The following is a 42,275-nucleotide window of genomic DNA, read 5'->3' as shown; positions in this document are numbered from 1 at the left end:
GCGGCTCGCGCTGGCACGACGTATCGTCGCCAGCGCGTCGGCTGTTTCGCTGGATCGTGGCCCGTCAGCACTCCTGACGACAATCGCTGACTAACAGATACAACCGCAGCGATAGGATGCACCCGTGACCACAACCCTTGAGCAGAAAGTCTTTCTCGCTCTGTTGCTGACCGTGAGCATTGCGTTCGGCTGGATACTTTTTCCCTTCTACGGGGCCGTGTTCTGGGCCGTCATTCTCGCCATCATCTTTTCGCCGCTGCAGCGTCGCCTGCAGCGGCGTCTTGGCAACAGGCCAAACGTGACGGCGCTTATCACACTGACGGTGTGCCTGATCGTGGCGGTACTTCCGGTGATCCTGATCACCGGTCTGCTGGTCCAGGAAGGCTCGTCGCTCTATAAGCAGATAGAAAGTGGAGAGCTCGACGTCGGCCAGTTCGTCGTTGGCGCGAGGGAAATGCTGCCTGACTCGCTGCAACAGCAGCTGCAGCGCTTCGGTCTTGGCGATCTCGAGCAGATGCGCGAGCGACTCGCGAGCGGCGCTTTGCAAGGCAGCCAGTTTCTCGCCACCAAAGCGTTCAGTTTCGGCCAGGGCACCTTTCAGTTTCTGGTCAGCTTTTTCGTGATGATCTACCTGCTGTTCTTTCTTATTCGGGACGGACGCGAGCTGGTTGCGAAAATCCGCCGCGCGTTGCCGCTGACCGATAACCAGAAACGCAGGCTGTTCAGCAAGTTCACCCGCGTGGTGAGGGCTACGGTCAAAGGCAACATTGTGGTGGCGATTACCCAGGGATTTCTCGGTGGAGTGATCTTTGCAATCCTGGGGATTCCCGGCTCGCTGCTCTGGGGCGTGCTGATGGCGTTTCTGTCCTTGCTGCCAGCGATTGGTGCCGGGCTGATCTGGACACCGGTCGCCATCTACTTTCTGCTCCAGGGCATGATTGTCCAGGGCGTGATCCTGACGCTCTACGGCATTCTGGTGATTGGCCTGGTAGACAATCTCCTGCGCCCGATTCTGGTAGGTAAGGACACCAAGATGCCTGACTATCTGGTGCTGATTTCGACGCTGGGTGGGCTCGCGCTGTTTGGCTTGAACGGCTTCGTAATAGGGCCGCTGATTGCTGCCTTGTTCATGTCGTCTTGGGCCTTGTTCATTTCCCCCGACGCCAAACCTTCATCCCAGTAGGCGTCCGGGCGAGCCGGACGCCGTTTGCGCTAGAGAATACGCTTGCCGTCATCACGCGTGATGATCACCGTCGCCGAGCGCGGCCTGCGACCCGGGCCGTCGGGCCAGGTGCTGGTGTACTCGGTCGGCGTGGACCCTTCCCCTGGGTGCTGAATATTCACGAACAGCGTGCGGAAGTCCGGGGTTGCGGTAATACCGGTCACCTCGGCGCCCAGGGGGCCGACCAGGAAGCGCTTGGTTTCGCCGCTCTTCGGGTCCGACACCAGCATCTGATTGTTGCCGAACGGCCCGCTGCGCAGTTGGCTCCCGCTCATGTCGGTCTGGATCCAGAGCCGACCCTCGTCGTCGAACCAGAGTCCGTCCGGGCTCGCCATGATGTTTTCGTCGGTCAATGGCCGACCGCGTGGGTCACGGCTATCGCTCTGCGGTCCGGCAAGCAGATACAGGTCCCACTGAAATCGAGTGCCCACCTGATTCTTGCCTTCCTCACGCCAACGGATGATGTGTCCGGTGGGGTTTGGTGCGCGAGGGTTGGCTGCGTCGGCTTCTTGCCGCGAGCTGTTGTTGGTGAGCGTGAAATACACCTCGCCGGTGTCGGGATGGACGGCGCCCCATTCCGGGCGATCCATTTTGGTCGCGCCGACGATGTCCGCTGCCAGACGGGTATTGATCAACACCTCGCCCTGATCGGCAAAGCTGATGTTTGCTGCAGCACAGGCCTGCTGGAAGGCTGCGTCCTCGATATCCAGCGCCAGCCAGTCGCCGCTGCCGTCCGGGTTGAAGCGCGCAACATACAGGGTGCCATCGTCGAGCAGCCGGCCATCGCTGCGCTGCGGGCGGTACTTGTCGCGGCTGATGTATTTGTAGATGTACTCGTTCTGCGAATCGTCACCGGAGTAGCAGACAAGCGGCCAGCCCGGTTTGGTCGGTGCAAATACCAGGCCTTCGTGGCCAAAGCGGCCCAGGGCGGTGTGCTTGACCGGCGTCGAGTCGGGGTCGAACGGATCGATTTCGACAATCCAGCCAAAGGTGTTGGGCTCGTTACGATAGTCGGCGCGGGGGTCTGCGGCCGTCGTAGTCGCATCGAAACGCTCGAATTCGTCGCCGCGAACGGTCTCCCACCCGTAACGACCGCTCGAGCGAAGGCCATAGCGCTCCAGATGGCGTGGCAACTCTGCGTCGCGTGTGGCGAAATAGCCCGCCCAGTTTTCCTCACAGGTCAGATACGTGCCCCAAGGCGTATAGCCACTCGAGCAATTGTTCAACGTGCCGCGGGTGGACGTGCCGCTCGGGCTGTAGCGCGTCTTCATCAGGTCATGGCCACGAGCCGGCCCTTCGATGCGCATCGGCGTAGCGCCTGTGATGCGGCGGTTGCGTGCCGACGGCAATACCGACCAGTCTCTCTGCGGGCCCCGGCGTACCTCGACAACGGAAACGCCGTGCGCGTTGATTTCCTTGCGTACTTCATCGGCATCCACGCGTTTGCCTTCAACGACTGTCGGGCCGTTGGGATGCAGCAGCGGCGCATCGATGTATTCGTGGTTCAGCACAAGCAGGCCGTGGTCGCTTTTGCGGCCCTTGAATCGGGCGTCCATCGGGAAAAAGTGCATGCCATCGTGGTGCATGCCGGTTTGCTGGGCCTGGTCTTCCGCGCTGTTGCTGGCGTCTTCGAGAAACGCGGGATAGCGACCGCAGATTGGCGTACCCCACGGAATGAATGTTTTCGCGGAATAGCCAGCGGGTACGGTAATGGTGTCGGCTCGAGTGACTGCCACCGTACCGAAGGAGAGGCGGCTACGCCGTGGGAAGGGTGAGCCGTCGCCAATCTTCGCCGGCTCGGCGGCTTCGACGATCGAAGGCAGCCCGCCGAGAAAGGCAAGTGCGCCGAACGCCGCGCCGCCAGCTAGTACCTTGCGGCGCCCCGCATCGATGACGTTCTGGATGTGAGGGTTGGCTGAGCGGTTACTCGGCAGTTCATCACCATTGCCGAACAGTATGTTTTGGTTATCGTCAGTCACGACGCAGCTCCATAAGGTAATCGACGGGACTGTGACGTTATGTTTGGCGTGCGACAGCTTAATGACACCGCTTCGGCGGTCGACGAGCGGCTCGCTCGTTCTACTCATCGGGCCTGTCTGCGCTACCATCGCCGCCCTCGCTCAGATCGGCCGACCCCAATGGAACTCAACACTCCGCTTGCCCTGTATCAGCAAGCTATCGCTCGTGAGGGTTACGTCAGTGACGCAGCCCAGCTGCGCGCGGTCGAGCGACTGCAACGCTGCCATGAGGCGTTGCATGGTGATGCGACCAGCGAATCGCCAAGCGGCGTTTACTTATGGGGCCCGGTCGGGCGCGGCAAGACCTGGTTAATGGATATGTTCCATCGCAGCCTCCAAGTGCCGGCAAGGCGTCAGCATTTCCACCACTTCATTCGCTGGGTACACATTCGTCTGTTCCAGCTCAACGGCACGCCAGATCCGCTACAGGCGCTGGCGAAGGAGTTGAGCGAAGAGGTGCGGGTGCTGTGCTTTGACGAGCTGTTCGTCGCCGATATAGGCGATGCGATCATCCTAGGGCGCTTGTTTCAGGTCATGTTCGAACAGGGCGTGGTGATCGTTGCAACATCCAACCAGTCGCCTGGCCAGCTCTACACGGACGGCTTCAACCGCGAGCGCTTCCTGCTAGCCATTGATGCAATCGAGTGCCACATGCAGGTCGTCAATGTGGATGGCGGTGCTGATCATCGCCTGCGCCCAGGCGTGGCTGAACAACGCTATTGGGTCAGTGAGCCGCACGAAGACGGGGCGCTGCGCTCGGTATTCGACAGCCTAAGCAGGGGCGAGGCGACTGATAGCAAGGCGGTTCTCGTCGGACGCCGATCGTTACAAGTCGTGTGCAGCAGTGATTCAGTGCTCTGGTGCCGCTTTGCCGCGCTGTGCGAGCAGCCGTTCTCCGCGCTGGACTTCATCGAGCTATGCGATCGCTATTCGACGATCCTGATCAGCGCAGTGCCGCAGCTGGGCGGCGAACAGCGGGAAGGGCGCATCGCCAGGGGGACGGAGGATGGTGCGACGCGAGTAGACGCGGGTGATCGCGAGCTGCCGAAGCTTGCAGCGCACGACGACAGCGTCAGGCGCTTCATTGCGCTGGTCGATGAATGCTATGACCGGGGCGTGCCGCTGTATCTGGAGGCCCGGGTAGCCATGGATGAGCTCTATACCCAAGGTTATCTGTCCTTCGCGTTTCGCCGGACACTCAGTCGGTTGCACGAGATGCAGCTACAGCGTTTCGGTAAGGACGACTGAGATGTCTCAGTCGCGATAGAACACCTGCACCAAGTGATAGCCGAACTGGCTTTTGACGGGACCGTGCACTTCGCGTAGCGGTTTCTTGAAGATCACCTGGTCGATGCTGCGCACCATCTGCCCCGGACGTACCTCTCCCAGATCGCCACCTTTCTTGCCCGACGGGCAGGTCGAGTATTTTTTTGCCAACACGTCGAAGGCTTCGCCGTTGGCAATGCGCTTTTTCAGTTGTACGGCTTCGGCTTCGGTCTTCACCAGGATGTGACGGGCCATGGCTTTTGGCATTACGGATCTCCTCGGATGCGGCGGCGATTGTAGTGGGACAACCCAGCAAACCGAAGCGGGAATGCAGTGAATGCGACCGTTCAGAGACAAGAAAACCCGACGAACGGTAGTTATGGTTTGTTGTATGTTAGCGCTACCATCCGGTCCACAAACATAATGTGGCACAACGATGCCGCCGGAGACCGACAGTGGATTACCACACCCACAGCGAATTCCGCCCTAACCGCCGCGCACTGGTGGTGATGGGCGTGAGTGGTTCGGGCAAGACCGAAACCAGCCATGCCGTAGCCGATGCGCTGGGCTATCGACACATCGAAGCCGATCATTTCCATCCTGAAGAAAATGTTGCGCGCATGCGTGCCGGCACGCCGTTATCGGATGCCGATCGCGTCGAGTGGCTGCAGAAACTCGTCGTTGAAATGCAACGCGCTATCGATGAAGACGTCAGCTTCGTTCTCGCCTGTTCTGCCCTGAAGCGCCGTTACCGCGAGCTGCTACGCGACGCCGTGCCTGGTTTGTGCTTTGCGCATCTTTCCATTGATTACGACACGGCGGTCCAGCGCGTTGGCGGGCGGGCCGGTCATTTCATGCCGATTTCGCTGGTGGATAGCCAGTTCGCAACGCTCGAATCGCCGGCAGGTGAGCCCCATGTACTCGTGGTTGATGCCAGTCAGCCGCGCGAGCAAGTGCTGGATGAGATCGTCACTTGGATGAATCAGGATGGTGGTCTGGCGATCAACGCCAAGGAGGACCTTTCTGCGGCCCCGCTTGATAGCGCTAACAAGCGCGGCGGCAAGGGCGGCGGTCAGCGCGCAACCCAGGCCGACACTGCGGCAGGTGTCGAGCACGTCGAGCTGAAGGGCGCCGAGCTGACCACCCAGCCGATCTATGGCGGCAAGCTCGCGCAGGGCTTCGACCGGATTACCGATTGGCTGATGGCGGCTCTGCTGGCCTTCATGGTCATCGTGGTGTTCAGCAGCGTGGTCTTGCGCTATGCGTTCGGCACGGGTTGGACCGGCGCAGAAGAGCTTTCGAGGTTGGCCTTCGTCTGGCTGGTGTTCGTCGGTGTGGCTTCGAGCATGCGCCGAGGCGAGCTGATGGCCTTCAGCATGATTCGCGACCGGTTTCCGCATCTGTTTCGCCGAGTGGTGGATTCGGTCAGCTGGATCATGGTCGCGGTGGCCAGTGTATTGGCCGCAATGGGCGGATGGAATCAGATGCAATTCGGCTGGACCATCAACAGCCCGGTGGTGGGTTATCCGCTGGCCGTGGCGATGGTTCCGGTCGCCGCCAGCATGGTCGCGCTTGCGGTCCTGGCGCTGATCCAGCTGGTCAATGTCTGGCGTCGACAGCCGCCGTTACCCATCGCCGAAGCCAACGTAACGGCCGATTGATTCCTGATAACAACAAGGGCATACGCCCACCCGAGGTCCGTGCATGACTGTCGTTGTCTTCTTATCGTCATTGTTTGGCTTCATGGCCTTCGGCATGCCGATCGCCTTCGCGCTGATTCTTACCGGCGCGGTGCTGATGTGGTATCTGGATTTCTGGGATGTGCAACTGCTGGCCCAGAACCTTCAGGCCGGTGCCGACAGCTTTCCGTTGTTGGCGGTGCCGTTCTTCATCCTCGCCGGCGAATTGATGAATGCGGGCGGCATCTCGCGCCGGATCATCAACATGGCGCAGGCTTATTTCGGCCATAAGCGCGGTGGCCTCGGCTACGTGGCGATTGCAGCGTCGGTCCTGCTGGCCAGCATGTCCGGTTCGGCGTTGGCCGATACCGCCGCGCTGGCGACGCTGCTGCTGCCGATGATGCGCGAGCGCGGCTACCCGTTGAGTTCGTCATCGGGCCTGGTGGCGGCGGGCGGGATCATCGCGCCGATCATTCCGCCGTCGATGCCGTTCGTGATCTACGGCGTTGTCACCAATACCTCGATCAGTCAGCTGTTTCTCGCCGGTATGGTTCCGGGGTTGATCATGGGCGCCGGGCTTGTCGTGGCGTGGACGCTGATCGCCCGCAAGATCGAAGAACCCCCTCAGGCGAAGGCCAGCGGCGCCGAACGCCGCAAGGCACTGGTCGATGGCGCGGCTGCGTTGATGCTGCCGGTCATCATCGTGGGTGGTTTGCGTTTCGGCCTGTTCACGCCGACCGAGGCGGCAGTGGTGGCTGCAGTCTATGCGTTGCTGGTGTCGACGCTGTTGTATCGCGAACTGAGTTGGGGCGGTGTCGTCGAGGTGCTGACACGCGCCAGCCGCACCACGGCATCGGTCATGTTTCTTTGCGCTGCAGCAATCGTCTCCGCCTACATGATCACCCTGGCTCAGCTGCCGGATGAAATCGCCTCGATGCTCGGCCCGCTGGCTGAAGATCCCAAGCTGCTGATGGTCGCCATCATGGTGCTGATGGTCGCGATCGGTATGGTGCTCGACCTGACCCCGACCATTCTGATTCTCGGCCCGGTGCTGGCGCCGATTGCAGTGAAGGCCGGCATCGATCCTGTGTACTTCGGCGTGATGTTCGTGTTGATCGGCTCGATCGGTCTGATCACGCCGCCCGTTGGAACGGTGCTCAACGTTGTCGGCGGAATAGGGCGGCTGCGCATGGAAACACTGGTGCGCGGTGTCGTCCCGTTCTTCGCCATCTATCTGGCCATCGTCATTCTGCTGATTGCAGTGCCGTCAATCATCACCGTGCCACTGGCGTGGCTGCGATGACCGACGCGAGGCTTGAGCTTCACCCCTTCATCCACAACAACAAAAGGTAAGAGAGCATGAAAAGATTTCTCATCGCGGCGCTGGCCGCCACCACCCTTGGCAGCGCTATCACGGCAGTCACCGCTCAGGCAGCTGACGACATTCGGCCGCGGATGATTCGCTTCGGCTACGGGCTCAACGAGGACAGCAACCAGGGGCGCGCCGCGAAGTTACTGGCCGAGGAAATAAAAAAGGCGTCTGACGGCAAGCTCAAGGTTCGCACCTTTGGTTCTGCCAGCCTGGGGTCTGACGATCAGATGCAGAACGCACTGATGGGCGGCGCTCAGGAAATGATGGTCGGCTCGACCGCAACTCTGGTCGGCGTGGCTGAAGAGATGGCGGTCTGGGACACGCCGTTCCTGTTTGAAAGCGAAAAACAGGCGGACTACGTGCTGGATGGTCCGGTGGGCCAGAAAGTCATGGACGCGCTTGAGGAAAAGGGTCTTGTTGGCCTGGCCTACTGGGAGAACGGCTTCCGCAACCTGACCAACAACGTGCGCCCGGTCGAGAAGATGGAAGACTTCGACGGCATCAAACTGCGGGTCATGCCGAACCCAGTGTTCATTGATACCTTCAAACTGATGGGCGCCAATGCTGTCCCGCTGCCGTTCTCCGAGCTGTTTACTGCACTGGAAACCAAGGCAGTCGACGGTCAGGAAAACCCCTATAACACCATCCTCTCGTCCAAGTTCTACGAGGTGCAGAAGTACCTGAGCGTGACCAACCACGTGTACAGCCCATGGATCGTCACGGCCTCCAAGCGCTGGTGGGATGGCCTGTCGAAAACCGAGCAGGACATTATCAGGACGGCGGCCGAGACAGCGCGTGATGCCGAACGCGAGGACACCCGCGCCGAAGCGCGCGAAGCCCTGGCCAAGATCAAGGAGCACGGCATGGAAGTGAACAAGGTCAGCGCGGAGGAAATCCAGCGCATGCGTGAGCAGGCCAAGCCTGCCATCCAGACCGTGATCGATACGGTTGGCGAGCCGCTGTTCAACGAAGTACAGGCAGCGATCGAAAAAGCGCCGAAGTAAGCGGTTGCACCCCATTCAGGCCGGGTGAACGCTGGCGTCTGTCAGTGCTCACCTGGCCTGCTTCGGGGCGCCTTCCCGTATAGAATCTCCGCCCTTTCGCCGCTGGATCCCACCATGAGCTCTCGTCGTCGCCGTTCGCTTGAGCGGGCCACGTTGTCCGATGTGGCTCGCAGTGCCGGTTGTTCACTGATGTCCGCCTCACGTGCGCTGTCGCAACCCGAGCGGGTGTCCGACGCCCTGCGCGAGCGAGTGATGGCCGCGGTCAAGGCCTTGGGTTACGTCCCGCATACGGCGGCGCGGAACTTGGCGAGCGCGCGCTCGAATCTGGTCGCAGTAATCATCCCCTCGTTATCGAACGCGGTGTTCGTCGATACCGTAGAAGCTATTCAGCGCGTGCTGATGCCGGCGGGCTATGAGCTGATGATCGGCGTCAGCCATTACCATCCCGAAGAAGACGAACGTCTGTTGCGTGCCTACCTGGCACATCAACCGGCGGGGCTGCTGGTCACTGGCTTCGAGCGCAGCGATGCCGCGCGCGAAGTGCTGGGCAGCTACACCAGTCCAATCGTGACGCTGATGGAGCTGAGCGATGCTGACGAGGAGTATTGCGTCGGTTTTTCCCAGCTCGAAGCCGGCGCGGCCATGACTCGCAAGCTGCTCGAACGCGGCTACCGCAACATCGCGTTTGCGGCCGCGCAACTCGATCCGCGGACGCTGCAGCGTGCCGAAGGCTATCGACAGGTCATGCGCGGCGCCTCGCGATACGATGCCGCGCTTGAGCTGCTCACCCCGCAGGTTTCATCCATCGGACTGGGCGCCGAGTTGCTCGACCGGTTACTTGCGCAGCATCCGAAGATCGATGCAATCTTCTTCAATAACGACGACCTGGCGCTGGGTGCGCTGTTTCGTGCTCGCCAGCTGAACTTGGCAGTGCCGGAACGGCTGGCTGTTGCCGGGTTCAACGACCTGCCAGCGGCCGCCTGGATGCACCCGGCGCTGACTACCGTGCGCACCACCCGTGGTGAGATTGGCAAGCTGGCTGGACAGATGTTGCTGAGCCTGATGCGCGGTGAAGCGCCGCCGCAACGGCGTATCGATGTGGGCTTTGAAGTGGTGATGCGCGAAAGCGCCTGAGTCAGACCGGCGCGCATTGCGCGTGCCGGTTGTTTTCGGATTCTCCGCTAGATACTCAGTCGGCCTGCTGCGCCGCCGTAACCTGCTGAGCGATCTCGATCATCTGCTCTCGCATCCAGCGGTTGGCCGGGTCCTGATCGGTGCTCTCGTGCCAGTAGATGTGTGTCTCCAACGGCGGGATATCCACTGGCAAGGGCACCTGGTACAGATCATGACGACGGGCGAAACGCTCGGGAACTGTGACTGCCATGTCGGTTTGCTGAATCACCTGGGTTGCCATCATGTAGTGCTGCGAGCGCAGGGCGATCTTGCGCTGTTGGCCCATCTTTCCGAGGGCCAGGTCGACCATGCCCAGCCCGCTGCGCCGGCTCGAAATATGGATGTGCGACAGCGACAGGTATTCCTCGACGCTGAGCTTGTCCTTGGCCAGCGGATGCCCGCGGCGCATGGCGCAGACATAGCGGTCTTCCAGCAGTTTGACGTGGCGCACTTGTGGGTCGGTGTTGAGCGGGGCGTCCATGGCGAAATCCAGTCGCCCGGCGGCCAGCTCCTTGGTGGTCTCGCGACGCTTGGCTAGCATGCTCTCGATCTTCACGTTTGGCGCCAGGCGACGCAGGCGCTGGAACAGCGGCGGCAGCACCACAGCCTCGGTGAGGTCGGTCATGCTGATGCGAAAGGTCTTGTTTGCCTGCAGCGGATTGAAGGTGCGGCTTTCCTGCACCGAGACGCGCAGCAACTGCAGCGCATTACGTACCGGCCCGATGATGTTCTGCGCCATCGGCGTCGGCACCATGCCTTGAGCGGTTCGCACGAACAGTGGGTCGTTGAAGGTTTCCCGCAGGCGTGCCAGTGCGTTGGAAACGGCTGGCTGGGTAATGCCCACGATCTGTCCGGCGCGGGTGAGGTTCGCCTCGGTATAGATGGCGTCGAAGACAATGAATAGATTCAGATCGACCTTGTTCAGGTTCATTGTTGTGCTCTCTGGCGTGTATCGGGGTTCGCCGATCATATATCGGTGATGAATGTTTATACACGAGGAAAATAGCTTAGATAAATCAACAGGCGTCCTCTAGCATTCAAAATTACAAAACATTACCTGCCAGAAGGTCATCGCCCATGGATTTCGCCTACTCCCCGAAGGTTCAAGAGCTGAGAGAGCGTGTGCAAGCGTTCATGGATGCTCACGTCTATCCCGCCGAAAAGGTTTTTTACCAGCAGGTCGCAGAGGGCGACCGTTGGCAGCCAACCGCCATCGTCGAGGAACTCAAGGCCAAGGCGAAAGCCGAGGGCCTGTGGAACCTGTTTCTGCCGGATTCCGAGCTGGGTGCTGGCCTGACCAATACCGAATACGCGCCGTTGGCTGAAATCATGGGCAGCTCGGGGCTTGGCCCGGAAGCCTTCAACTGCTCGGCACCGGACACCGGCAACATGGAGGTTCTGGTTCGCTACGGTAGCGAAGCGCACAAGAAGCAGTGGCTGGAGCCGTTGCTGCGTGGCGAGATCCGTTCGGCGTTCGGCATGACCGAACCAGGCGTAGCGTCGTCCGACGCCACCAACATGGAAGCCCGCGCGGTACGCGAGGGTGACGAATGGGTCATCAATGGTCGCAAGTGGTGGACCTCCGGTGCCTGCGATCCTCGCTGCAAGGTGATGATCTTCATGGGTCTTACCAACCCTGATGCGCCGCGTCACCAGCAGCATTCGATGATCCTCGTGCCAATGGACGCACCGGGCCTGGAAGTCCTGCGCCCGCTGCCGGTGTTTGGCTACGACGACGCGCCGCACGGCCATGCCGAGGTCTTGCTGGAGAACGTCCGCGTGCCTTACGAGAATGTGCTGTTGGGCGAGGGCCGCGGTTTCGAGATCGCTCAGGGCCGCCTTGGCCCAGGTCGTATTCACCATTGCATGCGCTCGGTCGGTGTCGCCGAACGTGCGCTGAAGCTGATGTGCGAGCGCTCCGTGAACCGCACCGCGTTCGGCAAGCCGCTGGCGCGACTGGGCGCCAACCTGGACCACATCGCCGAATGCCGGATCGAGATCAACATGGCGCGACTGTTGACGCTCAACGCCGCCTACATGATGGACACGGTTGGCAACAAGGTCGCCGCGAGTGAAATTGCACAGATCAAGGTCGTGGCACCAAACGTCGCGCTGAAGGTCATCGACCGTGCCATCCAGATTCACGGTGGTGCCGGGGTCTCCGAGGACTTCCCGCTGGCACATTGGTGGGCCATGCAGCGCACCCTACGTCTGGCTGACGGCCCGGACGAGGTCCACCGCGCTTCGATTGCCAAGCATGAACTGGGCAAGTACTTCCCGCGGGAAATGTTGCGTAGCCGCTGAGTTGGCGGGCGCCACCAAGAAGGCAGAGCCGTAGAGCATGGCTCTGCCTTTTTTGTGGTTGTCTCTGCGCTGCAAGCGACATATGGAGCGGATTAGCTTGCGTCTACTGACACCTGCGATGCGATGCGGTTGGTTTGTGACCACGTTCGGCCCATGCTCAACTCATCACGGCGCAATCGTCGTCAGATCCGGCGGTGTGCTTTGACCGTAGGTGCTGCTAATTAGACTTCGATAACGCCGGTAGGCCTGTTCATAGCGCTGAACTGCGCCGGGTTCAGGCTCGACTGCGGTTGCCTCGTCAACACTGACGCAGCGCTCACACAATGCTTCAAGGCTGGCTTCAGGGTTGCTCTGTCTCGCATGGCACCAGGCGGCCTGAATTGCGCCGCCCAGTGCAGCGGCTTCGCTGTGGGTGGTACAAACCACCGGTGTCGCCATCATGTCGGCAACCATCTGCCGCCACAGCGGACTCTTCGCACCGCCACCGATCAACTGAATCCGCTCGCTGCGAATGCCACTGTCGCGTAGCAGATCCAAGCCGTAGCGCAGGCCGAAGGTCACGCCCTCGACCACCGAACGGCAAAGATTGGCGCGGGTGAGGTTGTCCGCGGTGAGGCCATGCAGGCTGGCCGTGGCCTGGGGCAGGGCGGGTACACGCTCTCCGTTGAGAAACGGCAGCATGGTTACACCTTCAGCGCTAATCGGAGCGTGCGCCGCCAGGGCGTTGAACTGCTCAAGATCGAGCTGCAGCAGGTCCCGAATGGCGCCGCTTGCATTGGTCAGGTTCATCGTGCAGATCAGCGGCAGCCAGCCGCCACTGGACGAACAGAACGTCGCGACTGAAGGCTGCGGGCTGATACGCGGCTGGTTGGCATAGGCGTACAAGGTGCCGGAGGTGCCCAGGCTCATGGTGATCGCGCCAGAGCTGATATTCCCCGTGCCGATCGCGCCCATCATGTTGTCGCCGCCGCCGCTCGAAACGATGGCCTGCGGGTTCAGGCGCAGGCGCTTCGCCAGCTCTGGACGCAGCCGGCCAACGGACTGGTGTGATTCGATCAGCTCGGGCAGCGCGGCTTCGATGCGACCGCTTGGGTCGATATGCCGCAAGATCCCGAAGTCCCATTTCCGGGTGCGCACGTCGAAATAGCCGGTCCCAGAGGCGTCTCCGTACTCGCTGCAGCAGCGGCCGGTGAGCCAGTAGTTGAGGAAATCGTGCGGCAGCAATACATGCGCGATGCGCTCGAACAGTTGCGGATGCTGTTCTTTCATCCACAGCAGTTTGGAAACGGTGTAGCCCGGCGCAATGACCACGCCGAGGCGTTCGAGTGAACACTGTTCGCCGCCCAGCCAGTCGAGCAGGCGGCGGTTTTCGTCAGCCGATTCGGTGTCGCACCAGAGCTTGGCAGGCCGCAGTACCTGGCCTTCGGCACCGAGCGTGACCAGGCCGTGCTGCTGGCCGGAAATACCGATACCGAGGACCTTGCGACCGTCCGCGCCGGCGTCAGCCAAAGCGCCTGCGGTGGCCTTTTCGAAGGCTGAAATCCACTGCTCGGTTTCCTGTTCGCGACGCCCGTTTGGTCCGCTGATCAGCTCGTGGCTGGCCGAGCCCTGACCCAGCACACGACCGCTGTCTGCATCAAGAAGCAGTGCTTTTGTGCCTTGGGTTCCGCAGTCGATACCGAGATACATGGCGTCTTCCTCAGCGTTTCAGCAACAGATCGAGCGTGCCGCTGACACCCAGCGTCCGCAGCCGCAGCAGGTTGCGCTCGAACGCATCGCGAAATGCCGGGGACCGGCCAATCTGCTTGCCGAAGATTTCCTCGCGCCCCAGCAGCCGCTCAGCGAGGCCTTCATCGTCCTCGACCAGCGACTGACAGAACTCGGCGCGCGGATCGGGAATGCTGTACGAGGTTCCATTCTCGTCGACGCCTTTGAGGTACAGCGCCCAGGCCGCGACGACCAGCGCCGCGCGGTCCAGCTCGGCGTTATCGGTGATCAGGCGATTGATGGTGGGCACGCTGAATTTGGGAAATTTCGACGAGCCGTCGGAGCAGACGCGCTCAAGCTGATCGGCGATCGCGCAGTTCGAGAACCGTTCGATCAGGGTCCGCTTGTACTCCGTCAGGTCGATACCGGGTACATGGGCCAGCTGCGGCGTAACGTCGTCGTCCATATAACGGCGGATGTACTCGACGAACAGCGGGTCGGCCATGGTCTCGTGCACGAAGCGATAGCCGCGCAGGAACCCGAGGTAAGTCAGCGCGAGGTGGCTGCCGTTGAGCAGCTTGATCTTCATTTCCTCGTAGGGCGCGACATCGTCGGTGAACTGCACGCCGACCTTGTCCCAGGCAGGCCGGCCGGCGACGAACCTGTCCTCCAGCACCCATTGCACGAAGGGCTCGCAGACGACGGGCCAGGCATCGTCTATGCCGTGCTGCTGTTTGAGGTCCTTGCGGTGTGCGGCGCTGGTCATCGGCGTGATCCGGTCGACCATGGCGTTGGGGAAGCTGACGTTCTGCTCGATCCACCCGGCCAGCTCGGCATCCACCCGTGTGGCGAAGGCCAGGGTTGCCTTGCGGGTGACGTCGCCGTTGTGGGGCAGGTTATCGCAGGACATTACCGTGAAGGGCCCCGTGCCTTCGCCCCGGCGCCGGGCGAGTGCCGCGCAGATCAGGCCGAAGACGCTGATCGGCGCCCGTGGATTGGCCAGATCATGCTGGATCTGTGGCAGCGCGGCGTTGAACTCGCCGGTGCTGTCGTCCATGCAGTAACCGCCCTCGGTGATGGTCAGCGAGACGATGCGGATGGCCGGGTCGGCGAGCCTGGCGACTACTGCTTCGGAACCGTCCTGAGTCACAAGCAGCATGTCGCGGATGCTGCCGATCACGCGGACCTCGGTGTCTGGGCGGTCGTCGAGTTCGACCAGGGTGTATAGGTAATCCTGCGAGGCCAGCGCATCGCGCATGGAGACCTCGTCGGCGCGGGTGCCGATGCCCCAAATACCCCAATCGAGTCCTTCACCGGTGTTCATCAGCGCATCGGTGTAGGCCGCTTGATGGGCGCGATGAAACCCGCCGACCCCGATGTGTGCGATGCCGGCCGTGACCGACCCGAGCGAATAGGACGGACGAGCGATGTGCGCCGGCAGCTGCGGCAGGTTCTGTTCATTCAACTTCATGTCAGGCCTCGCTGGGCGTGAAAAGGGGAAAAGCCGGCGGCGTAATCGCTGCCGTGATGGCAGCGATACGTCGGCGAGCGGGTTGTTGCTGGAACGGTCTGGCGGTCAGGCGACCTGTTGCAGCGGTTGGCCGACGGCCAGTCCGTTGCGATCGAACAGGTGGCAGTGCGCGGCCTCCAGGTCCAGGGTCAATGGCTCGCCATATCGCGGCGTGAAATCGCCACGGATGCGCATCGTCAGCGGCTCGCCGGTGCGGGTGATGACGTGGCAATAGGTGTCGCTACCCAGTCGCTCGCTGACATCGGCCTTTACGGTCAGCTGGCAATTGCCTTCGCTGCCACGGTTCAGATGCTCCGGACGAATGCCCAACGTAACCGGGTCGCCCACCGCCAGCGCGCCGCCCCGTGGCAGGTATAGGCGGCAGCCGGCTTCCAGCTCGACTTCAACGCCTGCAGCGTCGGTCCGGCTGATACGCCCTTTGAGGAAACCCATCTTTGGCGTGCCGAGAAAGCCCGCAACGAACAGGTTCGCCGGATGGTGGTAGAGCTCCATGGGCGAGCCGACCTGTTCGATGCGCCCGCCATTGAGCACTACGACCTTGTCGGCCAGGGTCATGGCTTCGACCTGGTCATGGGTGACGTAGATCATCGTGGCCTGCAGCTCCTGGTGCAGGCGCGACAGCTCCAGGCGCATCTGCACGCGCAGCGCGGCGTCAAGGTTCGACAGGGGTTCATCGAAAAGGAAGACCTTGGGGTTGCGCACGATGGCGCGACCGATGGCGACCCGCTGGCGCTGCCCGCCGGAGAGTTGGCGCGGCTTGCGTTCGAGCAGCGGTTCCAGCTCCAGGGTGCGCGCGGCGGCTTCGATCTTGCGCGCCACTTCCTGCTTGTCGGCACCGGCCAGGTCGAGGGCGAACGACATGTTCTTGCGTACCGTCATGTGCGGATACAGGGCGTAGGTCTGGAACACCATGGCCAGGTCACGCTTGGCCGGGCTGAGGTCGGTGATGTCCCGACCATCGAGCTCGATGGTGCCGCTGCTGACTTCTTCGAGCCCGGCGATCAACCGCAGCAGAGTGGACTTTCCGCAGCCGGAGGGGCCGACGAAGACGACGAACTCACGGTCACGGATATCCAGGTCGATGCCCTTGATGATCTCGTTGCCGTCGAAACCTTTCTTCAGGTTGTGGATCTTCAGGTCTGCCATGTTCGAATCCTCTTTTGTTCTTGTCGGTCTTGTTGATACGGCGGCGGTTATTTCACGGCACCGAACGACAGGCCACGGACCAGCTGCTTCTGGCTGATCCAGCCGAATATCAGGATGGGCGCGCAGGCGAGGGTGGAAACGGCCGAGAGCTTGGCCCAGAACAGCCCTTCGGGGCTGGAGTAGGAGGCGATCAGCGCGGTCAGCGGCGCGGCATTGGAAGAGGTCAGGTTCAGCGACCAGAAGGCCTCGTTCCAGCACAGGATCAGTGAAAGCAGCATGGTCGAGGCGAGGCCGCCCTTGCTGATCGGCAAGAGCACGCGAAGCATTTCCTGCATCAGCGTGGCGCCGTCCATGCGCGCGGCTTCGAGGATGTCGCGAGGGATGTCCTTGAAGTAGGTGTAGATCATCCAGACCAGGATCGGCAGGTTGATCAGGGTGTAGATGATGATCAGCACCGCGCGGCTGTCGAGCAGGCCGAACTGCTTGGCCAGGAGGTAGATCGGCACCAGCACGCCCACCGGCGGCAGCATCTTGGTCGAGAGCATCCACAGCAGGGTGCCCTTGGTCCGCTTGGTCTCGTAGAAGGCCATGGAATAGGCGGCGGGAATGGCGATCAGCATGCCCAGCGCGGTGGCGCCGAAGGAGATGGTCACCGAGTTCCAGGCGTACTTGAAGTAGCCGCTGCGGTCCTGGATGTGCAGGTAGTTTTCCAGCGTGGGCGTGAAGATGAACTGCGGCGGCGTGGCGAAGGCGTCGATCTCGGTCTTGAAGCTGGTCAGGATCATCCAGAAGATCGGGAAGAACAGCAGCAGCGCCACGGCCCAGGCGAGCAGCCCGACCACCAGGGTATTGAGGCGGCGACTTTGTTTGAGCGTCAGCATCGGTCTGTCCTCAGTATTTTTCGGTGAGATTCTTGCCGAGCATGCGCACCAGGATGATCGCCGCGATATTGGCGATCACCACGGCGATCAGGCCGCCGGCGGAGGCCATGCCGACGTCGAACTGCAGCAGCGCCTGGGTGTAGATCAGATAGGCAAGGTTTGTGGAGGCGTAGCCGGGGCCGCCACTGGTCGTGGTGAAGATTTCAGCGAAAACGGAGAGCAGGAAAATGGTCTCGATCATCACCACTACGGCGATGGGGCGCGCCAGATGCGGCAGCGTCAGGTGCCAGAAAATCGCGATCGGGCCGGCGCCGTCGAGGCGGGCGGCTTCCTTCTGTTCCTGATCGAGCGACTGCATGGCGGTCATCAGAATCAGGATTGCGAAGGGCAGCCACTGCCAAGACACGATGATGATGATCGAGAGCAGCGGGTGCTGGGCCAGCCAGTCAATGGGCTGCGCGCCGAAGAACTTCCAGACGGCGGCGAGGATGCCGGAGACGGGATGGTAGATAAGGTTTTTCCAGACCAGGGCACTGACGGTCGGCATGATGAAAAACGGCGAGATCAGCAAGACGCGAACTACGCCGCGACCAGCGAAATCCGCCGCCTCCAACAACGCAGAGATCAGCACGCCGAGCACCACGCTGATCAGCAGTACGCTGCCGACCAGCAGCAAAGTGTTGATCATGCCGGGCATGAAGCCGGCGTCGGTCAGGAAGTACTGAAAATTCTCCAACCCGACGAAGCCATTCTCGCCCGGGTAGAGCAGGTTGTAGCGGATCACCGAGAAGTACACGGTCATCGACAGCGGCACCAGCATCCACAGCAGCAACAGCGCAACGGACGGGCTGACGAGGAACCAGCTGGGTGCGAACCGGCGCGGCTTGCGCTCGTTCGACTCGCTTGCCGTATCGGTAACAGGGGCCTTGGGCAAGGCTGTTGAGGTGGTAGCCATGGGGCGTTCTCCGGCTGAAGGCCATGAGGGCTCAAGTGAGCCCTGTCCGGTGGGGATGCCTGGTGCGACCTACTTGGGATAGCCGGCGCGCTTCATTTCACGCGTGGTTGTTTGCTGCACAGCCGTGAGCATCTGCTCGACCGGCATTTGCCCGGTGAGCGCGGCGGAGAACATCTTGCCGACCTGAGTACCGATGGCCTGGAACTCCGGAATGGTCACTAGCTGAATGCCAACGTAGGGCACCGGCTTGGCGGACGGCGACGCAGGGTCGGCCTGCTTCAGCGACTCCAGCGTAATCTTGGCGAACGGCGCGGCCGCCATGTATTCCTCGCTGTAGGTGGACTCGCGAGTACCTGGCGGCACATTGGCCACGCCATCGGTCTCGGCGACCAGGTTGGCATACGACTGCGATGTGGCCCAGGCAGCGAACTCCTTGGCTGCGTCCTTCTTCTGCGAGCTGGTTGGAATTGCCAGCGCCCAGGAGTAGAGCCAGGCCGATCCCTTGTCTGTAACTTCCTGCGGGGCAAAGGTGAAACCAACCTTGTCGGCAACCTTGCTCTGTGAAGAGTCGGTTACGAAGGAGCCGGCCACGGTGGCATCGACCCACATGGCGCATTTGCCGCTGTTGAACAGCGCGAGGTTTTCATTGAAGCCATTGCTGGACGCGCCCGGTGGGCCGTAGTTGCTCAGCAGGTCGACATAGAAATTAGCCGCTTTGGTCCATTCCGGCCCGGTGAATTCGGGCTGCCACTTTTCATCGAACCAGCGCGCGCCGAAGGCATTGGCGATGGTGGTCACCAATGCCATGTTCTCGCCCCAGCCGGCTTTGCCACGCAGGCAGATGCCGTACTGTTCTTCGCCCGGCTTGTGCAGCTTTTTGGCGTATTCCGCCATCTGCGTCCAGGTCGGGTGCTCCGGCATTTCCAGCCCGGCCTCCTGGAACAGGTCCTTGCGGTAGTAAGTCATCGAGCTTTCGGCATAGAACGGCAGCGCATACAGCGTGCCGTTCACCGAAAGGCCTTCACGAACCGATGGGAAAACGTCGTCCAGCTTGTAGCTTTCGGGGAGGTCGGTCATGGGCGCCAGCCAGCCCTTTGCGCCCCATAGCGAGGCCTCATACATGCCGATAGTGAGCACATCGAACTGGCCGCCCTGAGTGGCGATGTCGGTGGTCAAGCGCTGGCGCAGGACGTTCTCTTCGAGTACGACCCAGTTGAGGTCCACGTCAGGATGCTGTTCTTCGAAGGTCTTCGAAAGGCGCTGCATGCGGATCATGTCCGCGTTGTTGACGGTGGCAACCGTAATGGTTTCGGCGGCAGCGTGCGTCACACCGATCATCGCAATACAGGTGGAACCGAGCAGCAAATGGGTCAATTTCATCTGGAACTCCTCTTCCGCGGCCAGGGGGCGGAAGCGCTTATTGTTTTTGTTGTTGCTCGCGTACTGCGGTACGAGCGGCTCGCGAGCATTACAACCCTGGAGGCGTCGGGTCACAAAGCCCTGACTGCACATTGTCTGATACTTTTTTGCACTCCTTGGGCATCGGTTAAAAGAGCGGGGTAGAGGGCATCGCAGCGCAACAAAGCGCCGTCTCTTCAGGCTAGAGCCGCGGTCTGAAACCAATAGACGTGAGCAAAGAGGGGTACGGCGGGACGTCATTTGATGCAGCGGGACGCGAGGATGCGTATCAGCTTGCCAGGTTCTGCTCGGTCAGCCGTTGCTCGATCAGGCGGCGATAGCAGGAAGGCGTCATGCCCTTGAGTTGCTGGAAGCGGCGATTGAAATTGGACAGATTGTTGAAGCCCGATTCGAAACACACATCGGTGACCGGCTTGTCGGTGTCCAGCAGCAATTCGCAGGATTTGCTGATGCGCAGGCTGTTGACGAATTCGACGTAGCACCGACCGGTGGCACGTTTGAAAAAGCGCGAAAAGTAGGTCGGTTTCATGCCCAGGTGGCAGGCGACCTCTTCGAGCGGCAACTCACGCATGTAATTGTCGAAGATGTAGTTGACCGCCATGTTGGTGCGGTCTGCGTGATGCTCATCGCCGAGCTGTGCCGAAGTGGCCCCGGAAAGCAGCTGGTAGTCGTCACAACTGGCGAGCAGTTCAAGCATGATCAGGAAATAACCGAGGCGGGTGGCGCCACGGCTGTCCGCAACGCGGTGCATCAGCCGGCTGGCTTCGGAAATGGTGTGCGGGCAACGGAACTCGATGCCGTAACGCGAGCGCTCAAGCATTGGAGTGAGGCTGCGCAGTTCGGAGAACACGCTATTGCCCGCTTCGAACAGCTCATCGGTGAAGTTCACCAGCATGTCGCGCTTGGCCACGACTTCGCCGTCATCGACCTGGCTGATCCAGTTGTGAGGCAGATGTGGGCCTGTGAGAAACAGACTCTCCGGCCCGAAGTTACCCACATAGTCACCGACGAAGACCTTGCCCGAACTCGCAACGATCAGGTGCAGCTCGTACTCCTTGTGGTTGTGCCAGCGCACCAGCGGGCACGGAAAGCCATGCTCCCGGTAAATCAGGGAGTTGCCGTGGTGATCGTCCATCAACTCATAGGATGGGTCGGAGATCTTCAGCGCTTTCATGCCCGGTCCAGTCGTCCTTATTCTTGTCCCCTGGGGTTATAGACGCTCACAGCGCTGTGGCCAACCGATCAATCGATTTCGTACCGATACGGCAAGTCCGGACCGCGGCGGGAGCAGGTGATGGCCGCTGCCCGAACGGCGAATGAGAGCAGCGCTTGAAGCTGATCGCGTTCGATCTGTGCCAGTGCTGCGGGCGAATCCAACCGATGGGCGTGCAAGTAGCTGAGCAGCGCCGCCTGGAAGGTGTCGCCAGCGCCTACGGTATCGCGGATATCCACCGCTGTGGCGGCTTCGTAGAGCTCACCGTGGTGAGCGCTGAACAGCTGAGCACCCTGACCACCGCGTGTCAGCAGGACCAGCTCGCAACGCCCCTGCAGCCAGCGCTGGGCAATGGCTTCCGGAGCTTCGCCGGGATACAGCAGAGCGAGATCCTCGTCGCTGACCTTGATCAGGTGCGCAAGCGCGGCGATTGCCTCGACACGCTCTCGCCAGCGGGTGAGGTCCGGTTCGACGTTGAGGCGGACGTTGGGATCCAGCGAGATCAGCCGGCGCTCGCTTTCGCGGCGAACCACCGAGAGCAGCGTGTCGGCGATCGGCGCGGTGACGATGGAATAGGACCCGACGTGGATGCCGCGAACCTCATCGCCGAGCGGGGCGAGATGCTCGTCGCGTGGCAGCCGATCAGCACAGCCGTCGCCGCGAAAGCTGTAGATGGGCGAGCCGTTGGCACCCACAGCCACCATCGCCAGCGTAGTAGGGGCATCGAAGTCGACCAGATAGCGCGTATCGACACGCTCATCCTCAAGCACCTGCCGCAGCTGCTGACCGAAGTGATCGTGCGACATGCCGGTGAACAGCGCGGCCGGCGTTCCCAGCCGGGATAGGCCGACCGCCACATTGAAAGGAGAGCCGCCAGCCACCGCCTCAAGGGTCAGGCGATTGCGCCGGGCACCCGCTGGGGCTGCGAAAACGTCGAACAAAGCCTCGCCACAAACCAGATACATGATTCATTTCCGTTGCTGAACGTCGCCTGAGCTTAGTTGCGCCCGCCGCGACGTGACAGTACGCCGCGGGCTATCGACCGATACGATCTTGCACTGGTTCAAACTTGCTCAATACACCCATACCTCGACGCGGCGGTTCTTGATACGACCGCTCTGCGTATTCGACGCTACTGGAAGTTCATCACCTAAACCATTGATGTTCTGGACGAGTATGCCACCGCGAACCAGCTCTCTACGCACAGCCATGGCGCGGAGTTTGGACAGCAAAGCGGTACGCGCCGGGTCACCACGAGCGTCGCCAAATCCAACCAGGACTGCCGCGCTCATGGTCTTGTTCGTGCTTTGCAGATATTTGATCAGGCGCTCCACGTCACGTTGCGCCTTGTTGTCCAGGCGCGCGCTGCCTTCGTCGAAGCGAAAGTTCACTGTCAGACGCTGCGCCTGGGTGGCGAGGCTCTGATAAGCCTGCGGCATGTCGGGCGATGGGGAGAGGGTTATCGCGTTGATGGCTTGTCCGATGTAGCCAGACTCGGCAACGATGGCCTGCCCAGCAGCACTGTGCACAAAAGCCAGAAAGGTTCGAGTCCACTGCGACTGCTGCGTCGGGTTCGCATAGAAAAACAGCCGCCGCGACAGCGGGTAGTCTTCCGTCGCTACCAGCGCGGTGCTGGGCAGCATAGGCAGCGAATCGCCGTCGGCTATCGCCAACGCGCGGGATTTGCCCACCGATGCGAGGCCAACAAAACCAATCGCGCCGGGACGGGTGCTGACGACCTGCGAAAGCTGATCATTGGACTCATAGCGTGCTGCGTCCGCCGCCAGCGTCTTGTTCTGTGCACCCAGCACCAGCTCCTTGAAGGTGTCGTAGGTGCCCGACTGATCATCCCGTGCATGTAATTCCACCGGAACGTCTTTACCGCCGAGCGCCTTCCAGTTGCGTATTTCACCGGCAAACAGGCTTGCGACCTGCTCAACGCTGAGTGATGAGACGGGGTTATCCGGGTTGACGATGATCGCCAGTCCGTCGATGGCGATCACCTGCTCGGCATCCGCGCTGCGCAGATCACCAAGGTTGGCCAGACTGGTGTATTCACTGTCCTTAATAGGGCGCGACGCGGCGGCGAGATCGGAGGAGCCATCCTTGAGGCCGGCAAACCCGGTGCCGGTGCCGTGGGCAGCAACCCGTGCATGAAAGGTTCGGCCTGCGCTATCGACCGCGCTGATGCGCTGCTCGTTTTTCTTGCCAGCAGGGCTGATCCGAACGGAGCTGAGGCCCCGGGCTTCGAACATTCCGGCGATAAGCATCGGCGCGAGCTTGGCGCCAACGGTGTTGGACCCCTGAATCCGCAGAACCGGACCGTCAACCGGGAGGGCTTGCAATGGCGCGCTCATCACCAGCGGACTCATGCAAAGCAGCCCCGCAATGACCAGGCTGAGCGCCCGTTTCCCCGTGATGCGTGCGGATGCTAGACAGGCCATGCAATGAGTCTCCCTTTCCAAAGAAGCCGGGAGATTAAGAAGGTTTGTTTACCGTTATATGACGTTAGGTTGGGGCCGGCTCAGGTTGAGCACCACTTCGCAAACTGGCCGCGCGACTGTGCGCAGCGCGCGGCTCGTATCGCTGCGCTGAATAGTCAGGTCAGCTCGATCCAGACCGGGCAGTGGTCCGACGGCTTGTCCATGCCGCGAATGTCATAGTCGACACCGCAGTTGGTTACCCGGTTGTGTAGGCCCGCTGTTGTAAGGATCAAATCGATGCGCAGGCCTCGACGTGGATCGTCTTCAAAGCCGCGGCTGCGGTAGTCGAACCAGCTGAAGCGATCGACCACTTCCGGGTTGAGTGTGCGAAAGCTGTCCTGCAGCCCCCAGTTCTTCAGTCGCGTCAGCCACTCGCGTTCCTCCGGCAGGAAGCTGCACTTGCCCGTACGCAGCCAGCGCTTGGCGTTAACCTCGCCAATGCCGATGTCGCAGTCCTCGGGCGAAATATTGAAATCCCCCATCACGGCTACGGATTGCTCCGGAGTAAAGCGCTCTTCGAGCAGCGCCTGGAGATCGGCGTAGAACTTGGTCTTGGCAGGAAACTTGGTCGGGTGGATACGGCTCTCGCCCTGAGGAAAGTAGCCGTTCATCACGGTAACCGGCTCGCCGTTGGCATCGGCAAAACGGCCCCAGATGAAGCGCTTCTGCGACTCCTCGCCATCACCGGGAAAGCCCTTGTGGATCTCCAATGGGGCTTGCCGCGACAGCAGTGCGACGCCGTAATGCCCTTTCTGGCCGTGAAAATGGACGTGATAACCGAGGGCTTCAATATCGGCTTGCGGAAACTGTTCGTCAGACACCTTGGTTTCCTGCAGGCCGATCACATCAGGCTGATGCTTCTCGATAATGGCAGAAAGTTGATGAGGTCTGGCTCTTAAGCCGTTGATATTAAATGAGACAAGCTTCATCGAAGACGGCTCCGGCAAAAACCGGGATTCTACGGGCTATCGCAGCGCTGCGGCGAGTCGTAATCGTCAGCCCGGTTCCAGATCGGCAGAACCCGGATGCGGCTGCTAACGTGAAATCAGCGACAGAATATAACAACAAGAGAACCGCCATGCCGATGACTGCAGACGTACGAATGCTCGACAGTGGTTACGCCAGAGAAATACGCTCGCTTCTGTACAACGCCTACCGACACGAACCGACCTTCGCTTATCTGTTCGAAGCCGACCGCCCGGGCTACGAGCAACGGGTCCGCGCGACCGTGCGCGAGCTGGTCAATCAACACTTGCTGCAGGGGCAACCGGCGTTGGGGTTACTCCTTGATGATCGACTGATTGCCGTCGCGCTGATCGCGCCACCACAACGTCGCCTGGAGATCACCGAAAGTTGGGCCTGGCGCCTGCGCATGCTGCTCACCGCGGGCTTGCGCTGCACACGGCGCTACCTCGATTACCATGCTGCGGTACTGGGCTGCCTGCCACCGGGCACTTTTCATGTCTTGCCGTTAATGGCGGTCCATCCCAAGTGTCAGGGACAGCGCTATGGCGAGCAGCTTCTTGAAGCGTTGCATAACTGGTGTGCCGCGGATGTCGCATCGGAGGGCCTGGTGATCGACACCGGTAACCCTCGCTACCTCCACTTCTATGCACGTCAGGGTTACGAAGAGATCGGCCAGGTGGCCATCGGACCGGTGATCGAGCATGTGTTCTTCCACCCGGCGCCGCGACAGATCGAGGCATCCAGTCGTTAGAACGAATGGGCAGGGGTGACAGTCGTATTGATAGTGTCCAAAGAAGTATCCCCATGTATCTGTTTGACGCTGTATCTGCCGTGCTACACGCATCGACACTTTGCCGAAGCCCAGTGCGCAGCGTGCTAGCATCCGTGGCCATGCTTATCCGTCTCCTTCGCTGTGTAGTTCCAATAGGCCTCATGTTGTGCTGTGCATCAGTGGTGTACGCGGCTGAACTGGACGTCAAAGTCATGCCATCAAACGATGCGCTGCGCGAGAACGTCGAGAACTACATTGGCGAACTTGGCGATCGTAACGAAGAAGAATTGCTGCGCTACAGCCGTATCGCCCAGGAACAGGCGAACAAAGCGCTGCAGGCGTTGGGTTATTACCACGCTGAAATCGAAACCAGCGTCACCGATGGAGAGAATCCGCGGTTGGCGCTGCAAATCAAGCCCGGCGAGCCGGTTCGGCTGCGCGATATCACCGTGCAGGTCAACGGGCCAGCCGCACAGCTGCAGGCGTTTCGGGTGCCGCGTAACACCTTGAAGGCAGGCGCCGTGCTCAATCACGGGCAGTACGAAGCGGCCAAGCAACGGATCCTCAACCAAGCTTCGCGCTACGGGTTTTTCGACGGACGCTTCGAGCGCCAACGGCTGGAGATCAACCCCGACACGAATACCGCCGATGTCGAGTTGGTGTTCAACAGCGGGCCGCGCTATCTGCTCGGTGATGTCGGCTTCGAAGGTGAATCACCTTTTGACCCGGATCTGCTGGAGCGCATGGTGCCGTTCGAACCCGGCACACCCTATGACTCGGAGCTGATCGCCGAACTTAACCAGGCGATGCAGTCCAGCGGCTACTTCGAAGGGGTGCGGGTCGATGCCAATCCGGCCAATGCCGACCAGCAACGCATTCCCGTTGCGGTGCAGTTGACCACGCGAGAGCCGCGCACGCTCGGGCTCGGTTTGGGCTATTCGACCGATGTCGGGCCACGCATACGCTTCGATTTCACCCGTCATTGGGTCAATCCGCAGGGCCACAGCTACGGCATCGAGTCCGAACTGTCCGCGCCGCGGCAGAATGTGGGTCTTTTCTATGACGTGCCGCTGGACCCGCCTTTGACTGACAAGCTGCGCTATGCGGCTGGCTATCAGTACGAAGAGCTGAGCGATAAAGACAGCCTGAGTCGCCTGCTGACGGTCGGTCCCGAGTGGCACCGCAGGTTGCCCAGCGGTTGGCAGCGGGTTTGGTCGTTGAAGTGGCGTCATGAACAGTACGAGCTGGGCGATGATTCCGGGGTCAGTACCCTGCTGATGCCTGGCGTGGCGTACAGCTTTCTGCGCAGCGACAACCGTCTCGATCCCAGTCATGGCTATCGCCTGAGGTTCGAGCTGGGTGCAGCGAAGGAAGGGTTTTTTTCGGATGCTGATCTGATCCATGCCAACGCGACGGTCAAGGGCCTGACCACCCTGGGCGCTCGGCATCGCTTGCTTGGGCGGGTCGAGGTGGGCGGTAACTGGACGGACGAATACACCAACGTACCGCCATCGCTGCGCTATTTCGCCGGTGGTGATCAAAGTGTGCGCGGTTACGATTACCAGAGCCTGTCACCAACCAACTCCGACGGAGACCGAATCGGTGGGCGTTACCAGCTCGCGGTCAGCGCCGAGTATCAGTACTCACTGACCGAAAAGTGGCGATTGGCGACCTTTGTCGATCAGGGTAATTCCTTCAACTCATTGGAGTTGCCGAGCCTCAAGAGCAGCGTGGGTGTCGGTGTTCGCTGGGTCTCGCCAGTTGGGCCGATTCGCGTCGACCTGGCCCATCCGCTGGGCGGCGAGGGTGGGGTTCGCCTGCACTTTTCCATGGGGCCGGAACTTTGAGGCGCAGCGCAAAAATCGTCAGTTGGGTGTTGTTGGCCATTCTGGCGCTGCTGTTGCTGATTGTTGTATCGATCGGTCTGGTACTCGGCACTAACGCCGGTAGCCGTTGGATGCTGAGCAAAGTGCCTGGGCTGCAGATCGAGCAGTTCACGGGCCAGCTAGCTGGGCGTTGGCAGGCAGATCGCCTGGTATGGGAACAGGACGGTCGTCGTGTCGAGGTGGCATCGCCGCAGATGAGCTGGTCGCCTGTTTGCTTGCTGCGCAAAACCCTTTGCATCGAAGAGCTGATCACGGGTGATATCGAACTTACGTTTCCTCCAGCTCCAGAGGATGAAGCAGCAAGCGAGCCTTTCAACCTGCCTGATCTTGATCTGCCGCTCGAGCTGCGCGTCGAGCGCGTTGATATCGGTGCGGTCAACCTCAATGGTGCGCAGCAATTGCATGGCGCCGAGCTGCGGGCAGGCTGGGATGATCAGGGGCTGGTCATCAGGGCGCTGGAAGTTCGACGTGAAGATGTCGTGCTGGATCTCTCCGGCCACCTGCAAACCAACGCTGACTGGCCGCTGGCCCTGCAGGGTAGCGCGGCGATCCGCTCGCCAAACGAGCAGCCTTGGGCGGTGAAGTTTGGGGTCGATGGCGAGCTGCGCGAACACCTGATGGTCGACGTGCAAAGCCAGGGCTATCTGGAGGCCGCGCTCAGCGGTTGGGTGCGGCCTCTGGAACCGGAGCTCCCAGCGAACCTGCTGCTGGCGGTGAAAGGTTTCAAAGCGACCCCGGGGTTGCCTGATGCCTTGCGTCTGGAGGCGCTGGAGCTGACCGCTAAAGGCGACATGGAACAGGGCTACCGCCTGGTGGGTGACGGCAATCTGCAAGGCGAGGGCGGTGCGGTGGCTGTTGCGTTGAACGGCCTGGTCGACACGGCCCATGCCGAGATTGCAGCGCTTAGCCTGGATGCGGGCGAGCAGCAGCGCGTCGACTTGAACGGTGCCGTTAGCTGGCAGGATGGCCTGGACGCAGAAGCCCAGTTGGCCTGGCGCAATTTCCCATGGCGCCGCCTCTATCCCGATATCCAGGAACCGCCTGTTGCGCTGCGAACCCTCGATGCGCAGATCCAGTACGACGACGGCAATTACCTGGGCAATTTCAACGCGGCGCTGACCGGCCCCTCGGGTGACTTCACGCTGCAAAGCCCGGTCAGCGGCAACCTCGAAGTCGTCCATCTGCCGCAGCTGCAACTGCAGGCCGGCCAGGGCAGGGCCGAGGGCAGCCTCAGCGTTGGGTTCGCAGATGGAATCGATTGGACCACTCGGCTCGAGCTGAGTGAATTCGACCCCTCTTACTGGGTAGCGGAGCTGCCAGGAATGATCGGCGGCACGCTCAGCAGCAGCGGCGCCTTGCGAAACGAAGCCTTGCAGGCCGAGGCCACCCTCGACTTGAACGGAACGCTGCGCAAGCAGCCGCTCAAGCTTCAGCTGCAGGCGAGCGGCGAGGGCACGACCTGGAGCCTGCCGACGGTCGATTTGCAGTTGGGCGATAACCGCATCCAGGGCAAAGGGCGCTGGGCCGAGACGCTTGAGGCGAACCTGGCGATTGATCTGTCACGCCTGGGCCAGCTCTGGCCTGATTTGAGCGGCCGATTGATCGGCAACATTGATCTGTCGGGCACGCCGGACGCGCCACAGGGGAAACTGGCGTTGAGCAGCAGCGGGATGGCGTTTCAGGACAATCGGGTCGACCAGTTGCAGGTGGCGGCGAGCCTGTCCGAGGGCGAGCGTGGCCAGTTGAGCCTCGACGCCAGCGGCTTACAGGCCGGAGCGACCGAGATCGGCGAGCTGCAGCTGAGCGCCGAAGGCACACAAACGGCGCATCAGGCCAAAGTTCAGCTGCAAGGCCCATTGCTCGACCTGTCCCTGGCGTTGACTGGTGGGCTTGAAGGTGGCGATTGGCGGGGTCGCTTGATGGAAGCCGAACTGGATGCTCAGGGCCAGCAATGGGCGTTGCGCGACCCCGCGACTCTACAGCGATTGGAGAGCGGCCGGATCACCTTTGGCGCGCACTGCTGGCTCTCAGGGCAAGCCACGCTGTGTGCCGATGATCAGCGGCTGCAACCCGATCCACAGTTGCGCTATCGCCTGCGGGACTTTCCGCTTGAGTCCCTCGCTGAATACCTGCCGGAAAATCTGATCTGGCAAGGCGAAGTGAACGCTGACCTGGCGCTGGATCTGCCGAGCGCGGGTCCAAACGGGACTATCCGTGTCGACGCCGGACCAGGCGTCTTGCGCATGCGGGATGGCGAGCAGTGGTTGGATTTTCCTTATCAGACCTTGTCACTGAACAGTCAGCTGACGCCGAAACAGGTTGATGGCAGGCTGCTATTCGAGGGAGGCGACCTTGGCGATCTGGATGTCCAACTGCAGGTGGATCCCAGTGGCGAGGTCAAGCCGGTCTCTGGCGATTTCCAGCTCAGCCATTTCGATCTGTCTGTATTCAAACCCTTTGTCGCGCAGGTCGAGCGACTCGACGGTCAGCTGAATGGCAATGGTCAGATTTCGGGCACGCTGCAACAGCCGCAGATTAATGGCGAGCTAACGCTCACCGAAGGCGAGATTGCGGGTGCTGAGCTGCCGGTCAGCTTCGAGCAATTGGAGATCACCGCTGTCATCGATGGCGAGCGGGTTCGCATTGAGGGTGACTGGCGCAGCGGGGAGCAGGGCCAGGGACAGATCGCAGGAATGGTCGATTGGGAGCAGGCGCTGGATCTTGATCTTCGGATCAGCGGCAGCCAACTGCCGGTTATCGTCGAGCCTTATGCTGAGCTCGAAATTGCACCTGACTTGCGTATCCAGCTGGCTGACGAGCAATTAGCGGTAAGCGGCAAACTACGTGTGCCGCGGGGAGAAATTACCGTCCGCGAACTGCCACCCTCGACCGTCAAGGTATCCGAGGATGCGGTCATTGTTGGCGCCGAAGCGCAAGAGACGAAGCCGCCGCTGGCGATTCGCATGGATGTGGATGTTGAAGTCGGGCAGGACAGGCTGCGCTTCTCGGGCTTCGGGCTGACCGCCGACCTTGCTGGTTATTTGCACATCGGCGATGACTTCGACGCGCGCGGCGAGCTTAGTCTTAACAAGGGTCGTTACCGCGCGTACGGCCAGCGCCTGACGATCCGCCGCGCCCGGTTGTTGTTCACGGGCGTGCTGTCGCAGCCCTATCTGGATATCGAAGCTATTCGACGGATCGAAGACGACAACGTGATTGCGGGGCTGCGTATCACTGGGAGTGCCGAGCAGCCGCGCGTCGACGTATTCGCCGAACCAGCCATGAGTCAGGAGCAGGCATTGTCCTATCTGGTGCTTGGTCGGCCACTGGGTGCCGAGACCGGCGACAGCAATCTTCTGGCCCAGGCAGCGCTTGGGCTTGGCCTGGCTGGCAGCGCGTCGATCACCGGGAATGTTGCGCAACGGCTGGGTATCGAGGAGTTTCAATTGGACACCGAGGGTAGCGGCGCGGACACCAGCGTGGTTGCAAGCGGGAAGCTTACGGATCGGTTGACGTTGCGTTACGGCGTTGGGGTATTCGAGCCTGCCAATACGGTCGCGTTGCGCTATCAACTGACCAAGCGGATCTTCCTCGAAGCGGCCAGCGGGCTGGCCAGTTCGCTGGACATCTTTTACCGGCGCGATTTCTGATCAAGTTCAGGCAATAAACAGGGAAAAAATCCTTACTGATCGACTGGCATTGGCGCTGCCCTGGGCTACGCTCAGAGGCTTCCGTATGCGGCAACCTGTCGTGGGTTCACGGGCTGACCGGTCAGTCGCTCGTTTGCACAGATCATCTTCCGTAGATCACGCATAAAGCGTGTGGCGTCAAGTGCAGAAGGTGGTGGTAGGATCGCTCGGTCGCTCCTTGCATGGCGGCTGATGCGAGGCTCTAGCGTGAGTCCTGCAGGTTGTCGGTAACGCTCCGGACATTGAAGTCGGGGTATTACCGGGTCGTTCGGACAGCGGTTGAACCGGTGTACTCATGTCGCCGCTCAATTGTTCGTGCCGCTCGGCCCGCACGGGCAAGGATGTCTAACACAAACAATAAGGGTGCCTTGAATGGAATTCCTGCAAAACCTGGTCAATAGCGTCAACGGTCTCGTCTGGGGACCACCCATGCTGGTACTGATCCTCGGTACCGGTTTCTTTCTCATGGTCATGCTCAAGTTCATGCCGTTGTCGCATATCGGCACGGGCTTTGGGCTGATCTGGCGTGGACGTGTCAAGGGCGATGAGGAAACAGGTGAGATCAGCCCCTTCCAGGCGCTGATGACCTGCCTGGCCGCCACCGTGGGTACTGGCAACATTGCCGGCGTCGCCACGGCGATTTTTCTTGGCGGTCCGGGTGCGCTGTTCTGGATGTGGTGCACGGCGCTGGTAGGCATGGCGACCAAGTACTGCGAAGTCGTGCTGGCAGTGCATTACCGTGAAAAGGATGATCGCGGCGAACACGTCGGTGGACCGATGTACGCCATCAAGAATGGCTTGCACAAGCGCTGGCTGTGGCTGGGCGGCGCCTTTGCCATCTTTGGCGGACTGGCTGGGTTCGGCATCGGCAACATGGTGCAGGTCAACAGCATGGCGCTGGCGCTGGAAGCTACCTTTGCCGTACCGCTGTGGATAACCGGTCTGGTCACCATGCTGTTTGTGGGCATGGTCATTCTTGGCGGCATCAAGCGTATCGGCGCAGTTGCGGCGGCGCTGGTTCCGTTCATGTGCGTTGCGTACGTCATCGCCGGCATCGTCGTGCTGGTGGTGCACGCCGCTGAGCTTCCCAGGGCGTTCGAGTTGATCTTCACGCATGCCTTCTCGCCAATCGCGGCCACTGGCGGCTTTGCCGGCGCGGCTGTTATGGCCGCCATTCGCTTCGGTGTTGCGCGCGGTATCTTCTCCAACGAAGCGGGCCTCGGTACTGCTGGTATCGCGCAGGCCGCCGGTACTACTCAGAGCTCGGTACGCTCAGGCCTGATCGGGATGATGGGCACTTTTATCGACACCATCATCATCTGCTCGATCACCGGCCTGGCGATCATCTGCTCGGGAGTCTGGACCGGTGGCGAAAGCGGTGCGGCACTGTCTGCTGCAGCCTTCGAATCCGCCATGCCTGGTGTTGGTGGTGCGCTGCTGACCATCGCACTGGTAGTGTTTGCTTTCACTACGATCCTTGGCTGGAGCTATTTTGGCGAGAAATGCTGGGAGTTTCTGGTTGGCACCAAAGCGATCTGGCCGTTCCGCGTCATTTGGGTGCTGGCTGTTCCGTTCGGTGCAATTGCCCAGCTCGATTTCGCCTGGCTGTTGGCGGACACCCTTAATGGTTTGATGGCTATTCCCAACCTCGTTGCACTGTTGCTGCTGAGCCCAGTGGTGGTCAAGTTGACCAAGGAATACTTCGCCCGTACGAAGGCCGTCTGAAAATCCGGGGCCGCGACGATGCGCGCGGCCCCATGACTGAGAGGAATTTACATGACTGAAGTAACCCTTAAAGGCAATCCCATCCAGGTCGCCGGTAGCTTTCCGCAAGCTGGCCAGAAGGCCGCGGCGTTCAGTCTGGTAGGCGGTGATCTGTCCGATGTGACGCTCGCCAGCTTTGCAGGTAAGCGCAAGATCCTGAACATCTTCCCGAGCATCGATACGCCGACCTGTGCGACCTCCGTGCGCAAATTCAATGCGCAGGCCAACGATCTGGCCAACACCGTAGTCCTGTGCATCTCCGCCGATCTGCCCTTCGCGCAGAAGCGCTTCTGCGGCGCCGAGGGGCTGGAAAATGTCGTTAATCTCTCCACCATGCGTGGGCGCGAGTTTCTCGAGCAATACGGTGTACTGATCGCAACCGGTCCGCTTGCTGGCGTATCGGCTCGCGCAGTTGTCGTTCTGGATGAGCAGGACCAGGTGCTTCACAGCGAACTGGTCGCCGAGATCGGTTCCGAACCGAACTATGACGCAGCGATAGCCGCGCTCAGCTAAGTTCGGCCAATAGGAAGCGGTGCAACGCCGCTTCCTTTGCTTCTGATGTCTGGCGACAAAAATACCGCGAAATCGCTCATCTCCAGTGCCGTTAATCAATTGGCTGAATCGCGCTGCTAACGCTTAGCTTGCAGTACATGGTTTTTGCAAACGCAACCGTGCCAGCCAACGGCGACAGGCCCGATTTACCGTGCCGTAAAATCTTTTCCTGCCGCTGCGGTCAGAACGTCGTTGCCTTTTGAATGGATTCGCTCATGTCTACCTCGCATATCAAGAAGAAGATCGGTGTATCCGGCACAGGGATGATCGCTCACTGCTTTATTCGGCTGATCAAGCAGCACTACCAGGATGTGGAAATTTCGCGCGTCTTGACCCGTCGGCCGTTGAATTCCTTTACTGACTTTCCGCTGCCCGAGCGGCTCACCAATTCCGTGGACCACCTTATTGATGGCGCGGACTTGATTGTGGAGTGCAGCGGCGATGTGTTTCATGGCACCGAGGTCATTGAACGCGCGTTCGAGGCTGGCCTGCCCGTGGTGACAATCAACGCCGAACTGCAGGTCACCACAGGGTCGTACCTGGCGGCCAAAGGCTTCATTACCGAGGCCGAGGGTGACCAGCCGGGTTCATTGGCGGCACTTCATGAGGAAGCCTTGATGATGGGTTTCAAGCCCTTGGTCTACGGCAACATGAAGGGCTATCTGAACCACAATCCCTCGGTTGAAGACATGAGGTACTGGGCAAAGCGACAGGGCATAAGCGTAGACCAGACCACTTCATTCACTGACGGCACCAAGGTGCAGATCGAACAGGCCATTGTTGGCAACGGTCTGGGCGCGACTATTACCAAGCAGGGGCTGGAAGGTCTGGCTTCGACCAATTTGACCGAATCGGGCAACCTGCTGGGCATGATGGCCGACCGGCTGGGACAGCCCCTTGTCGATTACGTGGTTCCCTCCGGCTATCCAGCCGGCGGTGTGTTTCTGGTCTGCCGCCACGATGATGACCAGCGTGCTGCAATCGAGTATTTCAAGCTTGGCCCTGGACCTTATTACACGCTGGTGCGCCCGTTCCATCTCTGTTCGCTGGAGGTCGGCAAAACCGTGCGTCGCGTGCTCAATGGTGGTGATGTATTGCTGAACAATTCCACTGCGCCGACCCTGGGCGTGGGAGCGATTGCCAAGCGAGCCATGCGGCCAGGTGAGCTGATCGAGCGAGGCATTGGCGGATTCCAGTTTCGCGGCGAGGCACTGAAGCTCGATCAGCATCCGGATCACGTCCCGATCGGCCTGCTGCGCAAGACCGCGCTGCGACGTGCGGTCGAACCGGGCCAGCTGATTACTTTCGATGACGTCGACATTCTGCCCAGCCGCGTCCTGGACATCGTCATGCAGCAGCGCGCCGCACCTACAACCGTTCCGAGCAAGCCGTCTGCGGACCACGGGTGCGTCCCGATGGCGGCGATGGGTAGCTGACAACGGATCCATACTGAGAAGCGTCAGCAAACTGCTTGTTCTGTTAGTTCAAGCTGTCAGGGCAGCGCTCGATTTGCTCTATTTCATGCGTGCAGGACGGGCGATGTCAGTGACCGACATCGCTCTTCCCCGCAGTCGCTCCGTCGGTTGACTCGTCAGCTCCAGCGAGCTCGAGTGAAGCTAGACCGCATAGCCCAGCACTCTAGGCAACCACAACGCAATTTCCGGAAAAACCGCCACCAGGATGAGCGCGCTGCCCATAACCAGAACGAACAGCATGGCCCAGCCAACCGTCTGCTCCAGACGGATCTTGGCGACCTCTGCGGTAACCAACAGGTTTATTGCGACGGGAGGCGTGAACTGGCCGATCGCGATGTTCATTGCCAGCAAAATACCGAACCACACCGGGTTCCAGCCGAAGTGCTGCATCACTGGAATCAGGATCGGCATCAGGATCAGATAAATGGAAATTGCGTCCAGCAGCATGCCGGCCAGCAGCACCGCAATCATCACCAGGATCAACAGCACCGTGCCGTTATCAGACAACGAGATCAGCCATTCGGCGAGGTGACGGAAGGTGCCAAGCATGGTGCCGGCCCAAGCGAAGATGCCGGCCAACGCAATAATCAGCATCACTACGCCGGAGATCACCGCTGCCTCGCCACAGAGTCGCCAGAGGTTGCGCCAGTCCAGTTCGCGCGTAACGAACAAGCCGATAACCACGCCGTAGGTCACGCCGGCCACTGCGGCTTCGGTCGGCGTAAACAGGCCGCTGCGCAGACCGCCAAGAATCAGTACGGGAGCAAAGAGCGCCGGCAATGCTTGACGGAAGCTTTCGCCAAGCGGCGGGCGCTCAGCACCTTCCGGGTTTTCCCAGCCGTAGCGACGAGCCAACAGCCAGGCCGGTAGTAGCAGCACAAGACCGGCGATGATTCCGGGGAACAGGCCGGCTGCAAACAAGGCCCGCAAGTCGACGCCTGGAACGACGATGGAATAAAGGATCAGCGCAATGGACGGCGGAATCAGAATCGCCGTCGAGGCGGATGCGGCGATCAGCGTTGCCGAAAACGGCTTGGGATAGCCGGCGCGGGTCATGCTCGGCAGCATCACCATGGCAACTGCGGCGGCATCGGCCGGACCGGAGCCGCTCATGCCTCCCATGATCAGACAGACCAGGATCGCGACCATCGCCAGGCCGCCGTGGCGCGGGCCGATCAAGGCTTGGGCGAAGCGCACCAGACGCAGCGCCACGCCAGACTTCTCGAACACCAGCCCCGTGAGGATGAACAGCGGAATGGCGATTAACGGATATTTGGCGACACCGTTGTAGGTATTGGTGCCAAGCGTGGCGAGCATGTCCGGCGATAGGCCGGCAAGGATGCCAATGGCGCCGGACAGCGCCAGCGAAAATGCCACTGGTACGCCGATCAGCAACAACAGCAGGAAGCTGGCAAGCATCCATAGATCAGGGCTCATCGGTGAGCCTCCCGCGCAGCCGGTCGATCGTCATCTGGGTCAGGCGTATACCCATCAACAACGCCAGCAGTGGCAGCCAGACCACATACCACCAGTTCGGCAGCCCCAGGCCAGGGGATTCGGACTCCCACTGGTATTCCTCCAGAGCAAACTGCCCGCCATACCAGATGACCATGCCGAGCACCAATACGCTGGCCAGCCACTGCAGCAGGATCAGCGGTGTGCGCAGGCGCGGAAATATCCGCTCGGCAAATCCGATGCGGATGTGACGGTTGCTGCGCATGGCCACCGATGCGCCGGCAAAGGTGAGAATCACAAGGAGAAAAACGGAGAGTTCTTCGGTAAAGGCGAATGATGCATCGGTGAAGTAGCGCACCATCACATTGGCCAGGCTGATCAGGCTGATGATTACCAGCGCCAGGGTAGCCAGCACGCGCTCAAGGCGCGCGTCCTGTCGATTGTTCATGGGTTTCCTCGAATCCCGGCGGCATCGCGCCGCCGGGTAGAACGGTTTTTACTTTGCTACGGCCGTGCGGGCCGCTTCGACCAGATCGGCGCCGATCTTCGACGTCCACTTTTCCTGCACGCTGCGAGTCGCATCGGCGAACGCCTGCTGCTCGGCCTCGCTCAGTTCGGTGACCTCGACGCCGCGAGCGCGGATGTCTTCCAAGCGCTTGGCCTCGCTATTGCGCGACAACTCGATCTCCCATTTGCCGGCGTCAATGGCCGCCTGGCGCAGCAGTTCGCGGTCGGCTTCTGGCAGCTCTTTCCAGATCCGCTGGTTAACCGCGAAAATCAGTGGGTCAGCCATGTAATGCCAGAGCGTCAGGTATTTCTGCCCGACCTGATCGGCTCGTGCCACGTCGAACACCGACAGCGGGTTTTCCTGGCCATCAACTGCACCGGTAGTCAGCGCCGGCTTGGCGTCGGCCCAGCTCATTTGGGTCGGGTTGGCGCCCAGTGCCGTGAATGTGTCCTGAAACAGGGGCGAACCGACTACACGGATCTTCAGGCCTTTCAGGTCGGCAGGCGTTTTCACAGGCTTGACCGAGTTGGATATCTCACGGAACCCGTTTTCACCCCAGGCCAACGGGACGATGCCGCGTTTTTCGATAGCAGCGAACGCCTGCTTGCCAGCCTCGCCCTGCGTGATGGCGTCGAGGTCGGCGCTGTTTGCCATCAGGAAGGGCAGGGAGAAGAGGTTGAGCTCCGGAACTTGTGGCGACCAGTTGATGGTCGATCCGACGGCCATGTCGATCAATCCGGACCGCATGGCAGAGAATTCCTTGGTCTGGTCGCCAGCGACCAGCTGAGCGTTGGGGTACACGCGCAAAGTGATTCCGCCATTCGAACGCTCCTCAACCAGGTCCGCCCACTTCTGCGCGGCCTGACCCCAGGGGAAGGCATCGGAAAGCACAGTGGAAACGGAGTATTCACGGGCCGAAGCGGCAAAGGTGGCAGAGAGCGCAGCAGCGGCAGCCAGTGCGGTCAAGCAACGGGTCAGTTTCATGGGGCGTCCTTGTTCGGATTGGTGTTTTGGTTGTTATGGGCGAACGGCCGGGCACTGACAGCAGCGATCGGCTTAGCGATGGCAGGTGAACCATCGAAACGCGCGGGTTGCGCGAAGGACGCGACAGGCTGCGGGCGGGTAGCAAGCAGCAGGACTCGCACGGCGTCACAAGCACTGCCAGCCTTGTGGGCTAGCAGCAGACCAGCGCGATAGGCCGGCCGGGCAACTATCGCAGATGGCAACCGTGAGTGCCAACGGCGCGCTTTCGGTCGTAGCTCGGCCCGATTCTCACGCATCGCGCAACAGATCGTGTGCATTGAGCAGACTGAACGCGATTTCCGGGCGCTTTTCCAGACCGCGGCGGATCGCAGCCGGGATCGACTGCCGGGTCTTGCGGCACAAGCCTGGCAACTCATCGATGTCGATGCGAATGCCCCGCATGCTGCGCACTTCGCTGAACCCCGGTGCGATATGAAGGCGAATCCCCAACTGCTCGTAGATGCGTCGCTGCATGCGCTCAAGGTCTGCCAGGTCTTCCAGGTTTTCCAAGCGGGAAATCAGCCGGTTTTCCTCCTGGCGCGTCAGCCGGAGAATACGCAGATCATTGTTGTTGGGCGCCTCAAGCAACTGCTCGCGTCCACAGATGCAGGCGGCAGGTGGGCAGGGCTGACGTATCGGAACAGACGCGGTCATCGGCTTATCATGGGCACTGATGTGGCCGGACTCCAAACAATTGATTGTTCTCGGGCAAAGTGAACATCGTTGCGCAGCGATCCTTCAGTCGCCGGCGCTATCGCGCCAAGCAACGGGCATTCCAACCCCTGTCGCCGGTCGTTTTTCGAGGCACGCTTATCAGTTGTATCGCCCCCCGATCCCGCCGACGCTGAATCTGCCAGCACCCAGCAGGGCGACCGCGATTGACCCAAACAGAAACATGCCTTGCAGCTCAAGCGCCCAGCCACCCATCTGGCCGAGCGAGAACAGCTCTTGCAGGTGGGCCAGTCCAAAGGCGACGAGCATGTTGACGGCGATGAGCAATGCGCCCACACGAGTAAACACTCCAACAATGACCAACGCCGGCCCGACCACTTCACCTATATATACGCCGTAAGCCAAAAGAGCGGGCAGCCCATGGCTACCTAGCATGCCGATAATCCCGTCGACGCCGTTCTGCAGTTTGAAGAGCCCATGCAAAAGAATCAGCACACCCAGCGAAACCCTTAACACCAGCTTTCCCAGATCATCAGTCATGGTTCGTCTCATCCTCATCCTCTTGCTCGGCGTCGGTCACACCGCTACCCAAAACATAGACCACTCAAGTGAGAGCTGCACCGGCAAGCGCTCACTTATAAGGCGCAGTAGGCGTGCCGCATCGATGGTACTCACTCGCTAGGTCGTCTCGGCCGTGTAGCCATGTGTGGTGCATAGCCCGTTGCTGATCCATCAGTTACGGCTTTGTGTGCGACTGCAGGCGCAGGCACCCAGAACGGACTCACGCCGCTCTGTTTGATTGCGGCCTGATAGGTAGGGTGACTTCTCCGATACGAGCCACTAGAATGCTTGCCCATTCTGGGGCCGGAATGCCGGCTTATGTCTGTGCAACGAGGAAAATCCATGCAAGTTTCTGTTGAAAGCACCTCCGCTCTTGAGCGCCGCATGACCATTGGCGTGCCGGTCGAGCGCATCGAGACCGAAGTCAACAAGCGTCTGCAACAGACCGCCAGCCGTGCAAAAATCCCAGGCTTCCGTCCCGGCAAGGTGCCGATGAGCGTCATCCGTCAGCGTTATGAGGCGGCCGCACGCCAGGAAGCATTGGGCGATCTGATTCAGGCTACCTTCTATGAAGCCGTCGTTGCCGAGAAGCTGAACCCGGCAGGCGCGCCGGCAGTCGAGCCGAAGGTGTTCGAAAAGGGCAAGGACCTGGAGTACATCGCGACGTTCGAGGTATTCCCTGAATTCAAAGTGGCCGGTTTGGACGGCATCGAAGTTGAGCGCTTGCAGGCTGACGTCGCCGATGCTGACGTAGACAACATGCTGGAAATCCTGCGCAAGCAGAACACTCGTTTTGAAAAGGTTGATCGTGTCGCTGAAGACGGCGACCAGCTGAACATCGATTTCGTCGGCAAGATCGACGGCGAAGCCTTCGCTGGCGGATCCGCGCAGGGTACGCAGCTGGTCCTGGGTTCCGGTCGTATGATTCCTGGCTTCGAGTCCGCACTGGTTGGCGCCAAGGCTGGTGAAGAGCGGGTCATCAACCCGACATTCCCTGAGGACTACCAGAATCTCGACCTGGCAGGCAAAACTGCCGAATTCACCGTTACCGTAAACGGTGTAGAGGCTGCGCAACTGCCCGAACTGAACGATGAGTTCTTTGCTCAGTTCGGCGTGCAGGAAGGCGGCCTCGAAGGCTTCCGTGCTGAAGTCAAAAAGAACATGGAGCGCGAGCTGCGCCAGGCGATCAAGACCAAGGTCAAGAACCAGGTCATGGAAGGTCTGGTGAGCGCCAACCCGATCGAAGTACCTAAGGCTCTGATTGACAACGAAGTGAACCGCCTGCGCGTTCAGGCCGTCCAGCAGTTTGGTGGCAATATCAAGCCTGATCAGCTGCCGGCCGAGTTGTTCGAAGAACAGGCCAAGCGTCGCGTCGTGCTGGGCCTGATCGTTGCCGAAGTGGTCAAGCAGTACGAGCTCAAGCCAGATGATGCGCGCGTTCGCGAGCTGATCGAGGAAATGGCCTCCGCTTACCAAGAGCCGGAGCAGGTCGTGTCCTGGTACTACAAGAACGACGAGCAGTTGAACGAAGTTCGCTCGGTTGTGCTCGAAGAACAAGTTGTAGATACTGTCCTGCAGCAGGCTAAAGTGACCGACAAATCGGTCTCCTACGAAGAAGCAGTGAAGCCTGCGGAAGCCCCGCAAGCTGCCTGAGCCTCTTCAACCGTTTAATGCACTTTCATAAGCCAGCCTCGAGCTGGCTTATGTCTTTGCGGCGTTACATAGGGAGTATCGTTGGACATGCCCGGCAATCCGTTTATGCAAGCACCAGACATTCAGGCCGCTGGCGGCCTCGTGCCAATGGTCATCGAGCAGTCCGCCCGTGGTGAGCGGGCGTATGACATCTATTCCCGCCTCCTTAAGGAGCGGGTTATTTTCATGGTCGGCCAGGTTGAAGACTACATGGCCAATCTGATTGTCGCGCAGATGCTGTTCCTCGAGGCGGAAAACCCCGAGAAGGATATTCACCTGTACATCAATTCCCCGGGCGGGTCTGTGACAGCCGGTATGGCTATCTACGACACCATGCAGTTTATCAAGGCAGACGTTTCTACCACCTGTATCGGTCAAGCGTGCAGCATGGGCGCGTTCCTGCTCGCTGGCGGAGCTAAAGGCAAGCGTTTCTGCCTTCCGAATGCCCGCGTAATGATTCATCAGCCACTGGGTGGTTTTCAGGGGCAGGCGTCGGATATCGATATCCATGCTCGCGAAATCCTCTTCATCCGTGAGCGGCTGAACCAGTTGCTGGCCCACCATACAGGGCAGGACCTGGAAACGATTGAGCGCGACACCAACCGTGACTACTTCATGAGTGCCACGCGAGCGCTGGAGTACGGGGTGGTCGATGCAGTTCACGAAAAGCGGCAGCTGCCGGTCTAACGCTGGTCTAGGAGGGCGCAGTTAGCGGGCATCCGTCATGTGCGCTTTGCGCGCCCTTGAAAATGCCTGCATTTGCCTTCATCTTGTATTACAAGCCTTCCCCGATTGGATCGATCGAATGACTGACACCCGCAACGGCGAGGATTCCGGCAAGCTGCTCTATTGCTCTTTCTGCGGCAAAAGCCAGCATGAAGTACGCAAGTTGATTGCCGGGCCCTCGGTTTTTATCTGCGACGAGTGCGTCGACCTGTGCAATGACATCATCCGCGAGGAGGTGCAAGAGGCACAGGCCGAGAGCACGTCGCAAAAACTGCCTGCACCCAAGGAAATCAGCGGCATCCTCGACCAGTACGTGATTGGTCAGGAGCGCGCAAAGAAGATCCTGGCTGTGGCTGTGTACAACCATTACAAGCGACTCAACCAGCGCGACAAGAAGGAAGAAGTTGAGCTTGGCAAGAGCAACATACTGCTTATCGGGCCGACCGGTTCAGGCAAGACGCTGCTTGCGGAGACGCTGGCCAGGCTGCTGAATGTTCCGTTCACCATCGCTGACGCCACCACGCTGACCGAAGCCGGTTACGTTGGCGAGGACGTTGAGAACATCATTCAGAAGCTGCTGCAAAAGTGCGATTACGATGTAGAAAAAGCCCAGATGGGTATCGTCTATATCGATGAGATCGACAAGATTTCGCGTAAGTCGGACAACCCTTCCATCACCCGTGACGTCTCGGGGGAAGGAGTGCAACAAGCGTTGCTGAAACTTATCGAGGGGACCGTTGCCTCTGTTCCGCCACAAGGTGGTCGCAAGCATCCGCAGCAGGAATTCCTGCAGGTAGATACGCGAAACATCCTGTTCATTTGCGGCGGTGCGTTTGCCGGACTTGAAAAAGTGATCCAGGGTCGTTCGACCAAAGGCGGAATCGGCTTCAATGCTGAAGTTCGCAGTATGGATCCGGGCAAGAAGATCGGAGAGTCGCTGCGCTCGGTTGAGCCAGACGATCTGGTCAAGTTCGGCTTGATTCCGGAGTTTGTTGGCCGTCTGCCCGTAATCGCCACGCTCGACGAGCTTGACGAGGCGGCGCTGATTCAGATCCTCACTGAGCCGAAGAACGCGCTGACCAAGCAGTACAGCAAGCTGTTCGAACTGGAAGGTGTCGATCTGGAGTTCCGTACCGATGCACTGAAAGCAGTCGCAACTCG

General features: G+C 60.5%; 34 protein-coding genes (1 of these 34 running past the window's edge). 16 read left to right on the top strand and 18 right to left on the bottom strand.

Going from position 1 to position 42,275, the window contains the following annotated elements:
• Positions 1–124 precede the first annotated feature (124 nt).
• Positions 125–1,183 carry an AI-2E family transporter gene (locus PSTU_RS0101425; RefSeq protein ID WP_019339266.1) on the top strand — a complete coding sequence of 353 codons (1,059 nt, stop codon included), beginning with the start codon at positions 125–127 and terminating at the stop codon, positions 1,181–1,183.
• Between the two features lie 29 nt (positions 1,184–1,212).
• On the opposite strand, the gene PSTU_RS0101420 is transcribed toward PSTU_RS0101425, so the two are convergent.
• Positions 1,213–3,201, bottom strand: a complete 1,989-nt coding sequence (locus PSTU_RS0101420) for a PhoX family protein (RefSeq protein ID WP_019339265.1) — start codon at positions 3,199–3,201, stop codon at positions 1,213–1,215.
• Between the two features lie 159 nt (positions 3,202–3,360).
• Between PSTU_RS0101420 and zapE the strand changes: the two genes are divergently transcribed.
• On the top strand, positions 3,361–4,488 hold the full coding sequence (gene zapE / locus PSTU_RS0101415) for a cell division protein ZapE (RefSeq protein WP_019339264.1): 1,128 nt from the start codon (positions 3,361–3,363) through the stop codon (positions 4,486–4,488).
• Between the two features lie 6 nt (positions 4,489–4,494).
• Here zapE and PSTU_RS0101410 read toward each other — a convergent pair whose 3' ends face one another.
• Positions 4,495–4,773, bottom strand: a complete 279-nt coding sequence (locus PSTU_RS0101410; protein ID WP_019339263.1) for a peptidylprolyl isomerase — start codon at positions 4,771–4,773, stop codon at positions 4,495–4,497.
• Between the two features lie 242 nt (positions 4,774–5,015).
• On the opposite strand from PSTU_RS0101410, the gene PSTU_RS0101405 reads away from it, so the two are divergent.
• The 4 genes from PSTU_RS0101405 to PSTU_RS0101390 all read left to right on the top strand — a co-directional run bounded on the left by PSTU_RS0101405 (position 5,016) and on the right by PSTU_RS0101390 (position 9,695).
• The gene (locus PSTU_RS0101405; RefSeq protein WP_029404559.1) at positions 5,016–6,167 is read left to right on the top strand and encodes a gluconokinase, GntK/IdnK-type; all 1,152 of its coding nucleotides are present in this window, start codon (positions 5,016–5,018) and stop codon (positions 6,165–6,167) included.
• 43 nt (positions 6,168–6,210) lie between these two features.
• Positions 6,211–7,488, top strand: a complete 1,278-nt coding sequence (locus PSTU_RS0101400) for a TRAP transporter large permease (protein ID WP_019339261.1) — start codon at positions 6,211–6,213, stop codon at positions 7,486–7,488.
• 56 nt (positions 7,489–7,544) lie between these two features.
• Positions 7,545–8,561, top strand: coding sequence for a TRAP transporter substrate-binding protein (locus tag PSTU_RS0101395; RefSeq protein WP_019339260.1), 1,017 nt, complete (start codon positions 7,545–7,547; stop codon positions 8,559–8,561).
• A gap of 114 nt (positions 8,562–8,675) precedes the next feature.
• A complete protein-coding gene (locus tag PSTU_RS0101390; protein WP_019339259.1) occupies positions 8,676–9,695 on the top strand; it encodes a LacI family DNA-binding transcriptional regulator in 1,020 nt (339 codons plus the stop codon).
• Between the two features lie 55 nt (positions 9,696–9,750).
• Here PSTU_RS0101390 and PSTU_RS0101385 read toward each other — a convergent pair whose 3' ends face one another.
• Positions 9,751–10,665 (bottom strand): LysR family transcriptional regulator, encoded by a 915-nt coding sequence (locus tag PSTU_RS0101385; RefSeq protein WP_019339258.1) that lies wholly within the window; start codon positions 10,663–10,665, stop codon positions 9,751–9,753.
• 146 nt (positions 10,666–10,811) lie between these two features.
• Here PSTU_RS0101385 and PSTU_RS0101380 point away from each other — a divergent pair, with 146 nt between their 5' ends.
• Positions 10,812–12,038 (top strand): acyl-CoA dehydrogenase, encoded by a 1,227-nt coding sequence (locus PSTU_RS0101380; RefSeq protein ID WP_019339257.1) that lies wholly within the window; start codon positions 10,812–10,814, stop codon positions 12,036–12,038.
• A gap of 165 nt (positions 12,039–12,203) precedes the next feature.
• On the opposite strand, the gene xylB is transcribed toward PSTU_RS0101380, so the two are convergent.
• The 10 genes from xylB to xthA form a co-directional block, all read right to left on the bottom strand.
• A complete protein-coding gene (gene xylB / locus PSTU_RS0101375) occupies positions 12,204–13,727 on the bottom strand; it encodes a xylulokinase (protein WP_019339256.1) in 1,524 nt (507 codons plus the stop codon).
• Positions 13,728–13,737: 10 nt separating this feature from the next.
• Positions 13,738–15,216, bottom strand: coding sequence for a mannitol dehydrogenase family protein (locus PSTU_RS0101370; RefSeq protein WP_019339255.1), 1,479 nt, complete (start codon positions 15,214–15,216; stop codon positions 13,738–13,740).
• Between the two features lie 105 nt (positions 15,217–15,321).
• Positions 15,322–16,422, bottom strand: a complete 1,101-nt coding sequence (locus PSTU_RS0101365; protein ID WP_019339254.1) for an ABC transporter ATP-binding protein — start codon at positions 16,420–16,422, stop codon at positions 15,322–15,324.
• A 47-nt stretch (positions 16,423–16,469) separates the two neighbouring features.
• Complete coding sequence (locus PSTU_RS0101360) at positions 16,470–17,303, bottom strand: carbohydrate ABC transporter permease (RefSeq protein WP_019339253.1); 834 nt, start codon at positions 17,301–17,303, stop codon at positions 16,470–16,472.
• A gap of 10 nt (positions 17,304–17,313) precedes the next feature.
• Positions 17,314–18,258 (bottom strand): carbohydrate ABC transporter permease, encoded by a 945-nt coding sequence (locus PSTU_RS0101355; RefSeq protein ID WP_019339252.1) that lies wholly within the window; start codon positions 18,256–18,258, stop codon positions 17,314–17,316.
• A 69-nt stretch (positions 18,259–18,327) separates the two neighbouring features.
• Positions 18,328–19,638 (bottom strand): ABC transporter substrate-binding protein, encoded by a 1,311-nt coding sequence (locus PSTU_RS0101350; protein ID WP_029404558.1) that lies wholly within the window; start codon positions 19,636–19,638, stop codon positions 18,328–18,330.
• A 307-nt stretch (positions 19,639–19,945) separates the two neighbouring features.
• On the bottom strand, positions 19,946–20,851 hold the full coding sequence (locus tag PSTU_RS0101345; protein ID WP_019339250.1) for an AraC family transcriptional regulator: 906 nt from the start codon (positions 20,849–20,851) through the stop codon (positions 19,946–19,948).
• Positions 20,852–20,919: 68 nt separating this feature from the next.
• A complete protein-coding gene (locus tag PSTU_RS0101340) occupies positions 20,920–21,855 on the bottom strand; it encodes a carbohydrate kinase family protein (protein WP_019339249.1) in 936 nt (311 codons plus the stop codon).
• Positions 21,856–21,963: 108 nt separating this feature from the next.
• The gene (locus PSTU_RS0101335; protein ID WP_019339248.1) at positions 21,964–23,334 is read right to left on the bottom strand and encodes a substrate-binding domain-containing protein; all 1,371 of its coding nucleotides are present in this window, start codon (positions 23,332–23,334) and stop codon (positions 21,964–21,966) included.
• Positions 23,335–23,489: 155 nt separating this feature from the next.
• Positions 23,490–24,302, bottom strand: coding sequence for an exodeoxyribonuclease III (gene xthA / locus PSTU_RS0101330; RefSeq protein WP_019339247.1), 813 nt, complete (start codon positions 24,300–24,302; stop codon positions 23,490–23,492).
• A 149-nt stretch (positions 24,303–24,451) separates the two neighbouring features.
• On the opposite strand from xthA, the gene PSTU_RS0101325 reads away from it, so the two are divergent.
• The 6 genes from PSTU_RS0101325 (at position 24,452) to PSTU_RS0101300 (ending at position 34,438) form a co-directional block, all read left to right on the top strand.
• Positions 24,452–25,090, top strand: coding sequence for a GNAT family N-acetyltransferase (locus PSTU_RS0101325; protein ID WP_019339246.1), 639 nt, complete (start codon positions 24,452–24,454; stop codon positions 25,088–25,090).
• A 182-nt stretch (positions 25,091–25,272) separates the two neighbouring features.
• Positions 25,273–26,958, top strand: coding sequence for an autotransporter assembly complex protein TamA (locus PSTU_RS0101320; protein WP_237709821.1), 1,686 nt, complete (start codon positions 25,273–25,275; stop codon positions 26,956–26,958).
• A 32-nt stretch (positions 26,959–26,990) separates the two neighbouring features.
• Positions 26,991–30,647, top strand: a complete 3,657-nt coding sequence (locus PSTU_RS0101315) for a translocation/assembly module TamB domain-containing protein (RefSeq protein WP_029404554.1) — start codon at positions 26,991–26,993, stop codon at positions 30,645–30,647.
• Positions 30,648–31,058: 411 nt separating this feature from the next.
• Positions 31,059–32,411 (top strand): alanine/glycine:cation symporter family protein, encoded by a 1,353-nt coding sequence (locus tag PSTU_RS0101310; RefSeq protein WP_019339244.1) that lies wholly within the window; start codon positions 31,059–31,061, stop codon positions 32,409–32,411.
• A 51-nt stretch (positions 32,412–32,462) separates the two neighbouring features.
• On the top strand, positions 32,463–32,963 hold the full coding sequence (tpx, locus tag PSTU_RS0101305; RefSeq protein ID WP_019339243.1) for a thiol peroxidase: 501 nt from the start codon (positions 32,463–32,465) through the stop codon (positions 32,961–32,963).
• A 302-nt stretch (positions 32,964–33,265) separates the two neighbouring features.
• Positions 33,266–34,438 carry an NAD(P)-dependent oxidoreductase gene (locus PSTU_RS0101300; RefSeq protein WP_036992448.1) on the top strand — a complete coding sequence of 391 codons (1,173 nt, stop codon included), beginning with the start codon at positions 33,266–33,268 and terminating at the stop codon, positions 34,436–34,438.
• A 180-nt stretch (positions 34,439–34,618) separates the two neighbouring features.
• On the opposite strand, the gene PSTU_RS0101295 is transcribed toward PSTU_RS0101300, so the two are convergent.
• From PSTU_RS0101295 to PSTU_RS0101270, 5 genes are all read right to left on the bottom strand, one after another.
• Positions 34,619–35,914, bottom strand: coding sequence for a TRAP transporter large permease (locus tag PSTU_RS0101295; RefSeq protein ID WP_019339241.1), 1,296 nt, complete (start codon positions 35,912–35,914; stop codon positions 34,619–34,621).
• A complete protein-coding gene (locus PSTU_RS0101290; protein ID WP_019339240.1) occupies positions 35,904–36,380 on the bottom strand; it encodes a TRAP transporter small permease in 477 nt (158 codons plus the stop codon). The genes PSTU_RS0101295 and PSTU_RS0101290 overlap by 11 nt, the downstream gene beginning before the upstream one ends.
• A gap of 48 nt (positions 36,381–36,428) precedes the next feature.
• Positions 36,429–37,424 carry a DctP family TRAP transporter solute-binding subunit gene (locus PSTU_RS0101285; RefSeq protein ID WP_019339239.1) on the bottom strand — a complete coding sequence of 332 codons (996 nt, stop codon included), beginning with the start codon at positions 37,422–37,424 and terminating at the stop codon, positions 36,429–36,431.
• A 288-nt stretch (positions 37,425–37,712) separates the two neighbouring features.
• A complete protein-coding gene (locus PSTU_RS0101275) occupies positions 37,713–38,117 on the bottom strand; it encodes a hypothetical protein (RefSeq protein WP_019339237.1) in 405 nt (134 codons plus the stop codon).
• Positions 38,118–38,276: 159 nt separating this feature from the next.
• Positions 38,277–38,675 carry a DoxX family protein gene (locus tag PSTU_RS0101270; RefSeq protein WP_029404553.1) on the bottom strand — a complete coding sequence of 133 codons (399 nt, stop codon included), beginning with the start codon at positions 38,673–38,675 and terminating at the stop codon, positions 38,277–38,279.
• Positions 38,676–39,038: 363 nt separating this feature from the next.
• Between PSTU_RS0101270 and tig the strand changes: the two genes are divergently transcribed.
• The 3 genes from tig to clpX all read left to right on the top strand — a co-directional run.
• The gene (gene tig, locus PSTU_RS0101265) at positions 39,039–40,349 is read left to right on the top strand and encodes a trigger factor (RefSeq protein WP_019339235.1); all 1,311 of its coding nucleotides are present in this window, start codon (positions 39,039–39,041) and stop codon (positions 40,347–40,349) included.
• A gap of 87 nt (positions 40,350–40,436) precedes the next feature.
• Positions 40,437–41,075, top strand: a complete 639-nt coding sequence (clpP, locus tag PSTU_RS0101260; protein ID WP_019339234.1) for an ATP-dependent Clp endopeptidase proteolytic subunit ClpP — start codon at positions 40,437–40,439, stop codon at positions 41,073–41,075.
• A gap of 118 nt (positions 41,076–41,193) precedes the next feature.
• Positions 41,194–42,275: the 5' portion of an ATP-dependent Clp protease ATP-binding subunit ClpX gene (gene clpX, locus PSTU_RS0101255; protein ID WP_019339233.1), read on the top strand. 199 nt of this gene lie beyond the right edge of the window; the window shows 1,082 of its 1,281 coding nt (coding positions 1–1,082); it begins with the start codon at positions 41,194–41,196; its stop codon lies beyond the right edge, outside the window.

The sequence above is a fragment of the Stutzerimonas stutzeri SDM-LAC genome, assembly GCF_000235745.1.
Lineage (GTDB): Bacteria > Pseudomonadota > Gammaproteobacteria > Pseudomonadales > Pseudomonadaceae > Stutzerimonas > Stutzerimonas stutzeri_H.
Note: the sequence above shows the minus strand (reverse complement) of the source record. Positions and strands in the feature narration are given on the sequence as shown.

What these genes read in the sequence shown, in the direction of transcription:
- PSTU_RS0101340 (WP_019339249.1), bottom strand. Translation starts at nt 21,855, where the DNA reads ATGTATCTGGTTTGTGGCGAGGCTTTGTTCGACGTTTTCGCAGCCCCA.
- PSTU_RS0101380 (WP_019339257.1), top strand. Translation starts at nt 10,812, where the DNA reads ATGGATTTCGCCTACTCCCCGAAGGTTCAAGAGCTGAGAGAGCGTGTG.
- PSTU_RS0101295 (WP_019339241.1), bottom strand. Translation starts at nt 35,914, where the DNA reads ATGAGCCCTGATCTATGGATGCTTGCCAGCTTCCTGCTGTTGTTGCTG.
- zapE (WP_019339264.1), top strand. Translation starts at nt 3,361, where the DNA reads ATGGAACTCAACACTCCGCTTGCCCTGTATCAGCAAGCTATCGCTCGT.
- PSTU_RS0101350 (WP_029404558.1), bottom strand. Translation starts at nt 19,638, where the DNA reads ATGAAATTGACCCATTTGCTGCTCGGTTCCACCTGTATTGCGATGATC.
- clpP (WP_019339234.1), top strand. Translation starts at nt 40,437, where the DNA reads ATGCCCGGCAATCCGTTTATGCAAGCACCAGACATTCAGGCCGCTGGC.
- PSTU_RS0101360 (WP_019339253.1), bottom strand. Translation starts at nt 17,303, where the DNA reads ATGCTGACGCTCAAACAAAGTCGCCGCCTCAATACCCTGGTGGTCGGG.
- PSTU_RS0101400 (WP_019339261.1), top strand. Translation starts at nt 6,211, where the DNA reads ATGACTGTCGTTGTCTTCTTATCGTCATTGTTTGGCTTCATGGCCTTC.
- PSTU_RS0101310 (WP_019339244.1), top strand. Translation starts at nt 31,059, where the DNA reads ATGGAATTCCTGCAAAACCTGGTCAATAGCGTCAACGGTCTCGTCTGG.
- PSTU_RS0101410 (WP_019339263.1), bottom strand. Translation starts at nt 4,773, where the DNA reads ATGCCAAAAGCCATGGCCCGTCACATCCTGGTGAAGACCGAAGCCGAA.
- PSTU_RS0101320 (WP_237709821.1), top strand. Translation starts at nt 25,273, where the DNA reads ATGTTGTGCTGTGCATCAGTGGTGTACGCGGCTGAACTGGACGTCAAA.
- PSTU_RS0101390 (WP_019339259.1), top strand. Translation starts at nt 8,676, where the DNA reads ATGAGCTCTCGTCGTCGCCGTTCGCTTGAGCGGGCCACGTTGTCCGAT.
- PSTU_RS0101325 (WP_019339246.1), top strand. Translation starts at nt 24,452, where the DNA reads ATGCCGATGACTGCAGACGTACGAATGCTCGACAGTGGTTACGCCAGA.
- xylB (WP_019339256.1), bottom strand. Translation starts at nt 13,727, where the DNA reads ATGTATCTCGGTATCGACTGCGGAACCCAAGGCACAAAAGCACTGCTT.
- tig (WP_019339235.1), top strand. Translation starts at nt 39,039, where the DNA reads ATGCAAGTTTCTGTTGAAAGCACCTCCGCTCTTGAGCGCCGCATGACC.
- PSTU_RS0101290 (WP_019339240.1), bottom strand. Translation starts at nt 36,380, where the DNA reads ATGAACAATCGACAGGACGCGCGCCTTGAGCGCGTGCTGGCTACCCTG.
- PSTU_RS0101355 (WP_019339252.1), bottom strand. Translation starts at nt 18,258, where the DNA reads ATGGCTACCACCTCAACAGCCTTGCCCAAGGCCCCTGTTACCGATACG.
- PSTU_RS0101270 (WP_029404553.1), bottom strand. Translation starts at nt 38,675, where the DNA reads ATGACTGATGATCTGGGAAAGCTGGTGTTAAGGGTTTCGCTGGGTGTG.
- xthA (WP_019339247.1), bottom strand. Translation starts at nt 24,302, where the DNA reads ATGAAGCTTGTCTCATTTAATATCAACGGCTTAAGAGCCAGACCTCAT.
- PSTU_RS0101300 (WP_036992448.1), top strand. Translation starts at nt 33,266, where the DNA reads ATGATCGCTCACTGCTTTATTCGGCTGATCAAGCAGCACTACCAGGAT.
- PSTU_RS0101385 (WP_019339258.1), bottom strand. Translation starts at nt 10,665, where the DNA reads ATGAACCTGAACAAGGTCGATCTGAATCTATTCATTGTCTTCGACGCC.
- PSTU_RS0101345 (WP_019339250.1), bottom strand. Translation starts at nt 20,851, where the DNA reads ATGAAAGCGCTGAAGATCTCCGACCCATCCTATGAGTTGATGGACGAT.
- PSTU_RS0101335 (WP_019339248.1), bottom strand. Translation starts at nt 23,334, where the DNA reads ATGGCCTGTCTAGCATCCGCACGCATCACGGGGAAACGGGCGCTCAGC.
- PSTU_RS0101275 (WP_019339237.1), bottom strand. Translation starts at nt 38,117, where the DNA reads ATGACCGCGTCTGTTCCGATACGTCAGCCCTGCCCACCTGCCGCCTGC.
- PSTU_RS0101365 (WP_019339254.1), bottom strand. Translation starts at nt 16,422, where the DNA reads ATGGCAGACCTGAAGATCCACAACCTGAAGAAAGGTTTCGACGGCAAC.
- PSTU_RS0101405 (WP_029404559.1), top strand. Translation starts at nt 5,016, where the DNA reads ATGGGCGTGAGTGGTTCGGGCAAGACCGAAACCAGCCATGCCGTAGCC.
- PSTU_RS0101395 (WP_019339260.1), top strand. Translation starts at nt 7,545, where the DNA reads ATGAAAAGATTTCTCATCGCGGCGCTGGCCGCCACCACCCTTGGCAGC.
- tpx (WP_019339243.1), top strand. Translation starts at nt 32,463, where the DNA reads ATGACTGAAGTAACCCTTAAAGGCAATCCCATCCAGGTCGCCGGTAGC.
- PSTU_RS0101370 (WP_019339255.1), bottom strand. Translation starts at nt 15,216, where the DNA reads ATGAAGTTGAATGAACAGAACCTGCCGCAGCTGCCGGCGCACATCGCT.
- PSTU_RS0101285 (WP_019339239.1), bottom strand. Translation starts at nt 37,424, where the DNA reads ATGAAACTGACCCGTTGCTTGACCGCACTGGCTGCCGCTGCTGCGCTC.